48 protein-coding genes and 3 pseudogenes (1 of these 51 only partly in view) are annotated in these 41,973 nt (G+C 39.6%); 5 read left to right on the top strand and 46 right to left on the bottom strand.

The features are described 5' to 3' along the window. Nucleotides 1–164: 164 nt before the first annotated feature. The 10 genes and pseudogenes from HMPREF2876_RS02100 to HMPREF2876_RS02060 form a co-directional block, all read right to left on the bottom strand. A complete protein-coding gene (locus HMPREF2876_RS02100; RefSeq protein WP_024051999.1) occupies nt 165–1,706 on the bottom strand; it encodes an ABC-F family ATP-binding cassette domain-containing protein in 1,542 nt (513 codons plus the stop codon). A gap of 111 nt (nt 1,707–1,817) precedes the next feature. Further along, a complete protein-coding gene (locus tag HMPREF2876_RS02095) occupies nt 1,818–2,126 on the bottom strand; it encodes a DUF898 family protein (protein ID WP_024052000.1) in 309 nt (102 codons plus the stop codon). A gap of 14 nt (nt 2,127–2,140) precedes the next feature. Next, nucleotides 2,141–2,833, bottom strand: coding sequence for a 5'-methylthioadenosine/adenosylhomocysteine nucleosidase (locus HMPREF2876_RS02090; RefSeq protein ID WP_024052001.1), 693 nt, complete (start codon nt 2,831–2,833; stop codon nt 2,141–2,143). A gap of 51 nt (nt 2,834–2,884) precedes the next feature. Further along, nucleotides 2,885–3,193 (bottom strand): cell wall synthase accessory phosphoprotein MacP, encoded by a 309-nt coding sequence (macP, locus tag HMPREF2876_RS02085; protein ID WP_024052002.1) that lies wholly within the window; start codon nt 3,191–3,193, stop codon nt 2,885–2,887. A gap of 10 nt (nt 3,194–3,203) precedes the next feature. Continuing rightward, nucleotides 3,204–3,755: an NUDIX hydrolase gene (locus HMPREF2876_RS02080; RefSeq protein ID WP_024052003.1), complete on the bottom strand. Its 552-nt coding sequence runs from the start codon at nt 3,753–3,755 to the stop codon at nt 3,204–3,206. 8 nt (nt 3,756–3,763) lie between these two features. After that, a complete protein-coding gene (gene glmU, locus HMPREF2876_RS02075) occupies nt 3,764–5,143 on the bottom strand; it encodes a bifunctional UDP-N-acetylglucosamine diphosphorylase/glucosamine-1-phosphate N-acetyltransferase GlmU (RefSeq protein WP_024052004.1) in 1,380 nt (459 codons plus the stop codon). A 93-nt stretch (nt 5,144–5,236) separates the two neighbouring features. After that, nucleotides 5,237–5,677 (bottom strand): ASCH domain-containing protein, encoded by a 441-nt coding sequence (locus HMPREF2876_RS10820; protein ID WP_042754033.1) that lies wholly within the window; start codon nt 5,675–5,677, stop codon nt 5,237–5,239. 39 nt (nt 5,678–5,716) lie between these two features. Next, nucleotides 5,717–6,439 (bottom strand): annotated as a pseudogene (locus HMPREF2876_RS10815) (GNAT family N-acetyltransferase); the annotation flags it as partial. A gap of 13 nt (nt 6,440–6,452) precedes the next feature. Continuing rightward, complete coding sequence (locus HMPREF2876_RS02065; RefSeq protein ID WP_024052006.1) at nt 6,453–7,151, bottom strand: 3-oxoacyl-ACP reductase; 699 nt, start codon at nt 7,149–7,151, stop codon at nt 6,453–6,455. Further along, nucleotides 7,144–7,380, bottom strand: coding sequence for a DUF2829 domain-containing protein (locus HMPREF2876_RS02060; RefSeq protein ID WP_024052007.1), 237 nt, complete (start codon nt 7,378–7,380; stop codon nt 7,144–7,146). The genes HMPREF2876_RS02065 and HMPREF2876_RS02060 overlap by 8 nt, the downstream gene beginning before the upstream one ends. Nucleotides 7,381–7,571: 191 nt before the next feature. On the opposite strand from HMPREF2876_RS02060, the gene HMPREF2876_RS02055 reads away from it, so the two are divergent. Then, entirely contained in the window at nt 7,572–7,775 is a 204-nt protein-coding gene (locus HMPREF2876_RS02055; RefSeq protein ID WP_003032129.1) for a cold-shock protein, read from the top strand. A 350-nt stretch (nt 7,776–8,125) separates the two neighbouring features. Here the strand turns inward: HMPREF2876_RS02055 and HMPREF2876_RS02050 are convergent, their stop codons facing one another. The 12 genes and pseudogenes from HMPREF2876_RS02050 to HMPREF2876_RS02005 form a co-directional block, all read right to left on the bottom strand. Next, nucleotides 8,126–8,791, bottom strand: coding sequence for an RpiB/LacA/LacB family sugar-phosphate isomerase (locus HMPREF2876_RS02050; RefSeq protein WP_024052008.1), 666 nt, complete (start codon nt 8,789–8,791; stop codon nt 8,126–8,128). Then, complete coding sequence (locus HMPREF2876_RS02045; RefSeq protein ID WP_024052009.1) at nt 8,788–9,249, bottom strand: GNAT family N-acetyltransferase; 462 nt, start codon at nt 9,247–9,249, stop codon at nt 8,788–8,790. Before HMPREF2876_RS02045 ends, HMPREF2876_RS02050 begins: the two co-directional genes overlap by 4 nt. A gap of 12 nt (nt 9,250–9,261) precedes the next feature. Next, a pseudogene (locus tag HMPREF2876_RS02040) lies at nt 9,262–9,582 on the bottom strand (GNAT family N-acetyltransferase); the annotation flags it as partial. Nucleotides 9,583–9,614: 32 nt separating this feature from the next. Then, nucleotides 9,615–10,025 carry a S41 family peptidase gene (locus HMPREF2876_RS10810; protein ID WP_261674193.1) on the bottom strand — a complete coding sequence of 137 codons (411 nt, stop codon included), beginning with the start codon at nt 10,023–10,025 and terminating at the stop codon, nt 9,615–9,617. Continuing rightward, the gene (locus tag HMPREF2876_RS10805; RefSeq protein ID WP_024052012.1) at nt 10,018–10,563 is read right to left on the bottom strand and encodes a S41 family peptidase; all 546 of its coding nucleotides are present in this window, start codon (nt 10,561–10,563) and stop codon (nt 10,018–10,020) included. The genes HMPREF2876_RS10810 and HMPREF2876_RS10805 overlap by 8 nt, the downstream gene beginning before the upstream one ends. A 269-nt stretch (nt 10,564–10,832) precedes the next feature. Continuing rightward, nucleotides 10,833–12,221 (bottom strand): APC family permease, encoded by a 1,389-nt coding sequence (locus HMPREF2876_RS02030; protein WP_024052013.1) that lies wholly within the window; start codon nt 12,219–12,221, stop codon nt 10,833–10,835. Between the two features lie 146 nt (nt 12,222–12,367). Then, nucleotides 12,368–14,356, bottom strand: coding sequence for an ABC transporter permease (locus HMPREF2876_RS02025; RefSeq protein WP_070241573.1), 1,989 nt, complete (start codon nt 14,354–14,356; stop codon nt 12,368–12,370). Then, nucleotides 14,349–15,116, bottom strand: coding sequence for an ABC transporter ATP-binding protein (locus HMPREF2876_RS02020; protein ID WP_070241572.1), 768 nt, complete (start codon nt 15,114–15,116; stop codon nt 14,349–14,351). Before HMPREF2876_RS02020 ends, HMPREF2876_RS02025 begins: the two co-directional genes overlap by 8 nt. A gap of 14 nt (nt 15,117–15,130) precedes the next feature. Continuing rightward, a complete protein-coding gene (locus HMPREF2876_RS10800; RefSeq protein ID WP_024052016.1) occupies nt 15,131–15,259 on the bottom strand; it encodes a hypothetical protein in 129 nt (42 codons plus the stop codon). 61 nt (nt 15,260–15,320) lie between these two features. Further along, complete coding sequence (locus tag HMPREF2876_RS02015; protein WP_042754036.1) at nt 15,321–16,079, bottom strand: TraX family protein; 759 nt, start codon at nt 16,077–16,079, stop codon at nt 15,321–15,323. A gap of 122 nt (nt 16,080–16,201) precedes the next feature. Then, nucleotides 16,202–17,182 (bottom strand): sensor histidine kinase, encoded by a 981-nt coding sequence (locus HMPREF2876_RS02010; protein WP_024052018.1) that lies wholly within the window; start codon nt 17,180–17,182, stop codon nt 16,202–16,204. After that, on the bottom strand, nt 17,166–17,852 hold the full coding sequence (locus HMPREF2876_RS02005; protein ID WP_024052019.1) for a response regulator transcription factor: 687 nt from the start codon (nt 17,850–17,852) through the stop codon (nt 17,166–17,168). Before HMPREF2876_RS02005 ends, HMPREF2876_RS02010 begins: the two co-directional genes overlap by 17 nt. A gap of 93 nt (nt 17,853–17,945) precedes the next feature. Between HMPREF2876_RS02005 and HMPREF2876_RS02000 the strand changes: the two genes are divergently transcribed. Next, a complete protein-coding gene (locus HMPREF2876_RS02000) occupies nt 17,946–19,127 on the top strand; it encodes a DUF2974 domain-containing protein (RefSeq protein ID WP_024052020.1) in 1,182 nt (393 codons plus the stop codon). Nucleotides 19,128–19,480: 353 nt separating this feature from the next. On the opposite strand, the gene metG is transcribed toward HMPREF2876_RS02000, so the two are convergent. Further along, nucleotides 19,481–21,478, bottom strand: coding sequence for a methionine--tRNA ligase (gene metG, locus HMPREF2876_RS01995; RefSeq protein WP_024052021.1), 1,998 nt, complete (start codon nt 21,476–21,478; stop codon nt 19,481–19,483). A gap of 249 nt (nt 21,479–21,727) precedes the next feature. On the opposite strand from metG, the gene HMPREF2876_RS01990 reads away from it, so the two are divergent. Continuing rightward, complete coding sequence (locus HMPREF2876_RS01990) at nt 21,728–21,973, top strand: SemiSWEET family transporter (protein WP_024052022.1); 246 nt, start codon at nt 21,728–21,730, stop codon at nt 21,971–21,973. A 362-nt stretch (nt 21,974–22,335) separates the two neighbouring features. On the opposite strand, the gene HMPREF2876_RS01985 is transcribed toward HMPREF2876_RS01990, so the two are convergent. The 6 genes and pseudogenes from HMPREF2876_RS01985 to HMPREF2876_RS01955 all read right to left on the bottom strand — a co-directional run bounded on the left by HMPREF2876_RS01985 (nt 22,336) and on the right by HMPREF2876_RS01955 (nt 25,991). Continuing rightward, nucleotides 22,336–22,968 carry a DUF421 domain-containing protein gene (locus tag HMPREF2876_RS01985; RefSeq protein WP_003034245.1) on the bottom strand — a complete coding sequence of 211 codons (633 nt, stop codon included), beginning with the start codon at nt 22,966–22,968 and terminating at the stop codon, nt 22,336–22,338. Beyond that, nucleotides 22,965–23,419 (bottom strand): annotated as a pseudogene (locus tag HMPREF2876_RS01980) (DUF3290 family protein). The gene HMPREF2876_RS01985 and the pseudogene HMPREF2876_RS01980 overlap by 4 nt, the downstream one beginning before the upstream one ends. Nucleotides 23,420–23,598: 179 nt before the next feature. Further along, nucleotides 23,599–24,234, bottom strand: a complete 636-nt coding sequence (locus HMPREF2876_RS01975) for an SdpI family protein (protein WP_070584042.1) — start codon at nt 24,232–24,234, stop codon at nt 23,599–23,601. Continuing rightward, a complete protein-coding gene (locus tag HMPREF2876_RS01970) occupies nt 24,224–24,502 on the bottom strand; it encodes an autorepressor SdpR family transcription factor (protein WP_024052025.1) in 279 nt (92 codons plus the stop codon). The genes HMPREF2876_RS01975 and HMPREF2876_RS01970 overlap by 11 nt, the downstream gene beginning before the upstream one ends. Continuing rightward, nucleotides 24,489–25,388 (bottom strand): CPBP family intramembrane glutamic endopeptidase, encoded by a 900-nt coding sequence (locus HMPREF2876_RS01965; protein ID WP_070584040.1) that lies wholly within the window; start codon nt 25,386–25,388, stop codon nt 24,489–24,491. The genes HMPREF2876_RS01970 and HMPREF2876_RS01965 overlap by 14 nt, the downstream gene beginning before the upstream one ends. A 369-nt stretch (nt 25,389–25,757) precedes the next feature. Beyond that, nucleotides 25,758–25,991 carry a hypothetical protein gene (locus tag HMPREF2876_RS01955; protein ID WP_024052027.1) on the bottom strand — a complete coding sequence of 78 codons (234 nt, stop codon included), beginning with the start codon at nt 25,989–25,991 and terminating at the stop codon, nt 25,758–25,760. Nucleotides 25,992–26,106: 115 nt separating this feature from the next. Between HMPREF2876_RS01955 and HMPREF2876_RS01950 the strand changes: the two genes are divergently transcribed. Then, on the top strand, nt 26,107–26,934 hold the full coding sequence (locus HMPREF2876_RS01950; RefSeq protein ID WP_024052028.1) for an exodeoxyribonuclease III: 828 nt from the start codon (nt 26,107–26,109) through the stop codon (nt 26,932–26,934). A gap of 24 nt (nt 26,935–26,958) precedes the next feature. On the opposite strand, the gene nth is transcribed toward HMPREF2876_RS01950, so the two are convergent. The 7 genes from nth to tmk all read right to left on the bottom strand — a co-directional run bounded on the left by nth (nt 26,959) and on the right by tmk (nt 31,537). After that, complete coding sequence (gene nth, locus HMPREF2876_RS01945) at nt 26,959–27,582, bottom strand: endonuclease III (RefSeq protein ID WP_024052029.1); 624 nt, start codon at nt 27,580–27,582, stop codon at nt 26,959–26,961. A 323-nt stretch (nt 27,583–27,905) separates the two neighbouring features. Beyond that, a complete protein-coding gene (locus HMPREF2876_RS01940) occupies nt 27,906–28,259 on the bottom strand; it encodes an arsenate reductase family protein (protein ID WP_024052030.1) in 354 nt (117 codons plus the stop codon). 19 nt (nt 28,260–28,278) lie between these two features. Further along, nucleotides 28,279–28,785, bottom strand: a complete 507-nt coding sequence (locus HMPREF2876_RS01935) for a methylated-DNA--[protein]-cysteine S-methyltransferase (protein WP_070584038.1) — start codon at nt 28,783–28,785, stop codon at nt 28,279–28,281. A 2-nt stretch (nt 28,786–28,787) separates the two neighbouring features. Continuing rightward, entirely contained in the window at nt 28,788–29,654 is an 867-nt protein-coding gene (rsmI, locus tag HMPREF2876_RS01930) for a 16S rRNA (cytidine(1402)-2'-O)-methyltransferase (protein WP_070584036.1), read from the bottom strand. Between the two features lie 2 nt (nt 29,655–29,656). Further along, a complete protein-coding gene (yabA, locus tag HMPREF2876_RS01925; protein WP_003025601.1) occupies nt 29,657–29,974 on the bottom strand; it encodes a DNA replication initiation control protein YabA in 318 nt (105 codons plus the stop codon). A 34-nt stretch (nt 29,975–30,008) separates the two neighbouring features. Continuing rightward, entirely contained in the window at nt 30,009–30,902 is an 894-nt protein-coding gene (locus tag HMPREF2876_RS01920) for a DNA polymerase III subunit delta' (RefSeq protein ID WP_024052033.1), read from the bottom strand. Further along, nucleotides 30,899–31,537, bottom strand: a complete 639-nt coding sequence (gene tmk, locus HMPREF2876_RS01915) for a dTMP kinase (protein ID WP_024052034.1) — start codon at nt 31,535–31,537, stop codon at nt 30,899–30,901. The genes HMPREF2876_RS01920 and tmk overlap by 4 nt, the downstream gene beginning before the upstream one ends. A gap of 154 nt (nt 31,538–31,691) precedes the next feature. Between tmk and HMPREF2876_RS01910 the strand changes: the two genes are divergently transcribed. After that, a complete protein-coding gene (locus HMPREF2876_RS01910) occupies nt 31,692–32,555 on the top strand; it encodes a YitT family protein (protein WP_070584034.1) in 864 nt (287 codons plus the stop codon). A gap of 69 nt (nt 32,556–32,624) precedes the next feature. On the opposite strand, the gene HMPREF2876_RS01905 is transcribed toward HMPREF2876_RS01910, so the two are convergent. From HMPREF2876_RS01905 to mgtA, 10 genes are all read right to left on the bottom strand, one after another. Next, nucleotides 32,625–33,281 (bottom strand): CBS domain-containing protein, encoded by a 657-nt coding sequence (locus HMPREF2876_RS01905; RefSeq protein WP_024052036.1) that lies wholly within the window; start codon nt 33,279–33,281, stop codon nt 32,625–32,627. A gap of 145 nt (nt 33,282–33,426) precedes the next feature. Further along, nucleotides 33,427–34,137: an ABC transporter ATP-binding protein gene (locus HMPREF2876_RS01900; protein WP_003032369.1), complete on the bottom strand. Its 711-nt coding sequence runs from the start codon at nt 34,135–34,137 to the stop codon at nt 33,427–33,429. Continuing rightward, the gene (locus tag HMPREF2876_RS01895) at nt 34,137–34,901 is read right to left on the bottom strand and encodes an ABC transporter ATP-binding protein (RefSeq protein WP_003032371.1); all 765 of its coding nucleotides are present in this window, start codon (nt 34,899–34,901) and stop codon (nt 34,137–34,139) included. Before HMPREF2876_RS01895 ends, HMPREF2876_RS01900 begins: the two co-directional genes overlap by 1 nt. Further along, complete coding sequence (locus tag HMPREF2876_RS01890; RefSeq protein ID WP_024052037.1) at nt 34,901–35,851, bottom strand: branched-chain amino acid ABC transporter permease; 951 nt, start codon at nt 35,849–35,851, stop codon at nt 34,901–34,903. Before HMPREF2876_RS01890 ends, HMPREF2876_RS01895 begins: the two co-directional genes overlap by 1 nt. A 3-nt stretch (nt 35,852–35,854) precedes the next feature. Next, nucleotides 35,855–36,724 (bottom strand): branched-chain amino acid ABC transporter permease, encoded by an 870-nt coding sequence (locus HMPREF2876_RS01885; protein WP_024052038.1) that lies wholly within the window; start codon nt 36,722–36,724, stop codon nt 35,855–35,857. Nucleotides 36,725–37,114: 390 nt separating this feature from the next. Continuing rightward, a complete protein-coding gene (locus HMPREF2876_RS01880) occupies nt 37,115–38,278 on the bottom strand; it encodes an ABC transporter substrate-binding protein (RefSeq protein WP_024052039.1) in 1,164 nt (387 codons plus the stop codon). An 82-nt stretch (nt 38,279–38,360) separates the two neighbouring features. Then, nucleotides 38,361–38,630, bottom strand: coding sequence for a DUF2129 domain-containing protein (locus HMPREF2876_RS01875; RefSeq protein ID WP_042754006.1), 270 nt, complete (start codon nt 38,628–38,630; stop codon nt 38,361–38,363). A gap of 92 nt (nt 38,631–38,722) precedes the next feature. Next, nucleotides 38,723–39,337, bottom strand: coding sequence for an ATP-dependent Clp protease proteolytic subunit (locus HMPREF2876_RS01870; protein WP_224783675.1), 615 nt, complete (start codon nt 39,335–39,337; stop codon nt 38,723–38,725). An 88-nt stretch (nt 39,338–39,425) separates the two neighbouring features. Further along, entirely contained in the window at nt 39,426–40,055 is a 630-nt protein-coding gene (upp, locus tag HMPREF2876_RS01865; protein WP_003025639.1) for a uracil phosphoribosyltransferase, read from the bottom strand. A 97-nt stretch (nt 40,056–40,152) separates the two neighbouring features. Further along, on the bottom strand, nt 40,153–41,973 hold the 3' portion of the coding sequence (gene mgtA / locus HMPREF2876_RS01860) for a magnesium-translocating P-type ATPase (RefSeq protein ID WP_024052042.1). 834 nt of this gene lie beyond the right edge of the window; the window shows 1,821 of its 2,655 coding nt (coding positions 835–2,655); its start codon lies off the right edge, out of view; the stop codon is at nt 40,153–40,155.

The following is a 41,973-nucleotide window of genomic DNA, read 5'->3' as shown; positions in this document are numbered from 1 at the left end:
TATAGATTTGAAGGGCTTAATAATTAAGATTTTTCAAAATTGAAATCTTTTTGTCCCAAACTCTCGTTTACTTTCTAGAATAAAACTCAATACGCAGTAGTTGAGCGCTCTATATGCACTGATGCTATCAGCTTTTACAGACTTACTCCTCATTTTCTTTATTCTCACATTAATTGATTAAAATCCCAAATCTGATCTACCCATCCTTCGTAGAAGTCAGGCTCATGGCAGACCATGAGAATACTGGCTTTGTACGCTTGGAGAGCGCGTTTGAGTTCATCTTTGGCATCCACATCGAGGTGATTCGTAGGCTCATCCAGTACTAAGACATTATTTTCTCGGTTCATCAGGAGACAGAGGCGGACCTTGGCCTGCTCCCCACCTGAAAGAACCTGGATCTGGCTTTCAATATGCTTTGAGGTCAGACCGCAGCGAGCCAGAGCAGCACGAACTTCCGCTTGATTGAGTGACGGGAAAGCATCCCAAACAGCTTCCAGAGGAGTCTGGCGATTACCACTAGCTGTCTCTTGCTCAAAATAGCCCAATTCCAGATAGTCTCCACGTTCTACTTGACCAGCTATTGGAGGAATGATACCTAGCAAACTCTTTAGCAGGGTGGTTTTTCCGATTCCGTTAGCTCCTATAATGGCAACTTTCTGATTACGCTCAAAAGTTAAATTAAGCGGTGAAGTTAATGGACGATCGTAACCAATTTTCAAATCCTGAGTTTGAAAGATAAAGCGCCCTGGTGTACGAGCCATTTTGAAGTCAAAGGAGGGCTTAGGCTTCTCGCCCTGCAGTTCAATCAGTTCCATTTTGTCTAATTTTTTCTGGCGGGACATGGCCATATTACGGGTCGCCACACGGGCTTTATTGCGAGCTACAAAGTCCTTGAGGTCTGCAATTTCCTTCTGCTGACGCTCATAAGCTGCTTCCAGCTGAGATTTTTTCATCTCGTAGACTTCTAAGAATTGATAATAATCACCAGAATAGCGGGTCAAGTTTTGATTTTCTACATGGTAGACGATATTGATTACATCGTTTAAGAAAGGAATATCATGGGAAATGAGCACGAAAGCATTTTCATAATTTTGCAGATAGCGCTTGAGCCAATCAATATGCTCTGCGTCCAAATAGTTGGTAGGCTCATCTAAGAGCAAGATGTCTGGTTTTTGAAGGAGAAGTTTTGCTAAGAGCACCTTGGTTCGTTGACCTCCAGAAAGAGCGGTGACATCCGTTTCCATACCGTAATCCATAACCCCTAAAGCACGAGCTACCTCATCAATCTTAGCATCTAAAGTATAAAAGTCTCGACTTTCCAATCGCTCCTGCAATTCACCCACTTCTTCCATAAGGACATCAACATCAGCTCCATCTTCTGCCATAGCCAGATATATATCATTGATCCGAGCTTCAGTCTTGAAAAGTTCATCAAAAGCAGTCCGCAACACATCACGCACGGATTGACCTTCTTTCAACACAGCATGCTGATCCAAGTAACCAGCTGTCACATACTTAGACCACTCAACCTTGCCTTCATCTGGCAACAATTGACCAGTTACAATGCTCATAAAGGTGGACTTTCCTTCACCGTTGGCTCCAACTAAGCCGATATGCTCACCCTTCAGCAGACGAAAGGATACATCCTCAAAAATAGCCCGGTCTCCAAAACCGTGGCTGAGATTTTTTACTTCTAAGATACTCATCTTTTCTCCTCTATCATTGATTACAGTTTCTTGATTATACCATCAAAAGGGATTTTTTGGCAAGGTAGAACAAATGAAAAGCGAGACTGCTTCATTCTCGCTTGCTTTCATCTAATTCAAATGATGGGTGTGTTTGGTAATCCACTGGGTTAGCTTGATATTAAGCCAAAAACCATAAATGCCAAAAGTAATGATCGTCAAGAGCCACCACTTCACCCAATTTCCAAAAAGCTGCATCGCAGTACCATCAAAATAGAGACGGTGTCCGTCAATGACTGTGTGCTTAATCTTCCAATTATACAGGATACACATGCCCCAAGGAGCACAGATACCCAACGTCATGACAGTAATCAAAATGGCTAAGATGACATGACCAATGTAAGAAAAGAGGCCACCGTCGAAATAAGATTCTTTATACACTATATTCTCCTTGTCTAAACCAATTCTTTCAGAAATTGAATCAGAGTGTCTGCTGAGCGCTTGCCAGCTTCATGAATAAATTCGTCAAAGCTAATATTGGCGTCATGAGAAGCTGTATCACTCATGGCCCGAATAACCATAAAAGGTAGCCCAATCGAATGCGTAGCCTGAGCGACGGCTGCGCCCTCCATCTCAACCGCTAGAACGTCTGGAAAGTGTCCTTTGATACGGTCAATCTTGTCCTGACTGGCAATAAAGCTATCCCCTGTTGCAATCAAGCCAACGCGACTTGTCTGATGTGTCTTTTCTAAAGTCTTTTTCATCTCAGAAACCAAATAACGGCTCGCTTCAAAATAAAGTGGCTGGCGTGCCATTTGTCCGTATTCATAGCCAAAAGCTGTTACATCTACATCATGGTACACTAGCCGGTCAGCCACTACAATATCGCCGATTTGCAAACCTTCAGCTACCGAACCAGCAGAACCTGTATTGATGACAGCCGTCACTTTAAACTCATTGACCAAAACAGCCACGCTCATAGCAGACATAACCTTGCCGATCCCGCTTTCCACCAGCACAACTTCATGACGACCGATATTTCCCGTATGATAAACATGCCCCAAACGTAAGTGTTTTTCGGCATTTTCCAAGTTTTCCACTAAAATTTTTAGTTCCTCAGGCATGGCCGCAATAATTCCGATTTTCATTATTTCCTCTCATTCTATCACAAAAAAAGCGAAAGTCGAGCTTATCGCTTTTTATAGCCAAATAATAGCAGCAATCAAAGCAATCAAAAGCAGGACAATCCAAAATAGAATTTTGTTTAATTTTGCTTGAAATACTCCACGTTTTGCATTTTCAATGCGTCGGCTTTTGGTTACCGTTGGTTCCACATCAATTTGCAGCGTATCTTGATTGAAGACACTATTTTGAGAGGAATAACCAAACTGGCTTCTAGGCGTTTTTAAAATTTTGGTTTCTTCCTCATCATGCAAAGGTGGACCTGAAATATCTTCACCACGATTTGCCCGTTCAATCATTTCATCTGTTAATAAAGGTCTTCCCATGAGCGTCCCCCTATCTTCGATTCATTTCCATTTCCCAATATTGGAGTGCAATAATAGTTTTTGCATCACAAATACCACCACTAGCAAGGAGAGCTTTCGCTTCTTCCAAGGTCACTTCATAGAGTTCTAACGTCTCGTCCTCATCTTGTGGACGAGGATTTTCAACTTTTGTCAAATGGCTAGCGCTATAAAGTCTGATTCGCTCATTGCAAAAGCCAATTGCCGAATAGAAATCATAGAGCAGTTCTAACTCACCTGTATAACCCGTTTCTTCTTCTAATTCGCGCAAAGCTGCAGCCTTTGGATCTGCATTTTCACCAACTTCTAACTTTCCAGCTGGAATTTCATAAGAGGTTGCTTCAATAGCTTTGCGGTACTGCCTGACCAAAATCATTTTGTCTTCTGGCGTTAGCGCAATAACTGCCACCGCTCCATTATGGAAAATCAAATCACGGTAAGCAGTCCCTTTTCCTGCTGGTAGCTGAACTTTATCCTTGACAAGGTTAAAAATAGGACCTTGATAAATTTCTGTTCGTTTTAGCGTTTTTTCTTCAAAATCCATAGCCGTTCCTACTTATTATCTGGATGATGTGGCAAGCGTTTTGCGTATTCATCTTTGTTAATCTGACGTCCACGTCCGATGGCAATAGCGTCTGCTGGTACATCCTTAGTAATGGTTGAGCCTGCACCTACAAGAGAATTGTCCCCAAGTTCTACCGGCGCAATAATGGTCGAATTAGAACCTACAAAGACATTGTTCCCAATGACGGTCTTAAACTTGTGCTGTCCGTCATAATTAACTGTAATTGTTCCAGCGCCAAAATTGACATTCGCACCCACTTCAGAATTACCAATGTAAGTCAGATGCCCAGCTTTGGTATTTTTACCGATAGAAGAACCTTTCACTTCAACGAAATTACCAACATGTACATTTTTAGCAAGGCTTGAATCTGGGCGAACATGAGCGTAAGGTCCCACCGTTACACCGTCTGCAACCGTAGACTCTTCAATCATCGAATTGGTAATAACCGTTTGTTCACCGATAACAGAGTCAACAATATACGTACCATTTGTCAGAATACTGCCTGCGCCAATTTTCGTTTGCCCTCTCAAGCTAACATTAGCTTCAATTTGTACTTCTGGGTCAATCTGTACATCTGCATCAATATAAGTCGCTTCTGGATTTACAAAGCTAACCCCATTCACCATATGAGCTTGATTGATTCGGCGACGCATAATACTTTCTGCCGTTGCCAATGCCACGCGGTCATTGACACCAAGACTTTCATCAAAATCTTTCAGAGTATAAGCGCCGACTTTTTCGCCATTCTCACGGAAAATGCCGATTACATCTGTGATGTAGTATTCTCCTTGCGCATTATTGGTATTGATATTTTTCAAGGCTTCAAAAAGACGAGCGTTATCAAAAACATACGTTGCTGTATTGATTTCCTTGATTTGCTTTTCAAAATCCGAAGCATCCTTTTGCTCCACAATTTTGATCACTTCTTCATGCTGATTACGGACAATCCGCCCATAACCAAATGGATTTTCCGCTTCTGCTGTCAAAATCGTTGCAACATTTTTGTGGTTGACATGAAAGTTAATCAAATTTTTCAGGCTTTCTCCTGTGATTAAAGGAGTGTCTCCTGCAATGACTAATGTTTGCCCTGCCAAACCTTCCAGCACAGGCTCTGCCATCATCACAGCATGACCAGTTCCTAATTGTTCCGTTTGACGAACAAACTCTGTCTGCCCCGCCAATACCTGCTCCACCAGCTCTGCCTTGTGTCCGACTACTGTCACAGTCTTTTCTGGTGCAATGGCAGCAACACTTCTAAATACGTGTTCTAACATCGAAATTCCAGCAACTTTGTGAAGCACTTTTGGTAAATCTGATTTCATGCGAGTGCCTTTTCCAGCTGCTAAAATAATTGCATAGTTTGTCATAATAGTTCCTTTTATCAAAATAAATTTATTTTATTATAGCATTTTTTATATCATTTGTTAAGATTCTCTCTGTAATGCTTTAATCCGCATCTTTTATATCGGATAAACCTTGCAAAACTCCTCCAAGACCACGCCCGTCTCCTCTGAGAAAGCTAAGCCGGCTTCAGCCATCCATTCCGTGAAGAGTTCCTCATGCACCTGCCGCCAGTAAGCCAAAGATTTATCTCCCTCTCCTTCTTTAAAAGCGTGCTCTGCAGACACTTGATTGAAAGGGACAACCGTTACCTTGGTAACTTTAATGATGCAGACAGCTTGACCTTGACCGTCTAAAATCACATCAAAGGTTCCTGCTTGAGGAATCGGCTCACCATCTATCTGATACAAATCGTAGGCAGAAGCTGTCGCACTCTTCTCTCTTTTCAAAACTAAATCCGCCAGCTGATCTGGCTCTACACCAAATGCCCAAGCATCAATGTCATCACCAATTGCGGGGTTGATTATTTTGTATTCATTCCATAATTGTTCTGGGGTCATGGTTTCTCCTATCTGTAATTTTAACTCATAAGCTGGGTAAGCTCCTAAGCATTGATAACCTAGCTTTTCAGCTATTTTCTTTGAGGCTTCATTGTGGGCGTCCCAGAGCGGAAAAACGCCGCATTGCAGGGATGCCAAAATCATCTTCGCCCCAAGAACAGTAGCTAAACCTTGCTGTTGATAAGTCGGTTTTGTTGCAATCTCAATTTCAATGGCTTTTTGGTAGACAAGTGCTGTCGAGACCCCAGCGACGATTTCCTGACCCTTCCGGATCACAAAGCCAAAAGCTCCGCCTTCTTGAAAGTCTTTAAAAGTTGCAAAATTCCCCTGCAAATCCTGAGACCATTCTTCCTGAGCTAGTTCTTGATAGGTTCTTTGATCAATTGCCTCCATACAGAACTGCTCCGATAACTGCTCCACGATGTTTTTCAAAACCTTGTCATCAAAATCTGCCTCATCTTTAAAAGCATAACGGGTAAAAGGAGATAAGGCTGGACAAGAGGACAAGCAGCCTTGCCAAGAAGCCTCTTCAGATATGAGAATGCGGTAGTCTGGCTTACAAAAGTCCCTATAATCCGCCAGTAATGCCATATCTGCCTGCCCAGCCAAAAAGAGAAAATCTCCTTGTTCATACAAAACGGCAGTCTCGTCTTTATTTGTATAAAACTGCCCTAACTTCGCCTTCAAACTATATCTCACCATGTTCTTTTGCCAATGTTGGAAACATTCCTGCAGTCTTGGCTCAATGCTCACTGCTTTCATTCTACTTGCCTCTTCACTTCAAACTCCAGCCACCGTCAATCTTGACAATCTCGCCCTGCATGGACTGAGCTTTTCCCGAGGCGAGAAAGAGGGTCAACTCGGCAACTTCTTCTGGTTCTATCCAACGCTTGATGGGAGTTTCGTCTGCTACCCATTGGGCTAAGCCTCCCGGCTCAAAGTCCGTTGCTGTCATACTTGTTTTAACTGCGCCCGGTGCAATCCCAAAAACCTGCACTCCCTGCTCCGCATAATCCAGTGCCAACTGTTTGGTAAATCCTGCCAGAGCATGCTTGGAAGAAGTGTAAGCATGACCACCACCGCCAGCTAAGCTAGATGCAATTGAGCACATATTGATGATGATGCCTGATTGTTTCTTCAGCATCTGCGTCAGATAATAACGAGTTAGCTCTACTGGTGTTACATAGTTAATCTCGAAAATTTCTTGGATCTCCTGAGCAGTCTGCTCCAGTAAGGGCTTGTAGTCATCCAGCACTCCAGCTGTATTACAGAAGACATCTACTTGCGAACACCAAGCAAAAACTGGTTGAAGTCCTAACGTCAAATCTTGTTGAAGGAAATAAAAATCCCCTGTCAAACTTGGCTTTTCAGACCGGTCTACACCGTATACGCGCCAGCCATTTTCCAAAAAAAGCTGCGCCTGAGCCAGACCAATCCCTGAGCTAACACCTGTCACCAAAACCGTCCTAGTCATGGACTTCCACCCAGTCATCTGCTAATACGTCACAAGGCGTCGGACTCCACATGGAAAAGCCTTCTCCCTCGCCTGATACATTGATGAGAAAATAAGGCGTCACTTCAAGCGCCACTCCGTTCTGCTCAATACTGTCAAAAAGCTGGACATAATTCTCGGCACCGCCCCAGCCTGTGCGGACATATTTCTTTTTGGCTTTCAAACCCGGTAAAATTTCTTCAAATGTCATGATATACCTCTTTCTGCTTTTCATATTACTAGTATAGCAAAATATATTGCCAATCGCTGGTTTTTCCTTGCCTTTTGCTGTTACTTCTGTTAGACTAGCAAGAGTAAATGAATTTTGAGTGAGTATTTTTGTTTTTCATCTTTACTTTTTCTATTTTTTACGCAACATTTTAGAGAAAGGAAGTAAGATGTATGGCACAAGGTACAGTAAAATGGTTCAATGCTGAAAAAGGCTTCGGCTTTATTTCACAAGAAAACGGGCCAGACGTATTTGCTCACTTTTCAGCGATTCAATCCGACGGATTCAAATCACTGAATGAAGGCGAAAAAGTAACTTTTGACATTGAAGAAGGTCAACGTGGTCTTCAAGCAGTCAATATTACAAAATTAGCATAAGACAAGAAAAGGCTGGGCAAAAAGTGTCCCAGCTTCTATCATATTTATTAATAAACGAATAACGTAGCTTCAACATTCAGTGAATTGTTGAAGGCGGGAAATCAGCCTTGCACAGCAAGCCACCGTGATTGGACTCTTCATTCGCTTTTCAAGATCGGAAGAGCACCTTTGACGAAAACTTCGTTTTCTTCATCTGCAACCTTAAACAGTTTGATAACTGTTTAAGCACCCTTGCAGGGGTGGGACTACGAACTAAAAATTTTCTATTTTTAGTTCTGTCCCACTCCCTTTTTTTCTCAAATAACGATAACTGCAACAGAAGTCAATCTCATACTTTCCCTATTTGATTGTCAAACTTTATTCCACTTTCTATCTGCGTCCATTTTATCTGCTTTCGCTTTCAGCAATCGGATGAACTCTTTATTACTTCCCTTATTTATAATGGCATTCATCACTATCTTTCTTTGCAACAGCTTGTTGAGATTATCTTTTGGAATTTGGTCTAATAATTCTTCCCAACTGCGTTTCGTTAAACGGTTCAAATTCTTTAGGGCACTTGCTTCCAACCTTTTTATTTCCGCTTCATGTTCAGGATAACCCATACCAAACTCACCATCAAATAGTTTATCTAATGTATATTGCAGGTTCAATTCGCCTTGCCAACCAAAATTTAAGTCGAGTGGCAGGGAAGCAACATTTCCTCCATTGATGCGTCCAAAGAGGAACGCGTCTTGAGGATTTTCTATATAACCACACAAAAGATCCGGTAAACTATTACAGGCAAGCATCATACCTTGACCTGAGGAACATCCTGTTACGACAAAATCGACTGCTCCGCTTTCCATTAAGAAACTGATCAAGATCGCTATTTCAACATAAGAATACTGCTCGTTCTCCTCCTCAAAAATACCAAAATTCAGCACTTCGTCAGACGATTGGACTGCTTTTTTTACAGATTCAAATAGCAGCAAATTCATATTTCTTCGAGTGGTTCCTTGGATAACCGCAACTCTCATTTCAACTCCTTTTCCATTTTGATAAAAAGGTAACTATCGCCATTGCTTTCCTGAGGCTGCCGTCCGATTACGTTGAAACCACAATTGAGATAAAGCCTTTGAGCTCTTTGATTAAAATCTGCAACTGAGAGAGTCAGGATTTGCACTGAAATGTTTTCCTCGATAAACCGTAAAATCGTTTGTAAAAACTCTTTGCCTTGACCTTTGCCACAATACTCTGGCTTCATGCCTAAACCTAGCTCCTGCTTGGCCTTGTCAACTGGAAAAAGGCAAAAAAAGCCATATAATTCATCATTTTTGAGAACCTGATAATAGTGATCACCACGCGCTTCAGGAGATAAAATTTCTTCATAATCCTCAGAATCTGCTTGCATATCATAAAAAGCATAGATGCCTTCGTAATGCCAATGATTCGCAATTTCTTCTGCATTGCTTTGACTTAATGGTTCAATTTTCATAGATTTCCTTTCTTAAAATTCCCAATAAAAACGTTTCTGATCAGCTTTTTCCTCACAGCCCAGTTTTCGATAAAATTCATGGGCTTCAGTTCGAGAAATGCCAGAGTTTATGCGAATACCTGCATAGCCTGCAGCTGAACCCTCTTCACGCACGACTCGCATAAGCGATCTGCCATGTCCCTGTCCTTGAAAGTCTGGAGCAACAGCCAAAGCCAACAGATTGAGCAAAGATGAAAAGTAAAGGCAGTCATAACGACAAGCGTGGGCATAACCGACAAGTTGACCTGCTGCATTTTCTGCCACCAAGATAAAATGATCTGACCTATCCAATATAACAAAAAACAGCGGTAATCGCTGTTTAGAGATTATTTCGATATTTGCTCTAGTAACCAAGTTCTAGCATCATTCAATGGTGTGGTTGCAGCAATATCTGGCTCGATTGGAGTATTTTCATAACGATTACCCTTTCGGTCAATAATCCGAGAAACCGTCAGCTGAATTGTTGCCCCGTCATAAAGAGAATAAACCATATTTCCTGTTGTATAGCCAGCTGTTGGCTTGCCAAAAATTTTAACGTTTGGTAAGCCTTTGAAAGCTAATGTCGTCATTTCACCAGAGCTAGCTGTATTACCATTAACTAGAATTGCTATAGGAATTGTTTTGGAACTGCTATTTGAATTTTCTTCTGTCTGCTTGCTTGCCAATATTTGTGATAAAGTAGTACCTATTTTTTGACCATTTACATATTCAAATTGAAAGAGAGTATCATTAGGCAAAATAAGCAGCTAATCCACCAATCATAGGATACATATTGCCACCGCTATTATTCTCCAAATCCACAATTACTCCCTTGTAAGTTTCCTTAGTTAGTGCCCGATTTAGGATCGTTTGATAAGCCTTAGCTTCTTTCTCGTTTCCCATAAAAGGAGGTAATTTCAAGTAAAGAATGCCATTCTCATTTTTTACAACAGGAAGCTGACTTTCTTCCTTTTGTGAAGTTTTAAATTCCTTCGGTGTATAAAAATAAGAATGTTTTCCTCCCGATAGTTTTGTCATTTTCTTTAGAATTGGATAGGTATCTGCATAAGTTTTGGCAGATTTGACTTCTTTTAATGTTTTTTCCTTTTCTTGTGACCAATTTTCATCAATATAAAGAGCAGAATTCATCTTATTTAGAGCAGATTTTGCGTATTGCTCAGGACTAGGTGGTAAAAGATAGATATCATCATTAGGACCGAAATATAACACTGCTCCCAATGCCGCTAAAAGCAATACTCCTAGCACACCTAGACAACCAATACATCCCTTTTTCATTTTTTCCTCCATCACTTACTTTATTATCACTATTATATGGAAAAATGAGAGTGGGACAGAAATCAATAATTCGAAGAATTTGATTTCGTCGTCCCACCTCCGCACAGTTGGTTAGGATAGCCGTTATCACCGGTATAACAAGAGATAAGGATATCCAACCAACCACTGCGTCTTACAACCCAAACTATAAAATGCATGAAGCTGGGGCTTTTCCCTAACCTCATCTTACAATTTACAATTATTTCTTACATTTTTGTAAGATAAACTCATCAATTGATTTCCGAATGTTGGTAGCCATAGATAAAATAAATAATTGTTCCGACTAGTAAGGCAAGGCCGAATGCTAGCCAAGTATCAGAGCCATATTGGGTCATGAAAGACAGGCAAATAATAATGGATAAGATTGGCGTCAGAGGTACCAGAGGAGTTTTAAACTCCCCTGCTTGAGGAAGTCCTTTATCCTTGCGCAACTTCAAAATAGCCACTGCTAACAAAATCAGATAAGCCAAGGTGCAGATATTTAGAAAAGATGCGATACTGGCTAACGGGAAAATACCAGCACATACTGCCGCAGCTATCCCTACCAAAATCGTAGCATTTTTCGGTACCCGACTAGTGGCAGTTAATTTTCTGAAAGACTTTGGCAACAAACCGTCACGCGCAATGCTGTAAATCATACGCGACAGAGCATAAGTCATGGAAATGCAAACGGTAATCAAAGTTAAAATCGCTACCACTGACACATAATTAGCCGCCCAGCCAAGCCCAGCACTGCGAAGCGCAAAAGCGACAGCATCTGCTACATCTAGCTTGCTATAGTGAACAATCCCTGTCAAAACTAGTGTCACCAATATATAAAGCACCGTTACAATAGACAAAGACAGCACAATCCCTCGTGGAACATTCTTTTGTGGCTCCTTAATCTCGTCCACTGCCATAGAAATAGACTCGAAACCTAGAAAAGCAAAGAACATCAGAGAAGCACCAGCCATAATTCCAACATTACCACCATATAATTTTCCAAAGCCAAATGGGGCAAAATGAGACCAATTTTCAGGTTTAATAAAGAAAATCCCTACAAAGATAAAAAGGGCAAGCGCCGAAAACTTCAAGACAACCAAAGCAGAATTAAATCGCAGAGCTGCTTTAGAATTTAATAAAACCACACCTGTTACAAATACCAAAACAAGAATCGGCAGTAAGTCTACATAGGTTCCCACTTGCGGATTAAAGGTTCCATTAAGCGCTCTTGGCATACTCAAACCAAATCCATTCAGCAAGCCTTTCAAATAGGAAGCCCAACCAGAGGCAACACTAGATACCGCCGTCATAAATTCCATAATGGTCAGCCAACCTGCTATCCAAGCTGGAAATTCTCCAAAAACAGCATAGAGATAGCTATAAGCACCTCCATTTGCAGGAATTCTTGACGCAAATTCTGCATAAAAGAAAGCAGAAATACTCACGCAAAGAGCAGAAATAATAATCGAAATCACCAAAGCTGGACCAGCTAGAGTTGCAGCCGCCGTTCCAGTAATAGTGAAAATACCCGTTCCCACCATAGCGCCAATTCCTAACAAAATCAAATCAAGCAACCGTAAATGACGACGCATGCCAGTCCGATCTCTACTGACATCTTTTTTACGAAAAATATTCATCCTAAACTCCAATTTATTAGATTGAATTATTCTACCATAAAAGCAATCAAAAAGGAATCAAACGTCCCTCTTTTTTGTTAAATAAATTGAAAAAGGAGCAAGAATAGCCCTACTCCTTTTCACTATTATCCGTACCTATCGCTAACTCACATCGACACAATTCTACGATAACTGCGTGATGTGATGAAAAAGACAAGTACATAGACGATAAAGAAAACAGCACAAACGCCAAGCGTAACTTCCAACATCAATGTAGCATTTACGACACCCAGCACTTTCAACATGAGACTCAGCATATGATAAGCAAATGCCAGATGCACAAAAGCGAAAGCAAGCGGTAAGAAGAACACAGTCAAAATTTGTTTGCGAATGGCGCGCTTGGTCTGCTTTTCATCTAATCCTACCTTTTGTAAAATTACAAAGCGATCGCGGTCTTCATACCCTTCTGAAATCTGTTTGTAGTAGATTACCAAAACCGTTCCCAGCATAAAGACAATTGAAAGGAAAATACCAATAAATAAAACGCCACCTAACATACTCATAATTTCCTGCACACCTTGGATTCTTGTATAACCATACACACCGGCATTATCGGGGAGCGTCGTATTGAACTGTTTCAGCTTCTTCTGGTAAGCTGTATCCAAATCGCCCTTTTTCTTATTAGAAGCCCTGATATTCAAACCGCCATATAATTCTGTATTAATCGTGTAATGTTGCTTTTGTGAATCCACCAATTTTTGTGGGTCATTGACCACCATAAAAAGTGACTGCGGCACAATGATATTATACTGATCTACGACATTTCCAAGAACAAAGTCCTCTGTTAAAAGTTCTTTCACTGTCAATTCTTGTCCAATCAGTTTAAGAGGTTGATCTTGTTTAATAGACATTCCTTTTGCAAAGATTGCTGTCTCATTATCTTTTAAATTCAATATTTTGCCCGTCATTTTCCGATAATCATCAGCTGAAAACAGCAGAATATAAGCCTGTGGAGAAACTCGTGTTTCACCTTTTGGATAAATATCAAGCTGATTGCCCTTTTGATTTTTAATTCCCATCGAATAATATTGATAAGCATTTTTCTTAGTGACTGTTAAATGATTCTCTTTTGCAAATTCTGTCAATGCCTGATCCAATTGAGCAGCTGACACTCCCTTCCCCTTTATCGTATAATCTTGGGGATACATCACGCTTTTAAGATAACCAGCACCTGCATAAATATTGACACCTCCAGCCAAGGTGACCAAAACCATCGTTGAAAGAATCGCAATCGTTGCCAATCCCACTGCATTTTTCTTCATCCGAAAAATCAAATTGGACACAGAAATCATATTATTAGGTTGATAATAATACCGTTTATTTTTCTGAAGCAACCGTAAAAATACCGTAACTCCTGCATTGAACAGCAGATAAGTCCCTAAAATAACAAAGAGAACAGCTATAAAAAATATACCAATTGCTGTCAATGGATTTTTGACACTCAGAGCTAGGTAATAAGCATAGCCTAAAGAAATCGATCCAATAATCGTTTGAATCAGAAGAAATCGTCCTTTTCTTTCACCACTATTCTTTTCCTTGGCCAATTGCAAAGCATTAAAACGTAGAATCCTCAAACCGTTGACAAGCACCAAGCCCGCAAAAATAACGCCATAGATGACAACAACTGAAATAAGAACTAACCATTGAAACGTGGATACTAGGACAACTTTTAACCCCATTAATTTCAGTAAAAAAGCATAAATCAGTTTATCAAATACAATACCAAATCCAAGACCAATCGTGACAGTCGTCGCTCCTAAAATCAATAACTCAATGAACACCATGGTAAAGAGATGACGTTTATTAAGCCCTAGCATTCCATAAAGACCTAGCTCTTTCGAACGGTTTTTCATGACGAAACTATTAGCATAAAAAACGATAATCGCTGCAGCAATCGTCACAATAATCACTCCAAGAGCCAAGACAAATGAAATAGAACTTGCCCCCTGCATTTTTTGTAAATGAGGATTAAACGTTAAAGAATTAAAAATATATGAAATAGCGACGACTAAACAAGTTGCCAACGTAAATGGATAGTATAATCTACGATTTTTCACTAGGTTAGAAACCGCTAATTTTCCCGCTAATCTAAGCACCTTGATTCACCTCGCTTGCCATAACCCTTAAGGTATCAGAAATCTCTTGGAACATCTGGCGCTTGGTCTTATCTCCTCGGAAGATTTGATTGTACAAAATTCCGTCCTTGATGAACAGTACGCGCTTAGCACGGCTTGCCGCAGAAGTCGAGTGCGTTACCATAAGAATCGTCTGTCCGCGGTCATTGATGTCATCAAATACATCTAAAAGCGCCGCAGAAGACTTAGAATCGAGCGCCCCTGTTGGCTCGTCTGCCAGCAGAATTTCTGGATTGGTGATAATAGCACGCGCTACTGCCACCCGCTGCTTTTGACCACCGGAAATTTCATAGGGGAATTTTTCCTGCAATTGGTTAATCCCCAGTTCATTACAAGTAGTAACCAACTTTTGCATCATTTCTGTAATCGGACGGCGCGACAAGACGAGCGGCAAGAGGATATTGTCCTTGACCGAGAGCGTGTCTAACAGGTTGAAATCTTGAAAAACGAAACCTAATTTTTCCCGACGGAAGCTCGAAGCTTGACTGTTTTTAATCGTCGCTGTATCCGTGCCATTAAGAAAGACGCGTCCTTCGGTTGGCTTGTCTAGCATGGCAAGAATATTGAGCAGAGTGGATTTCCCAGAACCCGACTCGCCCATGATAGCGACATAATCACCTTCATCTACTGTAAAATGAATGTCTTTCAATGCTTCTACTTGATTGCCTTGAAAGCGAGTTTTGTAAATTTTCTTCACGTGTTGTACGTCTAATAGTGTCATCATTTTCTCCTTTTTTAAAATCTAAAATATAACTGTTGCGCTGATTGACTCACTTCATAGCCAAATTGCGCTTTTCCAATATCTTTTACGTTTGTCTGAAGCAATTGACTGTCTTGTTTCAATAAAATTTTACCATATTTCATCTTGTTCTCCTTTTTTGATACTACTTTGCAGCGAATTGCTCGCTGCAAGACTATGATTTACTCATTTTTGAACGAGGTAAGCAATGCAAGTAATCAACCATAAGTGAGCTGGATAAAAGATATAAAAGAAATACTTGCTCCACTTAGTCACAGAACCGCGTTCGCCATTATAGAGTGAAATGAAAGGCAGTACTGTGATAAAAAGCCAATCGGAATTATAAAACATCATTAACAGCGTATCGCTCCATGTCGGGTAAATCTGAATACTCATACAAAATAGGACAACCGCTAAAATACCATACAGAAGATTGCGGAGATTTCTCTTTTCTCTACAAGTATAGGTGATCAACATAAATGGAATAATGACCATGCCGCTTTCTGTCACAAAACCAGCAAGCAAGCAAACAACAAGTCCTAAGATAAAGCGGATGGGCTGCCGTTTAATGTTAATTAGGTCGTCATTGGGCGAAATTCCAAAAAAGAGAATTAGCGCAAGTACACCGCAAGCTAACGTTAGGAAAATATTATTATATATCTGAACTCCTTTAGAGTGAAACAGCAAATTGAGAATAGTATTTCCAACAAACATGATCATTGCCCAGAAAAAGAGACGCAGATTGTAAAGCAAGCGACTCCGTGTGTATCGAAACCCTTCTACTGCTGCGAAAGCGAACCAAACAGCTACACAACGTGTCAAAGCATGAAAAATTCCCTCCCATTCACCAGACAGTAAGCCTGGTATTTTCCCAAGATGATCAAAAACCATTAATAAAGCCATGAAGAGCTTCAGCTGAAAAGCATTCAATCCTTTTGTTTTTATGACTACCTCCTTTATCAAACATTGTTTATTTTCTAATCTTATGATACAAAAAAAGAAAGGCTGCTACCATAACATAACCTTTCATTTTTAGATATCAACCTTACACTTTTGTAAGATTGCATTCATTCAAATAACAATTTCTTCTCTTTGAACGTAATCATCACAGTTGTCCCTTCGCCGACCACAGAATGCAAATGTAATTCATGGCCCAATTTATCCGCAATTTTCTTAGATAAATAGAGCCCTAATCCTGAAGATTGATGCGTCAAACGTCCATTATAACCAGAAAAACCTCGCTCAAATACACGGAGAAGATCGGAATTTTGAATCCCCAAACCAGTATCTTTCATATGCAAGGTATCTTCCTGAAAGAAAATTTCAATGCTACCTTGCTTCGTATATTTGAGACTATTAGAAAGCACTTGCTCTAAAATGACAAGAAACCACTTTTTATCTGTAATAACGGTGTGATTTAAATCATGCAAATTCAAACTAAGACCTTGCTGAATAAAGAAAAGCGTATATTTTTTGACGACTTCTTTAACTAAATCCTCTATATTTTCTTTCTCTACGACCAAGTCATCATGGAAGCTTTCTAACCGCAAATACTGCAAGACTAAGTTCGTATAAGAGTCAATCTTAAACAACTCCTGCTCCAATTGATTTTTGAACGTCTGCTCTTGTAAATCCTGCACCAAGAGCTTGCTCGCAGCAATCGGTGTCTTAATCTGATGCACCCAAAGTGTATAATAATCCAGTAAATCACTCTGCTTTTCTTGATGCTGTATTTTTAGCTCTTTTTTATCTTTTTCTAAAGTTCTAATTCTGGAGGTGAGCAATGCTTCTAAAGGAGTGTACGCATCGCTTTCACCATATAAGACAGCATGACGAAAATTTTGATATTGTTTCACAAAGTCTAAGATGAGTCCTATTAAGCTCGTCAAAAGCAAGAGTATTATAACATATTGCAAAACGGTGCGTTCATCTTCAAAAAGATAAGAAAAAATAAACAACAAACTATAAAAAATAAATAACAATGAACATAAAAGTTTTCGAGAACGCAGATAATATTTGAAAAATAGATGCTTATTCTGATGTTCCATTAATTAACCTGTACCCTATACCTTTCTTTGTTTCAATGAAATTCTTGAGACCGACTTCTTCTAATTTCTTGCGCAGCCGTGCAACATTCACAGATAAGGTATTATCATCAATAAAGAAATCACTATTCCAAAGTTCTTTCATGAGATCATCACGCGAAACAATACTGCCAGAATGCTCAAATAGCACACGCAGAATTTGAAATTCATTTTTCGTTAACGTAATCACTTCTCCATAATACATCATATCCATGGACTTGAGATTGAGAATAACCCCATGGTATTCCAACAAACTTTGATCTGTCCCAAATTCATACGAACGACGCAAGAGTCCTTGAACCTTAGCCAACAAGACATTATTGTCAAATGGCTTCGTCACAAAATCATCTCCGCCCATGTTAATCGCCATGACAATATCCATCGCCTGATCACGTGAAGATAAAAACATAATAGGCACTTTAGAAATCTTGCGAATTTCTTGGCACCAATGATAACCATTAAACAACGGTAGACCAATATCCATCAGGACTAGATGCGGTTCTTCCTTGACAAAAATCGTCAGCACCTGCATAAAATCCTCTACAGCAATCACCTCAAATCCCCATTGTTCCAGCATTTTTTTGACTTGTTGACGAATGACGGCATCGTCTTCCACTAATAATATCTTGTGCATCCTATCCCTCATTTCCGCTTTCTTTCTCTATTATAACAAAGACTTGCGAAAATATGCTATACTAACAATAGATTTTCAGAAAAGAGAACCTTTATGGGAAATATTTTTAACTATTTAGAAGATGTACAATACGACAGTATCTACGATCAGCCCTTTACAGAGCTAGATATTCTGCTTTTGACCGAGATCACGTATCTAAACTATGACACAATCGTAACGGACGATTTTGACCTGCAAAAAGCCAGCCGTTTAACTGATGTGCCACAATACATGCCCCAAGAAAATTCCATGATGAATACCAAACACCGCTTGGCACTTTTGGACCAAGCCGCTAAGGTGAAACGCTATAAGAACATCAAACTCTTGGGTTATGTGAATGATATTGATCTTGATGTGCAAAAACAATTTGCTGCTATGACTTATAAGATTGATTTGGATACCTTTGTCATTGCTTTTCGCGGAACAGATGATTCCATTATCGGCTGGAAGGAAGATTTCCATATGACTTATATGGAACATGTCCCTGCCCAGCAAACTGCTGTACGCTACGTTCAAAAGGTCATGCAGGCTTTTCCAACAGCGACCTTTATCTTGACAGGACATTCCAAAGGTGGCAATCTAGCGACTTACGCTGGCAGCCAAGTGGAGCCTGCCTTGCAAGCAAGAATTTCTCAAATCTATAGTTTTGACGCTCCGGGATTGAATCACACAGTGATTGAAACAGACGGCTATCAGGAAATGGCTTCAAAAATCAAGCGCTACATTCCGCAGGGCTCTATTGTCGGGATGATGCTGGAAACACCTAAGCAAGCGCACATTGTAAAGAGTGTAGCTATTGGTGGTATTGCCCAGCATGATACCTTCTCTTGGCAAATTGAAAATGAGCACTTTGTCTTACTTGACACGCTCAACCCAGACAGCATTCAGACAGACAAAACTCTCAAAGAATGGGTGGAGACGGTTCCCGATGATGAACTTAAAGATTTCTTTGATGTCTTTTTCGGCCTCATTTTAGACGCTCAAATTACGTCCATTGATGAATTTTTCCAACCCAACAGTATCAAGAAATTGCTGACTATCGTCCAAAATGCCCAAGCCCTTACCGAGCAAGAAAAAGAAATGCTCAGCCGCCTAACACGCCTGCTCATCTCTATCCGTTACCAAGCTTGGATTGACGACTTTAAAACACCTAATCCAGCTGTTTTTATGATCGATATACGAGAAAGCTGGACTAGTCTGGCGGAGAGGTTTTCGTTTTTAAATAAAGATGAATAGTGCATCATTATGTTTTATACTACAAAAGGGAGTCCTGTCTCACTCCTTTTTTTAACTACTACTCAAATAGGTCGTCCGAGCCTCAGACGGAGCAAACTTCTTCTCAGGCAGGCTATCCGAGCCTCAGACGAAGTGAACCACTTTTCAGGCAGACTGTCCGACTCTCGGACGACGTGAACTACTTTTTAGGAAAATTATCCGGCCCTCAGACGTGGGGAAACAATTCTTAGATAAGCCGTTGATGTAGGTATAGACTACCAATTTCTTTTATTCCATTGACCGTAACGATAAACAAAGCGAGGCTGAGACATTATTGTCCCAGCCTCCTTTTTAATTCTAATCTTCCTGTGGGCTCACCCAATCAAGCTACCATTTGGTACATTTTGATTTACTGTGAGCAGAGTTAGTTGATTACCATATTCTGCTGAGAGGATCATGCCTTGGCTGATACGTCCCATCATCTTGCGTGGTTTGAGGTTCGCTACGATTTGGACTTTCTTGCCAACCAATTCTTGCTCGTTTGGATAGTATTTAGCAATCCCAGACAGAATTTGACGATCTTCGCCGTCTCCCGCATCCAAGCGGAATTGAAGCAATTTATCAGAACCTTCAACTTTAGAAACTTCTTTAACCTCTGCGACACGGATTTCTACTTTGTCAAAATCGTCAAACTTGATTTCCTTGCGGTTGAGTTTGAGTTCTACTTCTTCTGGCTCCCATTCCTTTTCAATGGCTGGCTTATTGGCTTCCATTTGCTCCTTGATGTAGGCAATCTCTGCGTCCATGTCTAGGCGTGGGAAGATTGGTGTTCCTTTTTTAACCACAGTTAAGCCTGCTGACAATCCTGCCAAGTTAAGATTTTCCAGCGAAGTTGCCTCTGGCAAACCAAGCTGACTCAAGATAGCGTCACTTGTTGTCATCATAAATGGCTTGATCAAATGTGCCACCACACGTAAACTAGCTACCAAATGTGCCATAACCGCTGCTAAATCATCACGTTTAGCTTCATCCTTCGCCAATATCCACGGAGCTGTCTCATCAATGTATTTATTGGTACGAGAAATAATATTCCAAACCGCTTCAAGGGCGCGTGGATAATCCACAGCATCCATCTGTTTGTGGTATTGTGCCAAACTATCAGCAACTACTGCTGCCAAATCAGCATCGAAGTCCGTCACATTTTCCACATAAACTGGAACTTCACCTTCAAAATACTTGTTAATCATAGCAACCGTGCGGTTGAGGAGGTTACCAAGGTCGTTAGCTAGTTCATAGTTGATACGACCAACATAATCTTCTGGCGTAAAAGTGCCATCAGAACCGACTGGAAGACTACGCATGAGATAATAGCGAAGCGGATCAAGTCCAAAACGCTCTACCAGCATTTCTGGATAAACGACATTTCCTTTAGACTTAGACATCTTGCCGTCCTTCATAACAAACCAACCGTGGGCAATCAGGCGCTCTGGTAATTTCAAGTCTAACATCATGAGCATAATTGGCCAATAAATGGAGTGGAAGCGCAGAATGTCTTTCCCAACCATATGAAAGACTGTACCGTTATTCCAGAATTTTTCAAAGTTGGCATCCGCATCCTGACCATAGCCCAGAGCTGTTACATAATTTAGCAGAGCATCAATCCAGACATACACAACGTGTTTTGGATTGGACGGTACAGGCACTCCCCAAGTGAAGGAAGTCCGTGATACTGCCAAGTCTTCCAATCCTGGCTCGATAAAGTTTTTGATAATTTCATTCATGCGACCATCAGGCTGAATAAAGTCTGGATGTGCATGGAAAAATTCTACCAAACGGTCAGCGTACTTACCCAAACGCAAGAAGTAAGATTCTTCTGACACCCATTCAACTTCGTGACCTGATGGGGCAATTCCTCCGATAACCTTGCCAGTTTCATCACGGAAAACTTCTTCTAACTGACTTTCAGTGAAAAATTCTTCATCAGAAACAGAGTACCAGCCTGAATATTCACCCAAGTAAATATCATCTTGAGCTAAGAGACGTTCAAAAACATCTGCTACTACTTTTTCATGATAATTATCGGTTGTGCGGATAAACTTATCATAAGAAATATCCAGCAGTTGCCAAAGTTCTTTTACTCCTTTCGCCATCCCGTCCACATATTTCTGAGGAGTAACACCCGCTTCTTCTGCTTTCTGTTGAATCTTTTGACCGTGCTCATCAAGCCCTGTCAAATAAAAAACATCATAACCCATAAGACGCTTGTAACGAGCAAGGACATCGCAGGCAATGGTCGTGTAAGCAGAGCCAATGTGGAGCTTGCCGCTTGGATAATAGATTGGTGTTGTAATATAAAAATTCTTTTCAGTCATAGTTTTTCCTTTCAAGGCAAATGAAACCTTTTTTAGTAACACTTTATTATAACATATTACACAGCTTTTTAAATGAAAAATAGAGTTGACTTACGTTGTACTCATAATCATTAGTATATTATTCTTGCTTAAATCTTATTCTTAGTATAAAATAATAGTATTGAATGAGGCTTGTTTTATATGAACTTAGTATGTTATAAATGAGTTTTCGTTCTCTACACTACGTTTTATGAGGAGTTATGGAAACGAATGAAAATGATAGGTTGGGTGGCGACATTCATGTCTGTTATGATGTATGTATCTTATATCCCACAAATTATGGACAATTTAGCTGGACATAAGGGAAACTTTATCCAACCTTTGGTAGTTGCAATCAACTGTAGCCTTTGGGTTTATTATGGTTTGTTTAAAAAAGAACGCGATTTACCACTTGCTACTGCAAATGCTCCAGGTATTGTATTTGGATTTATTACTGTACTAACAGCAATGTTCTAATCCTGATTGAATTCTCTTACTGTCCTATCTGACAGTAAGGATTTTTGTTGACAGTTCTTACAAGAATAGAATTACAAACAAAAATTCTGATTTACTCAAAAACAAAAGCTCTATCTGGATGGACTAGTCAGATAGAGCTTTATTTTTTATATTTGTGCCGTTTTAGAAAAAGATTTTTTAATATTCCTTTGCTATCTTTAATGCTATCTGTTTTTAAACTATAATTTCAACAGCAGCTTCATTTTTCACCTTTTTATCTCAAATAAGCTTCGCAGCACCTTTATCCTAATTTCTCTGCAAGATTCCTAGCAAGATCTCCTTTTCTCTTTTTCGCTTTTATCTATTCAAAAAGGAAAATACTCTTAATACGTCACAACGCTCAAGTTACCACTTTCATATTCTGCGATGAAGATATTAGAAATATCAGTATAGCCTTCCTTAGCAAGCCTCTCGATTAACCATTCTTCTGTTTTGTCAATAGAATCTAAAATATCAATCTGGACAACACCGTCTGTGATAATGGGGTATTTCGGATTTTCCTCACCTGCCTGTACGACAATAAGCTGACCGTTTTGTTCCATGACTGCTCGTTTAACTTGCTTTAGTTGAAAAATTCCTTGGCTACGCAACTTCAGAGCCACATCAGCCGCTGAAAGGCCAACGGAGCGGCAGGCTTCAGGGCTTAACTTCCCGTGCTGAATCAGGGTAGTCGGTTTACCATCAATCAAATGCTTGACTGTCCGAATATTGTTATTGAGCCATTTTAGAGTCAAGACCAAAATCGTCCACATAATGAGGATGATCGCATACTGGAGAATGTTAATAGAACTATTGTAAATCACCCCACCAATAATACCACCTAGAACATAATTTTGAATCTGGTCGATTGCGGAATTAGGTGCCAGATTTCCTTTTCCTGTCACATTGATAACAAACACGAGTGAAAACAGCCCCAACGCTAGTTTAATCAGGATTTCAAGAAAATTCAATGTCATTTTTTAACCTCCACTAATTTGATATCCGTTGTCTTATGTAATTTAATTTTTTCCAGTAAATACTTATCTGGCTCACTGCCACTCATAGCTCGATAAAAATCTTCTCCAACTTTTAAAATCGCTCCATCCGTCGCAGCTGAAGTGTTGACATAAACCTCTGACTTATCTACTCCCAAATCTTTTGAAATAACTTCAATAAAATGAAGAGAAGTTTGGAACTGGTTATTAGAGGCTTGATTGGTCTGAAAAGTACTAATCCCAATCAGAACGATAGCAATCAAAGACAAAATGGAGATAATCGCCAATTCACGAAATTTCGAATCGCGCTTATTTCGATAAGCCTTAAAAGCAAAAAAACTGTCACAAGTAACAACAAAATAGAAAGTCCAATCGTCACCCAGTTTTGCTGGTTGATTTGACTCAAAACATAATCATAAGAATAAAATTTCATTTTTTCTCCCTCTATTTTCTCGGTCTATTATAGAAAATTTTTCAATATTTCTAGAAATCGTATTTTAACAAGATAATAGGAGCGAGACAAAAATCAGCAACTCAAAGAGTTCAATTTTGTCGTCCCGCTCCCACAACGATAATTAGACTAAAAAAGTTTCAAGCTAAACAGCAAATGAATCAATGTATCCTTTTAGATAACCAGTAAGAATAAATCATTGGCACTACAATCATAATGATTAGAGTAAAAACAAGCACGAACGTAACTGCAATCTGAACGAAACCATTAAAGAAAATGATAATACCACCAATTACCCAAATTTTACCAGCCAGACGATGTGTCTTTATCCAATTATCATCATTATCCAAAGTCCATGGTAAACGTATACCAACCGTATAATTGCGACGAGTTTTTGGCATGTAATTCCCAATAGCAATAAATAGAACTCCTAAAAACATACCATTCATCAGAGCATGATTAACTGCATAACCCAAGGCTTGCGCATAAATAGCTGTCATGACTAAACAAGATGTCAAAGGAATAATCCAATAAACCAGATGCCACATTTTCAAGCTAATATTCTTAGATTTAGGATCCTTGCTAGTCACAAATAAACAAAACCAATGTAGAAGCAGCAGAAAACTAGGAATACCAAAAACAGTAAACCCTCGACTACTGAATCCATTTACTTGATTCGAAAAATCAAAATGCGTTGCGACTGTTTGGGGCAACTGTTGCCAGAAAAAGCAGCCTATCAACATAGGCACCAAAATACTAGCACTTGTTAGTATCAATAGTTTTTTATCAATCTTCATTAGTCTTATCTCCTTTCAATTCAGCTAACCAAACTACAATTTCTTCCAAGACTGAAGTATTGAGTTCATAATAGATATAATTTTTCTGGCGCGTCTCCAAAATCAAATCTGCTTTTTTTAAAATATTAAGATGGTGCGAAATGGTAGCTCCCGTCAGCTCAAAATGTTCCGCTATTTCCCCAGCAGACAGACTGCCCATTTTTAACAAATCTAAAATCGCTCTTCTCACAGGATGAGATAAGGCCTTAAAGGTATTAGCGAAACTCATGAGTTTCCCTCTTTTCTTTTTGTAAAATGGCTAGCGCTAAACACAAGAAAGGTAAAACTGCCAGAAGTCCTGTGGGTGTCGGACCTAGAATACGCAAGGCTAATGCTTTTTCTGTTGGCAATTGAAATAAAAGACCCACGCCAACAATGGCATTAACAGCACCGTGCAAGAGTGCTGGAGCCCAGATAGAATTCGTCTTTTCCATCACCCAACTTAATAAAACGCCTAAACTAAAACAAAAAACAAACATTGCAAGCACTCCCAGCCAAGGATATGCAAAATAAGTTAGTCCATAATTATATCCCTGCAAATTAATCGGCAGATGCCAAATACTCCAGATAAGTCCAACTAATAAGTGTGCTTGAACTATTGAAAAACGCTTGCGTAGTGCTGGATAAAGATAACCACGCCACCCAATTTCCTCACCAATAGCAAACAGACTATTAAGAAAAGGCGCATACGTCAAAGCTGAAAATAGTTGTGCAAAAATAACGATCTGTATGGGAAGATTTATTTGAGGACTACCTGTTCTTCCCAGCATTTCTCGCAACATCTCAAAACCAAGACTAAACTGTTTGCTAAAGACGATGTAATACAGTCCTGCTCCTAAAAAACTCAATACCGCAGGCAACCAAAGCACTAATAAATAATAGCGCCAACATCCTTTGAGATTTGTTGAAAATTGAGCCTGTAATTTCATGTTTGCTGATCTCATTTTCTTTAAGATAAAAAAAGCAAAAGCTGGCATCCACATGGCAAGAATAGTTCCAGCCTGAGCGATAGGCTCGCCAAGCTTGACATTAGCTAACCATAGCCCAATCCAAATCAACCAAGCTAAGCTATAAGATAAAAAAATAAAAGTAAGCATATCCGTTTTCTTCGACATTTAAGTTACACTTTCTATTTAGATAATCTTCTAAATAGAATTATACTCTTTCTTTTAAAAAACACAAGACCTATTTAGACTTTTTTCTAAATAGTTTTAAAAAAGAAAGAGGGCAGGACAAAATCAATAACTTAAAGAGTTGGATTTTGTCATTCCGCTCCGCAGCAGCAATGATTAGCTCCAGTAGTCCGAGGAGCTGTTGAAGGCTACAAATACAGCTAACGAGAGCAGCGTCAATAAACTTGATTAAAACTTTGTTATTGCTTTCTACGAAAGATCTATTTATCACCTGCCCTATTTTTTGAGTAAACCACACTAAACTGCGTTTTACAAACAATATTATTATAAAAACATTTTCCCAAATCTCTTTTACAAAATCAAAGATACTATCAAAACAAGAAGAACAGTAAGAATAGAAAGTGTCACAGCCAGACTTACCCAAAAACCAGCTGTGTTCCTTGGATTGTTCCCAATTCCCACACCGATTTCTTTAGGTATCCAAAATGGTTCAGTAGAAGATTGCTTTCCCTTCAAACGAAGTAACCTAATCAGGTACCAAATAAAGAATATGAATAAAACAATATGTAACAATAGTCCTCCCATTATATCTCCTTTCACCAGTATTATACACTTTACTCTCCTTTTTACAACCTCAAACTCGCCGAGTCAGTCATTTTTTGATACAATAGAAAAAAATGAATCTAGAAAAGGTATCTATATGAAACTCATTTCTTGGAATATTGACTCTCTCAATGCAGCTTTGACCAGTGACTCCGCACGCGCGCAATTGTCACAAGCTGTTTTACAGACTTTAGTAGGATTAGACGCTGATATTATCGCCATTCAAGAGACTAAATTATCTGCTAACGGACCAACTAAAAAACATCTAAAAGTTTTGGATGAATTATTCCCACATTATGAAACTACATGGCGCTCTTCTATAGAACCTGCACGTAAAGGTTATGCAGGAACTATGTTTTTATACAAAGAGAATCTATCTCCAAAAATAACCTTCCCAGAAATCGGTGCACCTTCTACTATGGATGCCGAAGGGCGTATTATTACCCTTGAGTTTGAAAAATTCTTTGTCACACAAGTCTACACTCCCAATGCAGGTGATGGTTTAAAACGTTTAGAAGAACGACAAATCTGGGACAAAAAATATGCTGACTATCTAACAGCTTTAGACATAGAAAAACCTGTCCTTGCGACAGGGGACTACAATGTAGCCCACAATGAGATTGACCTCGCTCATCCTTCTAGCAACCGTCGCTCACCTGGATTTACAGATGAAGAACGATCCGGATTTACCAATCTGTTAAATCGTGGTTTTACGGATACTTTCCGTTACATTCACGGCGATATTCCAAATGTTTATAGCTGGTGGGCACAACGCAGCAAGACCAGCAAAATCAATAACAGTGGCTGGAGAATTGATTACTGGCTGACTAGCAATCGAATTGCAGATAAAGTAACCAAGTCAGAAATGATTGACTCAGGTACAAGGCAAGACCACACACCAATTGTATTGGAAATTGAGTTATAAAAAAAGAGGTTTCTCCTCTTTTTTTCAATCAAAATGATACAGTTGTGGATACTGGTCACATTCAGGATTTCTTGGGTGGCAAATTTCACGACCAAAGCAAATCATAGCTTGGTGAGCTGGAAGCCATTCATTTTTGGGCAGAACTTCCATCACACGTTGTTCGACTTCTAAAGGACTAGCGGACTTTTTAACAATATCATGGTGTTTGCAAATCCGCTCCACATGGGTATCCACCGCAAAAGCTGGAATACCAAAGCCAACACTCATGACCACATTGGCTGTTTTGCGTCCCACACCCGCAAGACTTTCCAATTCTTTTCGTGTATGTGGGACTTGACCGCCAAAGTCATCTAGCAACTGCTGAGCACATTTTTTCAAAAACTTAGCCTTATTGCGATAAAGCCCCAGACGAGCAATATAGCTGGCAATTTCGCTTTCTGAAGCCGCCGCCATTTCCTGTGGAGTTGGATAGGCTTTAAAAAGGGCTGGTGTGACTGTGTTGACTGCTGCATCGGTCGTTTGAGCTGACAGCATGACTGCGACTAACAATTCAAAATGATTGGTAAAATTCAAGCTAGGTTTTGCATCTGGAAATAGGGCGATGATTTCCTCAATTACCTTTCGCGCACGTTTTTTTGATAAAACCATTTTTTCTCTTTTCGTTTTTTACTAATATTCAATGAAAATCAAACAGTCTCACAGACTGTTTAGCAACCTTGCAAGGTGAGACTATACAAAATATCTGACGGAATATGTTGTATCGGATGATTAAATCAAAAGAGCGACGATTAACATTTTCAAATTTTAGTTCTATCTCACTCCCAAGATAACAAGGTTTGAAGAAATTTTCTCAGTATATAAAAACATTATAACACGAACAGCAATGATACCAAAATAGAGAGCTTAAAAAGAAGTGAGACGACAAAATGGATTTCTTTAAAATCGCAATTGTTGCCTCACTTCTTTTTTATTTACAAATCTAATATTGCATATTCTATGCGGTAGCCTATTTGCAGGATTTTTCCGTCTTTTTCTAAGATTGGTCGTTTGATGAGCATGCCATCGGTTGCTAAAAGCTCTGCGGCTTCTTCGTCGGACAATCCTGATAGTTTATCTTTCAAACCTAGCTCACGATATTTGAGCCCGCTAGTGTTGAAGAAAGATTTGATGTTTAAATCAGAATTTTCCATCCAAGTTAAAATTTCCTCTTTACTCGGTGTTTCCTTGACAATATCTACTGCTTCAAAGTCCAAACCCAACTGGCTTAATTCAGCCTTGGCTTTGCGACAGGTCGAACATTTTGGATATTCAATAAATCGTAACATATCATTTTCTCCATTTGTATCATTTATCTAAAGCTTTCTCGCTAAGCTCTACGCCTTCATGCTTCAGCAACCACATTTTCTTGTCTAATCCCCCAGCATAACCGGTTAATTGCCCTTGACTTCCCAGAACTCGATGACAGGGAACGATGATAGAAAAGGGATTTCTGCCCACAGCGCCACCAACAGCCTGCGCCGAGTGAATATCTAACTCCTTTGCTATCTGACCATACGTGACCGTTCTCCCATAAGGAATAGTTTGCAAATAAGCCCAGACCCGTTGTTGAAAATCCGTCCCAACAGGAGCCAAAACAAGACTCGAAAAGTCTGGATACTTTCCGCTAAAATAATCATCTAGCAAAAGACGAGTTCTTTTCAGAATATCATTTTCTACTGGCATCGTAGCTTTCTCTAAACCACGCTCAAAATATTTCTGCTTGAAAAACCAAGCTCCAACAAGCCCTGTCACATCAGCAACCAAAGACATTTCTCCTAAAGGGGAAATATAAATTTGTTTATAAAAAGTCATTTTTACTCACTGACTTGCTCATGATAACGAGCATATAATTCACTCTTATTCCAGCCGTATTTTTTCGCTACTTCTTTGATAGCTTGATTTTTCTTTGCTCCTGCTGCTACTAGAAGATCAACCTCTGCCAACAAATCCGCTTCTGACTGTTCAATCTCTTCTTCCTTAAAACCTTCTACGATTAACAAACATTCACCTTTTAGTGGATTTTCCGTAATAAAGCCAATCACTTCCGAAATCAAGCCGCGCTGGTATTCTTCATAAATCTTAGTTAATTCCCGTACTAGTACTACAGAACGATCCCCATAGATACTGAGCATATTTTCTAAAGTGGCTTTGACCCGATGAGGAGATTCGTAAAAAATCTGTGTCTCTAGATAGGCTTTTTTATTAGAAAAAAACTCTTTTTGCTGACCAGACTTGCGTGGCAAAAATCCATAAAAAATATGAGGTTGTGGAGCTAAGCCACTAGCTATCAAAGCTGAAATGCCTGCGCTGGGACCAGGCACAGTCACTACTGCGATTTCCTCAGCAATAGCAGCTTTAACTAAATCATGCCCCGGATCCGAAATACTAGGCAAGCCGGCATCCGAAACCTGAGCAATATTCTGCCCGCTTTTCAGCAAACGAATCAAATCAGGGATTTTTTCTTTGGCATTATGCTCGTGAAAGCTAATCTGCTTCTTAGTAATACCAAAATGCTTGAGCAACAAACCAGTATTTCTGGTATCTTCTGCTGCAATGAAATCGACTTCTTTCAGAGTATTCACCATACGGATGCTCATATCGTCCATATTCCCAATCGGAGTAGCCACCAGATAGAGCTTCCCATAAGGAGACTGACCTTTAAAACTTTTTTGAATCTGCATGCTTACTCCCTAAACAGCAACTCGTCACAAAACATGCATTCTGCATCATTTTCACGGCGTTGACCATAAAAATCCGTACAGACATGAAAACCGTCTTCGTATAATTTACGCAGATTATCGCGATTTCTTTTTGTTTTTGGTGTTGTTGTATGCTCCACTTGGCCCAATCGCTCTCGTAATTTATCATTTTCCAAACGAAGCGCTACGTTTTCTTCTACTACGCCTTTCAGATTTTTCTTAATTGCCTCTACTTCTGCCAAAGTCACAAGCAGATTTTGAGAAAATTCATCAAGAGCATCAAATAATTCTTTTTTATTCATCCTCACTACCATTTTCCTGTGCCAACGTAGCACATCATTCTCTTTCTTGTAACACCATATATTCTAGTGCATTTTGAAAACTAACATTTGCTTGCCACATTTTCCTCGCTGTAAATATACCGTCTAAGTAATAGCGTCCACACTCTGTTTCCATCTCTTTAGCAAATAAAATTTCCAGCACCTTCAAAGCCTGTCCTTGCTTTTCCTTATCATCAGCCAGACTAGCTAACTTCGCAACCTGCAAATAGGCGATTGCTTTTTGATTCAAGCAAAAAGATACAAGACATTCACATTCATTAACTAGTTCAAAAAATGATGAACTAGCTGCCAAACGCATAGCTTCTTCTTCCGTCTGACTGTAAACTGTCAACAATTCTGCTTGCATCTTCATCACTCCAGCTTGTTCTAATTCCTCAAACAAATATGCTTTATTTTTCGGAAAATAAAATCGCTGCGCTCGACTTTTAATGGTCGGCAAAATAAGGTTTTCATCTGCCGTCAGTAAAAAAATATACACTTCACTTTGCGGCTCTTCAATCACTTTCAGCAGTGAATTAGCCGCATTGACATGCATTTTTTCTGCGTCACAAATGATAAAAACTTGCTTGTTGCTCTCAAATCCAGACTGCGAAAAATTGCGTACCAATTCTCTGACTCGCTCTGTCTTTATAATATTATTGATTGGTCGAACAACCGTCACATCTGAAAAATCCTCTGCCTCAATCAAGCAGCAATTTCGACATTCACCACAGGGTAAGACACCATTTTTATTGGTACAAAATAAACTCTGTGCTAAACATTGAGCCATCTCAAAACTACCGCAAGCTCCTGTAAACAAATAAGCATGATTCAGCCGATGTTGCTGTAAAATGTGCTCAAAACGCTCAAACAAAACTGGCTGCAACTGAGCTAATTCTTCTATTTTCATCTTAAACTCTCAACTCGTTCTGCCAATACTGCTAAAGTATCTGCGACGACCTTTTCTAATGGCTGACTGGCATCAATCTTTCTCACACGATTTGGCTCTTTTTCAAGAATAGACAAATATCCCTCACGCACGCGCTGGTGCCATTCCACACTTTCACGATCCAAACGGTCCGCACCACGCTCTTTGCTCTTAGCAATACGAGCCAAGCCCTCCTCTGCTTCAATATCAAAATAAAGGGTCAAATCTGGCTTCAAACCGTCGGTCGCAAAATCATTCAGCCAATCAATATCAGCCACCTTCAGACCTCGACCAAAACCTTGATACGCCACCGAACTATCAATAAAGCGATCCACCAGCACCATTTCACCACGATCTAAAGCAGGCAAAATACGTTCCACCAAATGTTGCCTGCGACTGGCAATATAAAGGAGCAATTCCGTTTTTTCATCGATTTCCGTATGCTTCGGATCTAAAACAACATCGCGAATCTTCTCCGCAACTGCCACTCCACCAGGCTCACGCGTTGTGACAAACGCCTGCCCTTTTGCTTCTAAAATGGGAATCAAAGCTTCTAAAACACTTGATTTTCCTGCACCATCTGGTCCCTCTAAAGAGATGAACATTCCTTTTGACATACTAACTCATTTCTTCCTTTTTCTCCTTTCTATTTTAACAAAAAACTCCAGAAAAATCATTGTCAGAAAAAGTTTAAAAAAATTTTTTCAAAATGATACATAAGTTTTCAAGATTTGATACAATAGAATGTACAGAAATTATTAGGAGGTTATCATGTCTAAGTTTAAAAACTATCTAACGATTGTTCTAGGAGCTGGAATTTTTGCTTTTGCAATCAATTATCTGATTATTCCGAATCATTTGTATGAGGGAGGCGCAACTGGTGTGACCCTCATTACATACTATCTTTTTAAGATTCCTGTTTCACTGATGAATCTCATCATCAACATTCCTCTTTTCATTATTGCTTGGAGAATTTTTGGATCGCGACTTTTGTACTCTAGCATCTTAGGAACCTTTGCCGTTTCTGCTTGGCTGACGATATTTGAAAAAATCCCTTTCGTGATTAACCTTGAAGGCGACCTCGTGATTGTGACGCTTCTGACAGGGATTATTGCTGGTGTTGGACTAGGAATTGTTTTCAATGCCGGTGGTACGACTGGCGGTACCGATATTATTGCTCGAATCGCTAACAAGTATACGAATATCTCCATGGGAAAATTGATGTTTACTGTAGACTTCTGCGTCCTTATTTTCGTTATACTTGTTTTTAAAGATGTTCGCCTAGTGACTTATACCTTGATTTTTGTCTTTATCGCTTCACGAGTGATTGACTTGATTGGTGAAGGCGGTTATGCCGGCAAGGGCTTCATGGTTATTACTAGCCGCCCAGAAGAATTGGCAAAGAAAATTGATGAAGATCTCGGTCGTGGAATTACTTTCATCAATGGACAAGGCTACTACAGCGAGAATGATTTGAAACTCATTTACTGCGTCGTTGGACGAAACGAAATGCAATCCATGAAAAAAGTTATTCATAGCGTCGATCCACATGCCTTTATTACCATTACAGATGCCCATGAAATCCTTGGTGAAGGCTTTACCTTAGATGTCAATAAGCAACCGATTCAGAAATAATCTTGCTCCCATTATAAAAAAACGCATGAACACAGTTAAATGAACTGCTCTCATGCGTTATTTGTTGTCTTATAATGCTTTTGCTGAAGTACGGGTAATGTTTTCTACCTGAATGCCTTTGTCTTCAAATTTCGCTTTTAAAGCCGGCAAATCCACATTACCATCAATTTGAACTTCAATGATAACTTTGCCATCTTTGCGTGGAATATTAACAGCGTTAGAGATATTGAGATTTTCTTCGACAATCAAATGCACAATCTTCTCCAACACGCCGACTTCATCTTCTGTAATGAAACGCACGCGAATGCCTTCTTCACCATAGCCAGCAATTTCAAGAAAGGCTCTGAAAACATCACGATCTGTAATGACGCCGTATACTTGCTGATTGTCCACCACTGGCAAAATGCCAATTTTATTTTTCAACATCAAGTAAGTAGCATCTTCCAAACTAGCAAATTGTGACACCGTCACCACATCACGAATCATGACGTCTTTAATCTTTGTCTTGTTTAGCAAATAATTCATCTCGTAAATGGATAAGCTCGTTGCTTTTGAAGGGCTTGCTTCGGCAATCGTTCCTTCAGTCACCAAACCAACCAATTGGTCATTTTCAATAACAGGAAGCCGGTGTAATCCCTGCTCACGCATAATATCCGCCGCATGCGCTACTGTCGTGTCTGGGCTAATATACACCACTTTTCGCGTCATAAAATCTTTAACTGCCATGGAAATCTCCTTTATCTCTGATTTTTCAGTTCTATTATACTGTATTTTCTAGTTTATTTCAAACGCTTTCAAGGTACTTGCTTATGTTTTCAAGAATACTATTAGTGAATAAAAAAGAAGTAGAAAACCACTTCTTTCTCCTTTTTCACCCACCAAGATAAGCCTTGCGGACTTCATCGGAAGCGAGCAATTCTTTTCCTGTGCCAGACAACACGATGTTTCCTGTTTCTAAAACGTAGCCACGGTCGGCAATTGAGAGGGCTTTATTGGCATTTTGCTCGATCAATAGAACAGTTGTGCCTTGCTTTTGAATATCTTGAATAATATCAAAAATTTCTTGAATGAAGAGAGGAGCTAGCCCCATTGAAGGCTCATCCAAAAGTAGGAGTTTTGGAGTAGACATAAGTGCTCTCCCCATAGCAAGCATCTGCTGCTCGCCTCCAGAAAGAGTTGCAGCGTCTTGATTTTTACGTTCCTCTAAACGCGGAAAGCGTGAGAAGACTTTTTTTAGATTCGCTTGATTTTCATCACGATTTGTCTTTAAGAAAGCACCCATTTCTAGGTTTTCCAAAACAGTCAGGCCTGGGAAAACATGGCGTCCTTCGGGTACCTGAGAAAGCCCTGCTGCTACAATTTTCTGAGCAGGAACTTTTTGAATTTCATTTCCTAGAAACTCAATTTTTCCTGCACTTGGACGAACCAGTCCTGAAATGGTCCGAAGAATCGTGGTTTTTCCGGCACCATTGGCACCGATGAGAGAAACAACTTCGCCCTCATTGACTTCAAAGCTGACATCTCGGACAGCCTGAATCATGCCATAATGGACAGAAAGATTTTCAACTTTTAGCATAGACATTAGGCTTCACCTCCCAGATAGGCTTCGATAACACGCTTATCATTTTTGATCTCGTCAGGAGTTCCGTGTGCGATCAAACGACCATACTCCAATACATAAATTCGCTCCGTCACTTCCATGACTAAACTCATGTCATGCTCAATCAGCATAATTGTAATCTGAAATTCATTTTTTATGCGACGAATTAACTCTGTCAATTCTGCTGTTTCTTGTGGATTCATTCCCGCAGCAGGCTCATCAAGAAAGAGAATTTTTGGTTCTGTTGCTAGAGCACGCACAATTTCCAAACGACGTTGTTGACCGTAAGCTAAATTCTTAGCAAGTGTTTCTGCTTCACCGTCTAGGTCAAAGATTTTTAGTAATTCCAGAGCCTTCTCACGCAATTCTGCTTCATTTTTATAGAAAGCTGGCAAACGAAAGAAGCTAGCAAAAACATGTGCTTTGTGGTGATTTCCCAAAGCAATCAAGACATTCTCTAAGACTGTCAAATCTTTAAACAAGCGAATATTTTGGAATGTTCGACTGAGCCCTAAAGAAGCAATCTTATAAGGAGCCTTGCCATTGAGCAAATGCCCATCCAAGGTCACGCTTCCTTCACTTGGCTCATAAACACCGGTCAGTAAATTAAATAAAGTTGTTTTTCCTGCACCATTTGGACCAATGAGACCGACTAATTCCCCATCATTCAGCTCCAAGGTTACATCACCAACAGCAGTCAACCCACCGAAATTTTTTGTTAGATTTTTTACATCAAGAAGCGCCATTAGTTGACCTCCTTATCTTTTTTAAAGAAGCGTGAGAGGCTTAATTCCCATGTACCAAGAAGTCCTCCTGGACGGAAAATCATCACCAAAATTAAAGCAAGAGAGTAGATAATCATCCGAATACTTGCTACATTTTGAAGTACCATGTTTAAAATTCCCAAGACAATCGCTGCAACAATGGTTCCTGTCATGGAACCCAAGCCACCAAATACCACGATAATCAAGACATTGATGCTATTGATAAAAGTATAATCTTTCGGCACAACAGAGCCGATAAATCCTGCTTGGAGTGAGCCTGCGATACTAGCTGTCATCGCCCCAAAAACAAAAGCAATGACTTTGATTTTAGTGGTATTAACCCCTACAGATTCTGCTGCAATTTCATCTTCACGAACTGACAAGGTTGCTCGTCCAATCGGGCTGCGCAAGAAATTGATGGTTAAAATGGTTGTGATAACTACAAAGAAATACACCATTTGCCAATTGGTAAAGGCAGGAATACCCAATATACCCGCAGCTCCATTGGTCAAATCACCACCGTTAATGATTAAAATGCGAATGATTTCAGAGACTCCAAGCGTTGCAATCGCCAAATAATCACCTTTCAAGCGAAGAGTAGGAATCCCGACAACCAAAGCCACTGCTCCTGCAATCAATGCTCCTAACACCATAGCCGCAAAAAAGGCAGGATAAGTAGCTGTTCTCGAACCAATAATTGCAGCCGCATAAGCACCAATTGCCATAAAACCAGCATGTCCCAGAGAAAATTGACCTGAGAAACCGACAATCAAATTCAAACCTACTGCTAAAATAATGTTAATGCCGATTTGTTGTAAGATTTGTAAGTAAAAATCATTCAAAACTCCAGCGCTGACAAGTAAGGCAATCAAACCATACCCTGCAAGAAGGAGCACAAACCATAAAATATTTACTTTTACATTCTTTTTCATAGCCTATACCTTCTCTTTCACATTCTTACCAAGAATTCCTGCAGGACGAACAAGCAAGATTAAGATTAAAATACCATACACAATCGCATCACGGAAATCTGACATACCAAAAGCTGTCGCAAAAGTTTCTAATAGACCAATGACAAAGCCTCCCAATGCTGCTCCTGGGATAATACCAATCCCACCAAGTACTGCAGCGACAAACGATTTCAACCCTGGTGTCATTCCCATCAAAGGCTCAAGGGAATTATAATAAAGCGCGATGAGTACACCTGCTGCTCCTGCCAAAGCAGAACCTAAAGCAAAAGTGAAACTAATTGTACGATTGACATTGATTCCCATTAACTGCGCCGCATCACTATCGACTGAAACTGCCCTCATCGCTTTCCCCATTTTGGTCTTTTGAACAATGACTTGCAATAACACCATCAAGATTAAGGAAATGACCAAAATCATCAGTTGGATATTGGTGAGACTAATCGGTCCAAAATTATAACGAACCGTTTCAATCACTTGCGGGAACGAACGAGTATTGGCTCCCACAAAATAGACCATCACATATTCCAAGAAAAATGAAACACCAATCGCAGTAATCAAAGCTGCAATCCGAGTTGAATTTCTCAATGGACGATAAGCCAGAAACTCGACCAGCACACCTAAAGCTGCTGTCCCAACCATCGCCAAAATCAAGGCAAGGAAAAAATTAAGATGAAGAGAGTTAATCAGGAAATAGCCCATAAAAGCGCCCATCATATAAATGTCTCCATGAGCGAAGTTGATGAGTTTGATAATTCCATAAACCATGGTATAACCGAGAGCGAGCAAAGCATAGACACTCCCCAGAATCAGACCATTAACAAGTTGTTGGAGCATGGCCACCACACTTTCTAATTATAGTATAGAAGAAAGAACTATGTGATTTTTCACATTTTCTTATCTATCGTGAAAAAAGAGCGAGTCAAGTCATCATTTCAAAAAAATTGATTTTTCTCACTCATCTATTCTAAGTTTGAGCAAATGAGACCGTTAAACCTTTTAAGTCTCACTTCACAGTTGATTACTTTTCAACAGCTTAAAACATATCTAACAATCAATCACTAGGTATTACAAACCATAATAAAAAATATTCTTAAGACTAAGACTTTTGTCCCGCCTCTTTTCTTTTAGCCCGTATAAAGAGAAGTAACTATCTACGATGTTCACCATAAATAGTTACTCTTTTATACACTATAAAATATATTTTAAGCAATTTCTTGAGAAGGATTATGGCTTAACCGTTTCAGCTGCTGTGACCTTTCCATTGTTCATGGTCATCATAAAGGCTGTTTTAACAGTATTATGATTCTTGTCAAAGCTAGTATCACCTGTTACACCTTCAAAATTCTTTGTCTTAGCAAGATTGTCTTTGATGTCAACAGATGTTTTAGCACCCTTAGCAGCATTGGCAACAAGATAAACAGAGTCGTATGCTAGCGCTGCAAATGTTGAAGGTTCTTCATTGTTGTATTTCGCTTTGTAAGCTTCAAGGAATTTCTTTGCTTTATCTGAGACATCAACTGTTGAAGAGAAGCCTGAGATATAGTAGATATTTGAAGCTTTAGCTGGTGTTGCTTGTTGGACAAATTCTTCGCCATTAAAGCCGTCACCACCAACGATTGGCTTATCAATGCCCATACCACGCGCTTGGTTTACAATTTTACCAGCTTCTGTATAATATCCAGGTACGATAATGGCATCAAAATCTTTGCCTTTCATTTTGGTAAGAGCTGCTTGGAAATCAGTATCACCAGCGACAAACTTTTCATCTGCAACAATCTCACCTTTGTAGGCATTACGGAAAGCTTTTGCAACACCTTTAGCATAGTCACTTGAGTTATCTGTATAAAGTACAACTTTTTTCGCTTTTAAATTTTCTGTAACATATTTAGAAATGATTTTCCCTTGGAAACTGTCTTGGAAAGTTCCGATGAATAAGTATTCTTGATTTTTCGTCAAACCGTCTTGTGTCGCACTAGGAGAAATCAAAGGGACACCTGCTTTTGTCGCATTGGGAACTGCCGCTGCTGTTGCACCAGAAGTTGCAGGTCCTACGACTGCATTTACTTTTGATTGGGTTACCAAGTTAGTCGTGACAGAAGCTGCTTCTGCTGTTTCAGATTTATTATCCTTGTCAACAACTTCAAGTTTCTTGCCGTCAATACCACCGGCTTTGTTGATTTCATCAACAGCCAGTTGGGCACCTTTTTGTTCAGCTGTCCCGTATGCTGCTGTTGCACCAGTTTCTTCAAAGTTGAATCCAATTTTAATGGTCTTGTCAGCAACTTTTGTACCAGTTGCATTGGAACCACCTGACTTTACTTCCCCACAAGCGGCAAGAAGGGCAACGCTTGCAAGAGCAACAAATGATAGAGCAAATTTTTTCTTCATATTCTTATCTCCTCGTTCCGAAATGATATGTTAAGAATATACCGAATTATCTGACAATTGTCAAGCGGTAAATGAGATTTTTTTATATGTTTACGTTTTCTTTATCTCTAAACAGACTTCCAACAAAGTCTGTGTCTAATTCTTGAATATGGCAGACTCGTACTTGTTTGACATATTTTTCTTTAGATAGTTTCTCAACAATACGATCTACTTGCACAGTATCTACATACAGCTGGAGGTAACGATGATTTTTAGAATGATAGACAATGTCCCCAATAGCTTCTATTTTTTTCACATCTCGATTATAATATAAATACACAATTATCCCTGTGCGTTCTTCTTTTTTAAACATGAATTTTCTTTCTAATTTATTTTTATCATTTATAAGTATATCAAAAAAATGCCCATCAGAGGACATTTTTCATACAGTAATAAACAAATGGATTAGTTTAATTTATTATTTGCCATAATTTCATCAATGAAACCATAATCCAAGGTTTCTTGAGCGCTCATCCAATAATCGCGTTCTGCGTCTTTATGTACTTGCTTAATGGTTTTCCCTGAATTATCCGCAAGGATTTTCTCCAAGTTATTCCGAGTTTTCAGCAAATGCTCAGCTGCAATCGCCATATCGGTTTGTTGCGTACCGCTACCAGTTCCGCCCATTGGTTGGTGAATCAAGTATTCTGCATTCGGCAACATGAAGCGTTTGCCTTTAGCACCGCTTGAAGCGATAATAGTTCCCATGGAAGCAGCCATCCCCATGACAATTGTTTGGACATCTGACTTGATGAAGTTCATGGTATCAACAATCGCTAGACCAGCCGATACAGAACCTCCTGGTGTATTGATATAAAGATAAATATCCTTTGTACTATCTTGAGCATCTAGGAAAAGCAGTTGGGCAATAATAGAATTGGCCATGTTGTCTTCAACTGCTCCAGTTAGCATAATAATGCGATCTTTTAAAAGACGCGAGTAAATATCGTAGGAACGTTCTCCACGGCTTGTTTGTTCAATAACTACAGGAATCATTGTATTCTCCTTTTCATCTGATATTTTAATCTGATCAACAATTCTTAGTGAGATTTTTCAAATATGAGACTATTATAGCCTTTTGGTCAAAAAAGGTCAAACATAAAACTCATTATTTTGTACCGAAAAGACGATCTCCTGCATCTCCCAATCCTGGAACGATATAGCCGTTTTCATTCAAGTGATCATCGAGGGCCGCTGTAAAGATTTCTACGTCTGGGTGAGCTTCTTGTAAAGCTTTCACACCTTCTGGCGCTGAAACAAGGCATACAAATTTAATATTGTGTGCTCCGCGTTTTTTCAATGAATCAATGGCTAAAATAGCTGAACCACCTGTCGCCAGCATTGGATCTACCACAAAGATTTGACGTTGGCTAATGTCTTCTGGTAACTTCACGAGGTACTCAACTGGTTTTAGGGTTTCTTCGTCGCGATACATACCAATATGTCCAACTTTAGCAGCTGGCACAAGGCTCAAAAGACCGTCCACCATACCGATACCTGCACGTAAGATTGGGACAATGGCTAATTTTTTACCAGCCAATTGTTTTTGAACCGTCTTTGTAATCGGCGTTTCAATTTCCACATCTTCTAATGGTAAGTCACGTAAAACTTCATAGCCCATCAGCATAGCAATTTCATTTACTAACTCACGAAAAGCCTTAGTAGAGGTATCCGTACGACGTAAGATAGACAATTTATGCTGAATGAGCGGATGTGCGATCACTTGAAATTTTTCCATGATTGGTTTTCCTTCTTTCAATTTATTCTTCTTATTATATCAAAAAAACATAAAAAAGGCTCGTGACAAACAAGCCTTTTCAAAGATTGTCAATTGTTTACAACCATTCATGGTATTTCTTAATATAAAGATGCTTCACAAACGTAACACTTGCCATATATAAAATCATGACAAGGATTAAGAATAAGAAATAAGTACCATTTAATGGAGCGACTTTTAAGAGAGCTGCAAAAGGACCGTAGGGCAATAAGGTTACAAAGAAGACGGCTGCTAGGGTCGTCATGACTACAGACAAAGCCGGTCTGCTTTGAATAAATGGCAATTTGGGTGAGCGCAACATGTAAATAACCATCGTTTGTGTCCACATGGACTCAATAAACCAGCCTGTTTGGAAAATAGTAATGAACTCGCTAGACATCCCATGATGATAAACAGAGCCAGTCATCATCGGTGCAACGATAAAGAACAAAATCAAGAAGGTCATACAGTCAAAAATAGAACTGATTGGACCAATCCAAGCCATGAAACGAGTAATGGATTTTGCACTCCAAATGCGCGGTTTTTGTAAAAATTCACAGTCGACATTGTCAAACGGCAAAGCGATACAAGAAATGTCATACACCAAATTTAGCACAATCAGATGAATCGGTGCCATAGGCAAAAATGGTAGGAAAATACTTGAAATCAACAAGGAAAAGATGTTCCCGAAGTTGGAACTGACTGTCATCTTGATATATTTGGTCATATTAGCATAGACTTTGCGACCTTCCACCAAGCCTTTTTCAAGCACCAACAAGTCCTTATCTAATAGGATAACATCAGCTGTTTCTTTAGCAATATCGACAGCTGTATCAACTGAAATCCCTACATCAGCTACTTTCATAGAAGGTGCATCATTGATGCCGTCTCCCATATAACCAACCTTGTGCCCATTTGCTTTCAGCTGCAAAATGATACGCGCTTTTTGGTCAGGAGATAATTTTGCAAAAACAGTTGTAGTTTCAACTACCTTGCTCAATTTTTCATCTGACATCGTTTCAATCACAGAGCCAAGTAGGATATGTTCTGCATCTAAACCAACTTTCTCACAGACCGCTTCTGTGACTTTTTCATTGTCACCTGTCAAAATTTTGGTGGCAACACCATATTCTGCTAAAGCCTTGATAGCAGGCGCCGCAGAAGGTTTTGGCGGGTCAAGAAAGGCAAGATACCCCGTCAAAATCATATCAGATTCATCTTCTACTGTGTATTCATAGTCAGCATCTAAGTCTGAGCGATAGCTGACGCCCAGCACGCGCAGTCCTTGTTCATTTAACTGTGCAACTTCTGCTGAAATTTCTTGACGAATTTCTTCCGTCAAAGGAAGGATTTTCCCTTTGTCTTCGACATAATTTGAAATGGCTAACATTTCTTCCAAAGCACCTTTTGTTACCATGCTAACGACATTTTCATCATCTCGAACCAGCACACTCATGCGGCGGCGTTCAAAATCAAAAGGCAATTCATCAATTTTCTTAAAAGTTTGGTCCAAGTTCCGAACGATTTCATGCTTTTCAGCTTCTTTTTCTGTCCGATTGATAATAGCACGATCCATTAGGTTTTTTAGCCCTGTTTGGTAATACGAATTAAGATAAGCCCTGCGAAGAACGGCTAAATCAAGCTCTCCATGAATATCCAGCGGATATTCCAAGACAATCTCATCTTGCGTCAATGTACCTGTTTTATCCGTGCAAAGGATATCAATCGCTCCCAAATCTTGAATGGCATTGAGTTTCTTGATGACAACTTTTTCTTTTGCCATAAGAATAGAACCCTTAGCCAAGCTTGCAGTGATGACCATAGGCAGCATTTCTGGTGTCAAACCAACACCGACACTAAGTGCAAATACACCAGCCTCCAACCAATCTCCGTCTGTCAG

Origin of the sequence: Streptococcus sp. HMSC073A12, assembly GCF_001812815.1 — a bacterium.
In the GTDB taxonomy this organism is placed as follows: Bacteria; Bacillota; Bacilli; order Lactobacillales; family Streptococcaceae; genus Streptococcus; species Streptococcus vaginalis.
Note: the sequence above shows the minus strand (reverse complement) of the source record. Positions and strands in the feature narration are given on the sequence as shown.

Coding starts and splice junctions, on each gene's coding strand:
- HMPREF2876_RS02080 (WP_024052003.1), bottom strand. CDS start 3,755: ATGGATTTTGAAGAAAAAACGCTAAAACGAACAGAAATTTATCAAGGT.
- macP (WP_024052002.1), bottom strand. CDS start 3,193: ATGGGAAGACCTTTATTAACAGATGAAATGATTGAACGGGCAAATCGT.
- HMPREF2876_RS01890 (WP_024052037.1), bottom strand. CDS start 35,851: ATGAAAAAGAATGTAAAAGTAAATATTTTATGGTTTGTGCTCCTTCTT.
- HMPREF2876_RS02020 (WP_070241572.1), bottom strand. CDS start 15,116: ATGACACTATTAGACGTACAACACGTGAAGAAAATTTACAAAACTCGC.
- HMPREF2876_RS01895 (WP_003032371.1), bottom strand. CDS start 34,901: ATGGCGCTTCTTGATGTAAAAAATCTAACAAAAAATTTCGGTGGGTTG.
- HMPREF2876_RS02045 (WP_024052009.1), bottom strand. CDS start 9,249: ATGAAAATTGAACCATTAAGTCAAAGCAATGCAGAAGAAATTGCGAAT.
- HMPREF2876_RS10800 (WP_024052016.1), bottom strand. CDS start 15,259: ATGAAATATGGTAAAATTTTATTGAAACAAGACAGTCAATTGCTTCAG.
- HMPREF2876_RS02100 (WP_024051999.1), bottom strand. CDS start 1,706: ATGAGTATCTTAGAAGTAAAAAATCTCAGCCACGGTTTTGGAGACCGG.
- HMPREF2876_RS01875 (WP_042754006.1), bottom strand. CDS start 38,630: ATGTTTAAAAAAGAAGAACGCACAGGGATAATTGTGTATTTATATTAT.
- HMPREF2876_RS10820 (WP_042754033.1), bottom strand. CDS start 5,677: ATGACCCCAGAACAATTATGGAATGAATACAAAATAATCAACCCCGCA.
- HMPREF2876_RS01965 (WP_070584040.1), bottom strand. CDS start 25,388: ATGTCGAAGAAAACGGATATGCTTACTTTTATTTTTTTATCTTATAGC.
- upp (WP_003025639.1), bottom strand. CDS start 40,055: ATGGAAAAATTTCAAGTGATCGCACATCCGCTCATTCAGCATAAATTG.
- HMPREF2876_RS01905 (WP_024052036.1), bottom strand. CDS start 33,281: ATGGCAGTTAAAGATTTTATGACGCGAAAAGTGGTGTATATTAGCCCA.
- rsmI (WP_070584036.1), bottom strand. CDS start 29,654: ATGCAGATTCAAAAAAGTTTTAAAGGTCAGTCTCCTTATGGGAAGCTC.
- HMPREF2876_RS01950 (WP_024052028.1), top strand. CDS start 26,107: ATGAAACTCATTTCTTGGAATATTGACTCTCTCAATGCAGCTTTGACC.
- HMPREF2876_RS02000 (WP_024052020.1), top strand. CDS start 17,946: ATGGGAAATATTTTTAACTATTTAGAAGATGTACAATACGACAGTATC.
- HMPREF2876_RS01880 (WP_024052039.1), bottom strand. CDS start 38,278: ATGAAGAAAAAATTTGCTCTATCATTTGTTGCTCTTGCAAGCGTTGCC.
- HMPREF2876_RS01935 (WP_070584038.1), bottom strand. CDS start 28,785: ATGACTTTTTATAAACAAATTTATATTTCCCCTTTAGGAGAAATGTCT.
- metG (WP_024052021.1), bottom strand. CDS start 21,478: ATGACTGAAAAGAATTTTTATATTACAACACCAATCTATTATCCAAGC.
- HMPREF2876_RS02065 (WP_024052006.1), bottom strand. CDS start 7,151: ATGACTAGGACGGTTTTGGTGACAGGTGTTAGCTCAGGGATTGGTCTG.
- HMPREF2876_RS01955 (WP_024052027.1), bottom strand. CDS start 25,991: ATGGGAGGACTATTGTTACATATTGTTTTATTCATATTCTTTATTTGG.
- HMPREF2876_RS02010 (WP_024052018.1), bottom strand. CDS start 17,182: ATGGAACATCAGAATAAGCATCTATTTTTCAAATATTATCTGCGTTCT.
- HMPREF2876_RS02060 (WP_024052007.1), bottom strand. CDS start 7,380: ATGACATTTGAAGAAATTTTACCGGGTTTGAAAGCCAAAAAGAAATAT.
- HMPREF2876_RS02030 (WP_024052013.1), bottom strand. CDS start 12,221: ATGAATATTTTTCGTAAAAAAGATGTCAGTAGAGATCGGACTGGCATG.
- HMPREF2876_RS01900 (WP_003032369.1), bottom strand. CDS start 34,137: ATGTCTATGCTAAAAGTTGAAAATCTTTCTGTCCATTATGGCATGATT.
- tmk (WP_024052034.1), bottom strand. CDS start 31,537: ATGTCAAAAGGAATGTTCATCTCTTTAGAGGGACCAGATGGTGCAGGA.
- HMPREF2876_RS01940 (WP_024052030.1), bottom strand. CDS start 28,259: ATGTTACGATTTATTGAATATCCAAAATGTTCGACCTGTCGCAAAGCC.
- HMPREF2876_RS01920 (WP_024052033.1), bottom strand. CDS start 30,902: ATGAAAATAGAAGAATTAGCTCAGTTGCAGCCAGTTTTGTTTGAGCGT.
- HMPREF2876_RS01885 (WP_024052038.1), bottom strand. CDS start 36,724: ATGCTCCAACAACTTGTTAATGGTCTGATTCTGGGGAGTGTCTATGCT.
- HMPREF2876_RS02005 (WP_024052019.1), bottom strand. CDS start 17,852: ATGCACAAGATATTATTAGTGGAAGACGATGCCGTCATTCGTCAACAA.
- HMPREF2876_RS10805 (WP_024052012.1), bottom strand. CDS start 10,563: ATGAAAAAGGGATGTATTGGTTGTCTAGGTGTGCTAGGAGTATTGCTT.
- yabA (WP_003025601.1), bottom strand. CDS start 29,974: ATGAATAAAAAAGAATTATTTGATGCTCTTGATGAATTTTCTCAAAAT.
- HMPREF2876_RS01970 (WP_024052025.1), bottom strand. CDS start 24,502: ATGAGTTTCGCTAATACCTTTAAGGCCTTATCTCATCCTGTGAGAAGA.
- nth (WP_024052029.1), bottom strand. CDS start 27,582: ATGGTTTTATCAAAAAAACGTGCGCGAAAGGTAATTGAGGAAATCATC.
- HMPREF2876_RS01975 (WP_070584042.1), bottom strand. CDS start 24,234: ATGAAGATTGATAAAAAACTATTGATACTAACAAGTGCTAGTATTTTG.
- HMPREF2876_RS02090 (WP_024052001.1), bottom strand. CDS start 2,833: ATGAAAATCGGAATTATTGCGGCCATGCCTGAGGAACTAAAAATTTTA.
- HMPREF2876_RS01990 (WP_024052022.1), top strand. CDS start 21,728: ATGAAAATGATAGGTTGGGTGGCGACATTCATGTCTGTTATGATGTAT.
- HMPREF2876_RS01910 (WP_070584034.1), top strand. CDS start 31,692: ATGTCTAAGTTTAAAAACTATCTAACGATTGTTCTAGGAGCTGGAATT.
- HMPREF2876_RS02055 (WP_003032129.1), top strand. CDS start 7,572: ATGGCACAAGGTACAGTAAAATGGTTCAATGCTGAAAAAGGCTTCGGC.
- glmU (WP_024052004.1), bottom strand. CDS start 5,143: ATGACAAACTATGCAATTATTTTAGCAGCTGGAAAAGGCACTCGCATG.
- HMPREF2876_RS02050 (WP_024052008.1), bottom strand. CDS start 8,791: ATGAGAGTTGCGGTTATCCAAGGAACCACTCGAAGAAATATGAATTTG.
- HMPREF2876_RS01985 (WP_003034245.1), bottom strand. CDS start 22,968: ATGACATTGAATTTTCTTGAAATCCTGATTAAACTAGCGTTGGGGCTG.